This window comes from Stenotrophomonas sp. SbOxS2, from assembly GCF_013416715.1.
Lineage (GTDB): Bacteria > Pseudomonadota > Gammaproteobacteria > Xanthomonadales > Xanthomonadaceae > Stenotrophomonas > Stenotrophomonas lactitubi.
Genome location: NZ_JAAVXD010000005.1, coordinates 624,216 through 680,916 on the forward strand (window position 1 = coordinate 624,216; position 56,701 = coordinate 680,916).

Genomic DNA, 56,701 nt, shown 5'->3' on the forward strand with positions numbered 1-56,701 from the left:
CGAGGCAACAGGCGATATCGTGTGACACGACAGGCGCGAGGATGGTTCTGCTGCGCGTTTCCCATGGCTGGCGGGCGTAGACCAGATCCATCGTCATCCGATGCTTCTTGAGGAACAGCTTCAATCGTTCAGGCCCCTCTGATTCGAAGTCCTGGATCTTTCCGGAGACGCGAAGGCCTATAGCCAGGCTTGTGATGGTTTGGAAGTAGTTCCCCGTTACATGGTGCTCGAAGCAGGTATTCAGTCGCTGCTGAAGTGGGAAGAAGAGGTTTCCTGACTGGGGATCGCCATACTGGCCGCTGATCTGTATCTGCATTGGGCTTGCTCAAGTCGTCTGAATGACGAATCGTCCGCAGTCTGTCGAAGGTGAGGGAATGTTGCGATCAAGCAACAGATAGCCCATCCCACCGACAAGAATTCCTCGATGCGTCGGCGCTGCCCGGTTCAAGCGGGAACTGTTGATCTGGAGAATGAACTCCTCTCCTTCAGCGCTGTGTTCCTGAAGCCATGCAGGGATGCCCCCAATCTTGGCGATTCCGTTATCGGCGCTGTCCGGGGCGGGAATTGCCTCAGTGCTGATCAGGCGTGGGGTAAATGCGTGCTTGGCGCTGGATACGCTGTGGTCGCTCGGCAGATGGGCGATGACCCGCCCGCCAGCCTGCAATGCAGCCTCGATATAGGCATCGTCCCGAACGTCATAGGGCGTGAAAATCGATATGCAGAGATTCGCTTTGATGTTGACCTGCGGAACGTGCGTTTGGATGAACGATGCAGGGAGGCTTGCAAGATGAAGCATCGCCTTGCCGCTGGTCTCGCAGGGCCATGCAGAGCCGACAGAGAGGTACGGACTACCGCCCAGGAAAGCGAGATCCAAAGCCTGGCCGGGATTCTCGAACCTCAGCTCTCGATAGAAGGGCTGGCTAGCTCTATTCATCCGCCAATATTGCCGCCCCGACCGTTGGTCGGCGAGACTTTTGAAAAATATCCATATGAATCAATTATTTGATTGAAACGGTAGGCATATGTGTGGCCTTAAAGCGACATCTCGACGTAAAGCGGGTGGCGGCTAGATGCTTTCCCCGCCCGTCATCCCGCCCGTGGAACATTCGCCCCGCTATACTCATTCCATTGCGTCACCCTTGGCCTTGTTGAATTCTTTTGAAATCAAGGGCTTGAGGTGCTGGCTGACCTGACATCCACTATGGTGGCGGCCGTAAGGCCCTTGCCCGGAACCCAATCACGCCATGCGTCTTTCCACGATCAAGCTGTCCGGCTTCAAGTCCTTCGTCGATCCGACCACCCTGCACCTGCCGACCAACATGACCGGCGTGGTGGGCCCCAATGGTTGCGGCAAGTCGAACATCATCGATGCGGTGCGCTGGGTCATGGGCGAGAGCTCGGCCAGCCGCCTGCGTGGTGACTCGCTTACCGACGTGATCTTCTCCGGTTCCAATGCCCGCAAGCCGGTGTCGCAGGCCACCGTCGAGCTCATCTTCGACAACTCGGATCACACGATTTCCGGCGAGTACGCCTCGTTCAACGAGATCTCGGTCAAGCGCACCGTCAGCCGTGACGGCAGCAGCAACTACTACCTCAACGGCACCAAGTGCCGCCGCCGCGACATCACCGACCTGTTCCTCGGCACCGGCCTGGGCCCGCGCAGCTACTCGATCATCGAGCAGGGCATGATCAGCCAGATCATCGAGGCGCGCCCGGAAGACCTGCGCGTGTACCTGGAAGAGGCTGCAGGCATCTCCAAGTACAAGGAGCGCCGCAAGGAAACCGAGACCCGCATCCGCCACACGCGCGAGAACCTGGACCGCCTGGGCGACCTGCGCGAGGAAATCACCAAGCAGCTTGAACACCTCAAGCGGCAGGCCAAACAGGCCGAGCAGTACCAGACACTGCAGGAAGAGCGCCGGGTCAAGGACGCGGAGTGGAAGGCGCTGGAATACCGCGGCCTGGATGGTCGCCTGTCCAAGCTGCGCGAAGGCCTGTCGCAGGAAGAAACCAAGCTGCAGCAACTGATCGCCGACCAGCGTGACGCCGAGGCGCGGATCGAGACCTCGCGTGTGCGTCGCGAGGAGGCTGCAGACGCGCTCAATGCCGCGCAGGCCGAGGTCTACCAGGTGGGCAGCACGCTGGCCCGTCTCGAACAGCAGATCCAGCACCAGCGCGAACTGTCGCAGCGCCTGCACAAGGCGCGCGATGAAACCCGCCAGGCACTGGCCGAACTGGGCCAGCACATCAGTGGTGACGAAGCCAAGCTGATGGTGCTGCGCGAAGCGGTCGATGCGGCCACCCCGCAGTTGGAAGCGCTGCAGGAAGAGAACGAGATCAAGCAGGAAGGCCTGCGCGAGGCCGAAACGCGGCTGTCCGATTGGCAGCAGCGTTGGGAGCAGCACACCTCCCAGAGTTCGGAGGCCTCGCGCGCCGGTGAGGTCGAGCGCACCCGCGTGGACTACCTGGACAAGCAGATCCTTGATGCCGATCGTCGCCGCGAAGCACTGGCGGCCGAGCGCGCTGGCCTGGACGTGGATGCGCTGGACGAGGTCTTCGAGCAGCTGCACCTGCAGCACGAGACGCAGAAGACCGCGCTGGATGAGCTGACCGAACAGGTCGAGGAGCGCAAGCACGGTGTTGCCGCCGTGCAGGAGCAGCAACGTAACGGCCAGAACGAACTGGCCGAGCTGCGCAAGCAGGTCAATGGCCTGCGTGGGCGCCTGTCCTCGCTGGAAACCCTGCAGCAGGCCGCACTCGGCCAGGAGCAGGGCGCGGCGGTGGCGTGGCTGAAGTCGCGTGGCCTGGATTCGGCCGCACGCGTGGGTGAACGCCTGGATGTCGATGCCGGCTGGGAAAATGCAGTGGAAAGCGCCCTCGGCCAGTTGATCGAAGGCGTGCTGGTCGATGATCCGGCCAGCCTGGTCGATGCATTGGGCGAGCTGGGCGAAGGCCGCATTGCATTGGTGGCCAATGATGGCGCGGACCTGAAGGTCGCACCAACCTCGCTGGCTGCACGTGTGCGTGGACCGGCGCCGATCCGTCGCCTGCTTGCGCGCCTGCACGGTGCGCGCGACCTGGCCGAAGCCAATGCGCTGCAGGCCAGCCTGCCTGAGGGCGATTCCATCATCACCCAGGGCGGTGAGCGTCTGGGCGAGGGCTGGGTGCGCGTGTCGCGCTCCGGCGCTGCCAAGCAGGGCGCGCTGCTGCGCGAACGCGAAATCAATGAACTGCGCGAGCAGATCGAACAGCTGCAGTCGCGCGAAACCGAACTGGAAGAACAGCTGGCCGGTTTCCGTGAGCACCTGTTGGCCGCCGAACAGCAGCGTGAGGATGCGCAGCGGGCGCTGTACCTGGCGCACCGCGCGGTGTCCGAACTGGCCGGCCAGCTGCAGGGCCAGCAGGGCAAGGTCGAGGCGGCACGCACACGCATCGACCGCATCGAAGGCGAGCTCAGCCAGTTGCTGGAGACCCTGGACATCAATCGCGAGCAGGCGCGGGAAGCGCGTTCGCGGCTGGAGAATGCGGTCAACAGCATGGGCGACCTGGAGTCGAACCGGCAGGGCCTGGAGGGCGAACGCCGTCAGTTGACCGAGGCGCGTGATCTGGCCCGCGACGCCGCCCGTGCGGTGCGCGAGCGTTCGCACGCGTTGGCGCTGACCCTGGAATCGCAGCGTGCCCAGGTGGCCTCGTTGAGCCAGGCACTGGAACGCATGAACACCCAGCGTGGCCAGCTGGATTCGCGCCTGGGCGAACTGCATTCGCAGCTGGACGAAGGCGATACACCGGTCGAGTCGCTGCAGGCAGAGCATCAGAACGCGTTGGAAGAGCGAGTACGTGCTGATCGCGTGCTGACCGAAGCGCGCACGCTGCTGGATGGCATCGACGCCGAGCTGCGCAATTACGAGCAGACCCGCCACCAGCGCGACGAGCAGGCGTTGGCCCAGCGCGAGCGCATTTCGCAGCGCAAGCTGGACCAGCAGGCATTGGTGCTCAGTGCCGAAACCTTGCAGGGCGCCGTGGAGAAGGCCGGTTTCGTGCTGCAGGATGTGATCAACACGCTGCCCGAAGAGGCGCGCCTGGGCGACTGGGAACAAGCCGTGCACCAGATCGATGGCCGCATGCGCCGGCTGGAGCCGGTCAACCTGGCCGCGATCCACGAATATGGCGAAGCCTCGCAGCGCTCGGAGTATCTGGACGCCCAGCACGTTGATCTGACCACGGCGCTGGAGACCCTGGAAGATGCGATCCGCAAGATCGACCGCGAGACCCGCGGCCGTTTCAAGGACACCTTCGATCGGGTCAATGCCGGTGTGCAGGCGCTGTATCCGCGCCTGTTCGGTGGCGGCCACGCCTACCTGGAACTGACCGGCGAAGACCTTCTCGACACCGGTGTGACCATCATGGCGCGCCCCCCGGGCAAGCGGGTGTCGAGCATCTCGCTGTTGTCCGGTGGCGAAAAGGCGATGACCGCCGTGGCGCTGGTGTTTGCGATCTTCCAGCTCAACCCGGCGCCGTTCTGCCTGCTGGACGAGGTGGATGCTCCGCTGGATGAAGCCAACGTCGGCCGCCTGGCCAACATGGTCAAGGAAATGAGCGAGAAGGTGCAGTTCCTGTTCGTCAGCCACAACAAGGCCACGATGGAAGCGGCGCACCAGTTGTCGGGCGTGACGATGCGCGAACCGGGCGTCAGCCGCCTGGTCAGCGTGGACCTGGAAGAAGCCGCGCGATTGGCGGGCGCGGCCTGACGTGCCATCCTAGTTACCTGAATGAACTAGCCGGAGAACCTAACGAATGTCCGACACGGCACTGTTGCGCATCGGCATCCTGGCCGCCGGCCTGCTGTTGGTCGCTGCGATCTTCCTGTTTGGCCGTCCCAAGAAGAAGCCCCAGGGCCGTCGTCTGGACAGCGCCGAGCCGGCAAGCGGCGAGCGCCGCGAGCCGGTGCTGGGCGAGGATGGCGTGCCCGTGGCCGATGCCCGCGTCGAGCCTGGCATGGGCGATGCGGTCGAGCAGGCCGAACTGGGACTGCCCGACGTCGATGGCGCGGCCAGCGACCTCGGCAAGCGCGCGACCCAGGATTTCGACAAGATCGTTTCATTGTTCGTGGCCGCCCGCGCCGGCGAACAGCTTCGTGGCGAAGACATCGTCGTGGCCGCGGAAAAGACCGGCCTGGTGTTTGGCCACATGAATGTCTTCCACCGGCTGGTCGAGGGTCATCCCGAACGTGGCCCGATCTTCTCGATGGCCAGCATCATGAAGCCGGGCAGCTTCGACATGGGCAACATCCGCGCCATGGAAACCCCGGCCATCGCCTTCTTCCTGACCCTGCCGGCGCCGCTGACCGCGCTGGACGCCTGGGAGAAGATGCTGCCGACCGTGCAGCGCATGGCCGAGCTGCTGGATGGCGTGGTACTGGATGACGGCCGCAACGCGCTCGGTCGCCAGCGCATCGCCCATATCCGTGATGAGCTGCGCGCCTATGACCGCCAGCACCAGGCCCCGCCGCTGACAAAGACCCCGCGCTGGTAAGCGCAGCAGGTCCTGGCGTGCCGACCAACGGTCGGCACCCACCAGACCAGTAGATCCACGCCATGCGTGGATGCGGTCTACGCCGGTACGCCCGCCACCTTCGCGAACGCGCTGCGGAAGCGCGCCATCTCTTCTTCGGTGCCCACGGTCACGCGCACGCGCTGCGGCCAGATCGGCCAGCTGCGGCCGATCACCACGCCGTTGTCCGCCATGGCCTTGGCGAAGGCCGCGCCGTCACGTTGCACATCCACCACGAAGCAGTTCGCTTCCGTCGGCAGGCAGTCGAAGCCACGCTTGCCCAGCCAGGCGATGGTGGTCTGCCGGGCCTTGGCATTCTGCAGGCGTCGCTGCGGAACCAGCTGCGGGTCACGCAGGCTGGCCAGTGCCGCTGCAAGTGCGGGCACGGGCAGCGGGTTCTCGCCCAGGCTGGCCAGCTCGCGCAGGCGCTCGGGATGTGCCGCCGCCACGCCAAGGCGCAGTCCGGCCATGCCGTACAGCTTGGAGAAGGTACGCAGCACGATCAGGTCATCGCGCCGGGCCACCTGTGCAATCAGGCTGGGCTGTTCGCTGTACTGCAGGTAGGCCTCGTCCAGCAGCACGCGGGTACCGGCGGGCTTGTTGGCCAGCAGCCAGGCCAGCTCGTCGGGGGGACTGATCGAGCCGGTGGGGTTGTTGGGATTGCACACGTACAGCAGGCCGGTCGGTCGCGCGTGCGCGGCGGCCACCATCGCGCGCAGGTCGTGCGCACCATCGCTGCGCAGCGGCACCTTCTGCACATGAGCGCCGCGCGCGGCTGCCATCTCGCCCAGCGTCTCGAAGGTCGGGTCGGCCACCACCAGGCCCGCCTGCGGGCCGGTCCACAGCGTCGCCGCGCGGTTCAGCGGCTCGCTGGAGCCCGGATACAGGCGCACGTGGTCGGCGGGAATGCCGGCCTGGGCGATGAAGGCATCGCGCACCTCTCCGGCCAGGGCGAAACGGTAACGGCCGCAGCTGGCGATGCTGTCGCGTGCCGCCTGCTGGGCGGCGGGCGAGGGGCCGTAGGGGCATTCGTTGAAGTTCAGCAGCACCGCGCCTTCATTGGTGTTTGGCGGGGCCACGGTCGCCGGCTGTGCCTGGGCCGACCGGGGCAGGCCGCTGCTGGCGAGCGCGAGGCCGGCGCCGGCCAGCTGCAGGAAGTGGCGGCGGGAGGCGGGCAGGGTCACAGGCGCGGTTCCTGAAGGGCGACCGACGCACGCTAGCGCTGGCAGCGAGTGCCGGCAAGCGGTTGCGTGGAGCCGATGCCACGCTCGACTGCTGTTCGCCGCCCGTTGAGCTTGGCTCGACGCTACAGACAGGGCTTGACGCGCAGGCGCGGTAGAATTCCCGGCCATCCCAGAACCCGCGGATTCCGATGAGCCCCAGCCCCGCCGAACGTGCCGAAGACCTGCGCCGGCAGATCGCCCAGGCCAACCGCGCCTATCACGAGCTGGATGCGCCGGAGATCCCCGACGTCGACTACGACCGTCTGGTGCGTGAGCTGGAGGCGCTGGAGCGCGAGCATCCCGATCTCGCCCGTGCCGACAGCCCGACCCAGCAGGTGGGCGCCCGCCCGTCGGGGCGCTTCGCCGAAGTCACCCATGCGGTGCCGATGCTGTCGCTGTCCAATGCCTTCAGCGATGAGGAAGTAGCTGACTTCGTACGCCGCATCGATGAGCGTCTGCGCCGCGGCACCCTGCGTTTTTCCGCCGAACCGAAGATGGACGGCCTGGCGATCAGCCTGCGTTATGAGGACGGCCATTTCGTGCTGGGTGCCACCCGTGGCGACGGCAGCACCGGCGAGGACGTGACCGCCAACCTGCGCGAGATCGGCGACATCCCCAAGCGTCTGAAAGGCAAGGACTGGCCGGATGTGCTGGAAGTGCGCGGTGAGGTCTACATGGCCCGCGCCGACTTCGAGGCCTACAACGAGCGCGCGCGCCTGCACGGTGGCAAGGTGCTGGCCAATCCGCGCAATGCCGCCGCCGGTTCGCTGCGCCAGCTCGACCCGAAGATCAGCGCGCAGCGCAGGCTCAGCTTCTTCACTTACGGCACCGGTGACGTGCAGGGCGGTGAGCTGCCCGATACGCATTCGGGTACGCTGGCACAGCTGCGCGAATGGGGCTTCCCGGTCAGCGACCTGTGCAAGGTGGTGGAAGGCAGCGACGGCCTGTTGGCCTATTACCGGGACATCGGCGAGCGTCGCGACAGCCTGGCATTCGATATCGATGGTGTGGTCTACAAGCTCGATGACCGCGCCGGCCAGCAGACCATGGGCTTCGTTTCGCGCGCGCCACGCTGGGCCATCGCGCACAAGTTCCCGGCGCAGGAACAGAGCACCACGCTGGAAGCCATCGAAATCCAGATCGGCCGCACCGGTGCTGCCACCCCGGTGGCACGTCTTGCGCCGGTCGCGGTGGCTGGGGTGATCGTCTCCAACGCCACCCTGCACAACGCCGACCAGATCGCACGGCTGGACGTGCGCGTGGGCGACAGTGTGATCGTGCGCCGTGCTGGCGATGTGATCCCGGAAGTGGTCAGCGTCATCCTCGACCGACGCCCTGCGGGCACCACGCCCTGGCAGATGCCGACCAGCTGCCCGGTGTGCGGCTCGGAGATCGTGCGCGAGGAGGGGGCCGCCGCGTGGCGCTGCTCGGGCGAGCTGTCCTGCCCGGCGCAGCGCAAGGAAGCCATCGCCCACTTCGCCTCGCGACGTGCGATGGATATCGACGGCCTTGGCGACAAGTACATCGAAACCCTGGTGGACGCCGGCATCGTCAAGAGCGTGGCCGATCTGTACCGCCTCACCCGTGACCAGCTGCTGCACCTGAAGTTGGTGCTGGATGCTGAAGACCCTTCGGCACTCGCAGCCAGCCTGAAACTGCACCTGCCGGCCGAAGGCAGCGGCGCGGTGCTCAACGCCGTGTTGAAGCTCGATGGCAACGATGCGGGATGGCGCGCGCAGGCATTGGCGCAGCCGGCAGCCTTCGAATGGAACACGAAGAAGATCGCTACCAAGTGGGCCGACAACCTGATTGCTGCGATCGACGCCAGCCGTGATGCGACGCTGGAACGGCTGCTGTTCGCGTTGGGCATCGAGCACGTCGGCGAAAGTACCGCCAAGGCGCTGGCACAGTGGTTTGGCGATCTGGCGTTGATCCGCCGTCTGCCGTGGCCGCTGTTCAAGCGCGTTCCGGATATCGGTGGCGAGGTGGCACGTTCGCTGGGTCACTTCTTCGAACAGGAAGGCAACCAGCAGGCCATCGATGCACTGCTGCAGGTGGGGCAGGTACGTATCAGCGACGTGCACCCGCCGAGCGCAAAGCTGCGCGAAGGTCTTGACCTGGCCCAACTGCTGGTTGAAGCGGAGATTCCCGGCATCACCCGCCTGCGTGCCGAGAAGCTGGTCGCCGCACTGCCCAACGCACAATCGGTGCTGGACGCCGAGCACGGCCAGTTCGTCAACGCCGGCCTGCCCGATGACACCGCGCGCGGCGTCGCTGACTGGCTGGACAGCGAGGGCCATGGCGCGATGCTGCTGGCGGCCGAGGTGGAGATGAAACACATCCTGGCCAGCGCACCGGCCCTGGCCGAAGTGGTGGCCGGCCCGCTGGACGGGCAGACGGTGGTGCTGACCGGCACGCTGGCCCAGCTCAATCGCGATACGGCCAAGGAGCGCCTGGAGGCGCTGGGCGCCAAGGTGTCCGGCAGCGTGTCGAAGAAGACCAGTTTCGTGGTTGCCGGCACCGAGGCGGGTTCCAAGCTGGACAAGGCGCAAGCGCTGGGCGTTCCGGTGTGGGATGAAGAGCGACTGCTGGCCTACTTCGCCGAACACGAATGATGAATCGGCCGGGTGCGCAGGCGCCCGGCACGCAACCGCAAAGGAACACTGATGCAGACCGCTCCGCTGGATTTCCGCCTGGCCACCCGTGCCGACGAGGAACTGCTGATCGCGCTGATGCGCGATTTCTACGCCGAAGACAAGATCGAATTCGACGATGCGCGCGTGCGCCGTGGCGTCGATGCGCTGCTGGCCGATCCGCGCAACGGCGAAGTGCTGCTGTGGCTGGATGAGGCCGCAGCTGTCGTTGGCTATGCGGTGATCGCGATGGGCTTCAGCCTGGAGCAGGGCGGCCATTTCATGCTGCTGGACGAGCTCTATCTCAGCCATCGCGCGCGAGGTCGTGGCCGTGGCAAGCGGGCACTGGCCATCTGCGAACAGCGCGCGCGGGGGCGCGGGGTCAGCCGGCTGCGGCTGGAGGTCAACCATCACAACGAACTGGCGCGTCGCCTGTACCTGGCCAGCGGCTACATCGATGACACCCGCGATCTGCTGACCCTGCCGCTGGACCATCCGCGCCCGGAGGGCATCCTGTGAGCGAGGCGCTGCTGCGCAATCTGCAACAGCGCGCCACCCTCAATGCGCTGGTGCGGCGCTTCTTCGCCGAGCGCGGCGTGCTGGAAGTGGAAACGCCGATCCTGTCGGTGGCGGGCAACACCGAGCCGAACATCGACAGCTTCCACACCGATTTCAGCGGCCACGTCGATGCGGGCGGTCGACGCCGCTGGCTGCGCACCTCGCCGGAGTTTCCGCTCAAGCGACTGCTCGCTGCCGGCGTGGGCGACTGCTATGAACTGGGCCGGGTGTTCCGCAATGGCGAAGCAGGTGGCCGCCACAATCCCGAGTTCACCATGCTGGAGTGGTATAGGGTTGGCTGGGACCACCATCGGCTGCTGCAGGAAACCGCAGAACTGGTGGGGCAGGCGCTGGCGCTGGTGGGTCGCAGCGCGACGTTGCGTGTGCTGAGCTATCGCGAACTGTTCCAGCAGCACGCAGGCGTGGACCCGTTCGATGCCGATGAGGCAGTGCTGCGCGCCGCGCTGGGCGAAGTGCACATCGATCCGGTGGGCCTGACCCGCGATGACTGGCTGGATCTGTTGATGACCCACCGTATCCAACCGCATTTCGATGACGCGGTCATGACCGTCGTCCACGACTGGCCCGCCAGCCAGGCGGCACTGGCGCGCATCCGTGCCGGCACACCGCCGTTGGCCGAGCGTTTCGAGCTGTACCTGGGCGCGGTGGAACTGGCCAACGGTTATCACGAACTGAACGATGCGGCTGAACAACGCGCGCGTTTCCAGCATGACCTGCAGCGCCGCCACGCGCGCGGACAGGTACAGCCCGCATTGGATGAAGCGTTGCTGCATGCACTGCCTTTGATGCCCGGCTGTGCCGGCGTTGCCGTTGGCATTGATCGCCTGTTGATGGCGATGCACCGTACACCGCGCATTGCAGATGTACTTGCATTCGATTTCGCCCACGCATGACCCGACGATTTCGCATGGACCTGGCAGGCTGAACGAAAAAGCGTTTTGTCGCGCTTGATTCAGCAAGCACGATGATGCTCTTATCACAGCCGATACCGCACACTTGCGTCGTGGTTCATCCATTCATGGGGAAGGCTTTGGTCAAGTGGTTCGCGGTCGTAGCGGCACCGATGTACTCCGTGGCGATATGGGGTGGCCTGCTTCCGTCGACCGCATCGGCGCAGTCGCTTGGCTATGACAGCGAAGTGGTGACCTGCGAATCCCGCGACATGGGCTGGGTGCACTGTGATATCGATGTCAGCAACGGCGTCGATTTGATCCGCCAGTTGTCCAGCAACAGCTGCATCCGTGGCAGCGAGTGGGGCACCGACCGCAGTGGTGTGTGGGTGACCCTGGGCTGCCGTGCCGAGTTCCGCGCGCGCCCGGCCGAGACGGATGCAGCGGCGCCGTCGGCCGAGGGTCGCAAGCGTCTGGTGCGTCGGGTCGTCCGCTGTGAGTCCAATGGTCGCCCGCAGAGTTGCCCGGTGCGCCTGGATGGTGCGCCGGTGCGGTTGCTGCGGCAGCTGTCGGTGCTGCCGTGCCGGGAAGGGCAGGGCTGGGGCTACAAGCGCAATGAGGTATGGACCACCCGCGGTTGCCAGGGTGACTTCGAGGTGGCCGACGAGCAGGGCCGTTTCGTCGACATGCCGCGCCGGCTGACCTGCGAATCCAAGTCCAAGAAGCGCCGCTTCTGTGGCGCCAGCATCTCCACCAGCGCAACCATCTCCAACCAGCTTTCCAGCACCCCGTGCGAGGAAGGCAGCACCTGGGGCTGGAACCGCAACGGCATCTGGGTCGACGGCGGCTGCCGCGCCGAATTCTCGGTGAACTGATCCGGACAGGATCCATCCGCGCGTGGCGTGGCCCTACAATGGGCCCATGAACACTGCCACCGACCTCGACTACGCCCGCTACGACCACATCCGCCCGATCCTGTGGACCGGCGATGCCCTGCAACTGCTTGACCAGCGCAAGCTGCCGTTCGTGGTCGAGCATGTGGCCTGCCATGACAGCGATGAGGTGGCCGCCGCCATCCACGCCCTGACCGTGCGCGGTGCGCCGGCCATCGGCATCGCTGCCGCCTGGGGTGTGGTGCTGGCCGCACGTAATGTGCAGGCCGCCGACGGCGCGCACGCCCTGCAGCAGCTGGAACCGGCGCTGCAGCGGCTGAATGCCTCACGCCCGACTGCGGTGAACCTGGCCTGGGCGCTGGCACGCATGCGGCGTTGCCTGAGTGCCGCCGGTGCCGACTGGAAGGCGCTGCTGGAGGCCGAGGCACAGGCCATCGCTGAAGAAGACCTGGCCGCCAACCGCCATATGGGCGCCCTCGGTGCCGGCCTGATCGAGGCCGGCAGCGGCGTGTTGACCCATTGCAATACCGGTTCGCTGGCCACCGCCGGCTTCGGTACGGCGTTGGGCGTGATCCGCGCCGGGATGGCCCAGGACCGCATTGCCCGGGTGTTCGCCGGCGAGACCCGGCCGTGGTTGCAGGGTGCGCGCCTGACCGTGTGGGAGCTGCAGCAGGATGGCATCGACGCGACGCTGATCGCCGACTCGGCCGCTTCGCACCTGATGAAGACCGGTGCCGTGCAGTGGGTGATCGTGGGCGCCGACCGGATCTGCGCCAACGGCGATACCGCCAACAAGATCGGCACCTACCAGCTGGCCATCGCGGCCCGCCACCACGGGGTGAAGTTCATGGTCGTGGCACCGTCCTCGACGGTGGACATGGATACCGTGGACGGCAGCCAGATCGAGATCGAACAGCGCGATCCGGGCGAACTGTACGGCGTGGGGGGCACCCGCACCGTGGCCGAGGGCATCGCTGCCTGGAACCCGGTGTTCGATGTCACCCCGGGCGAGCTGATCGATGCCATCGTGACCGAGCGGGGGGTGATCCTGAACCCGACCGCGGAGAACATGCGCGCCGCCTTCGGCGGCTGACGCGGGCAGGGGCGGGAGCCTTTCCACGGGAAAGCGCCCCGGCCCAGCGTCCGGTAGTGCCGGCCGCTGGCCGGCAAACCCCTAAGTTCCTGATTTGTGCCGGTAAAATCACCGTAAAAGCAGGCGGAAAACGGCCCCGTGTGGTAGAATCCAGCGGTTGAATCGAGGTTCCGGCACGACCGCCCCCGGGTGGATGCGCCGGACTGGACCGCTACCAGACAACGGAACCCGAATGGCAGAAACCGCCAAGGAAATCATCCAGGTCAACCTGGAAGACGAGATGCGCAAGAGCTACCTCGATTACGCCATGAGCGTGATCGTGGGGCGCGCGCTGCCAGATGCGCGCGATGGCCTCAAGCCGGTGCATCGTCGTGTGCTGTTTGCGATGAATGAACTCAACGCGCACAGCAACAAGCCCTACTTCAAGTCGGCACGTATCGTCGGTGACGTCATCGGTAAGTACCACCCGCATGGCGATCAGTCGGTGTACGACACGCTGGTGCGTCTGGCACAGCCGTTCTCGCTGCGTTACATGCTGGTCGATGGCCAGGGTAACTTCGGTTCGGTCGACGGCGACTCCGCCGCGGCGATGCGATACACCGAGGCGCGCATGTCGCGGCTCGCGCATGAGCTGATGGCGGACATCGACAAGGAAACCGTCGATTTCCAGCCCAACTACGACGAAAAGGAACTGGAGCCGACGGTCATGCCGACCCGGTTCCCGAACCTGCTGGTCAATGGTTCGGCCGGTATCGCGGTGGGCATGGCGACCAACATTCCGCCGCACAACCTCACCGAATCGATCAATGCCTGCATCGCGCTGATCGACAATCCGGAAATCGATATCGACGGCCTGATGGAGTTCATCCCGGGCCCGGATTTCCCGACCGCAGGCATCATCAACGGCACCGCCGGCATCATCGCCGGCTACCGCACCGGCCGTGGCCGCGTGCGCATCCGTGCCAAGGCCGATGTCGAAGTGGCCGACAACGGCCGCGAATCGATCATCGTCACTGAAATTCCTTACCAGGTGAACAAGGCGCGTCTGATCGAGAAGATCGCCGAGCTGGTCAAGGAAAAGAAGATCGAAGGCATCAGCGAGCTGCGCGATGAGTCCGACAAGGACGGCATGCGCATCTACATCGAAATCAAGCGCGGCGAGTCGGCCGAGGTTGTGCTCAACAACCTCTACCAGCAGACCCAGATGGAGTCGGTGTTCGGCATCAACATGGTGGCGCTGGTCGACGGCCGCCCGCAGTTGATGAACCTCAAGCAGATGCTGGAGGCCTTCGTCCGCCACCGTCGCGAAGTGGTCACCCGCCGCACCGTGTTCGAGCTGCGCAAGGCGCGCGCCCGTGCCCACGTGCTGGAAGGCCTGACCGTTGCGCTGGCCAACATCGACGAGATGATCGAACTGATCAAGACCTCGCCGAACCCCACCGAGGCACGCGAGCGCATGCTTGCGCGCCTGTGGGAGCCGGGTCTGGTTGGTTCGATGCTCGGCGCCGCCGGTGCCGAAGCCTCGCGTCCCGATGACCTGCCCAAGGGTGTGGGCCTGATCGAAGGCGGCTACCAGCTGACCGAGATCCAGGCGACCCAGATCCTGGAAATGCGCCTGCACCGCCTGACCGGGCTGGAGCAGGACCGCCTGACCGAGGAATACAAGCAGCTGCTGGAAGTGATCGCCGGGCTGATCCACATCCTGGAAGATCCCGACCGCCTGCTGCAGGTGATCCGCGAAGAGTTGATCAACGTGCGTGCCGAGTTCGGTGACGAGCGCCGTACCGAGATCCGCCACAGCGAAGAAGATCTGGACATCCTTGACCTGATCGCCCCGGAAGACGTGGTGGTCACCGTCTCCCACGCCGGCTACGTGAAGCGCCAACCGGTGAGCGTGTACCGCGCGCAGCGCCGTGGCGGCCGTGGCCGCAGCGCGGCGTCGACCAAGGAAGAGGATTTCATCGAACAGCTGTGGCTGGTCAACACGCACGACACGCTGTTGACCTTCACCAGTTCGGGCAAGGTGTTCTGGCTGCCGGTGTACCAGCTGCCCGAAGCCGGTTCCAACGCCCGCGGTCGTCCGATCATCAACTGGATCCCGCTGGAGCCGGGCGAACGCGTGCAGGCCGTGCTGCCGGTGCGCGAGTACGCCGATGGCCAGTTCGTGTTCTTCGCCACCAAGAACGGTACGGTCAAGAAGACCCCGCTGGGCGAGTTTGCTTTCCGTCTGGCCCGCGGCAAGATCGCGATCAACCTCGACGAGGGCGATGCCCTGGTCGGCGTCGGCCTGACCGATGGCGAGCGTGACATCCTGCTGTTCGCCTCCAACGGCAAGACCGTGCGCTTCGGCGAAGACAAGGTCCGCTCGATGGGCCGTACCGCTACCGGCGTGCGCGGCATCAAGATGCCGGCCGGCGAGGAAGTGGTCAGCCTGATCGTGGCAGAGAGTGCTGGCGGCACCGAGGATGAGAACGAGGACGACAACGGTGTCGAGGAAGCCATCGCCACCGGCGAGACGGTGATCGAAGGTGCCGACGATGCCAACCTGCGGTACATCCTCACCGCCACCGAAAACGGCTACGGCAAGCGCACCCCGCTGCCGGACTACCCGCGCAAGGGTCGTGGCACGCAGGGCGTGATCGGCATCCAGACCACCGAGCGCAATGGCAAGCTGGTTGCCGCGGTGCTGATGGGTACCGACGATGAAGTCCTGCTGATCTCCGACGGCGGCACCCTGGTGCGTACGCGTGGCTCGGAAATCAGCCGCGTCGGCCGCAACACCCAGGGCGTGACCCTGATCCGCCTGTCCAAGGACGAGAAGCTGCAGGCGGTGGAGCGCATGGATGCCTCGATCGACGAGGACGAGGACGAGGTGGCCGCCGCCACCCCGGCCGCGACCGACGGCGCACCGGCTGCTGCCAGCAGCGAGGACGCCGCGCAGGAGTGATCCTGCCGCGATGCTGAGGTACCCGACGACGCCGGCCTTGTGCCGGCGTCGTCGTGTCTGCCGTCCAAAATACGCACGCACTTCACGGTGACGGTGGCATAAGGGCGCATGCTGCCCCCGGAGAGCGTCGATGTCCGCCACGCCGCAGTCCGCTTCCGCCGCAACGCCCACCTCGCGCCACCCGCTGATCACCGTCCTGGCCTTGTTGCTGATCGTGCTCGGCCTGATCATCGGCGGGCTCGGTGGCTGGCTGGCCAGCCTCGGGGGCTCCTGGTACTACGCCATCGCCGGCCTCGGCCTGCTGGTGTGCGGCATTCTGTTGTGGGGCAATCGCCGCAGCGGTGCGCTGCTGTATGCACTGGTCTTCCTCGGCAGCCTGCTGTGGACCTGGTGGGAATCGGGCAGCGATTACTGGCGCTGGGTGCCACGGCTGGGCCTGGTGATCGCCCTCGGCATCGTCCTGGCATTGCTGGCGCCGACCCTGCAGGCGCCGGTACCCAAGCGCCTGTCGCGCAGTGTGGCCGCCGTGCTGATGCTGGTGTTCGTGGCCGCCTTCGGCCTCGCGTTCGCCCCCCATGGCCTGGTCGACGGGCACCAGCCGTTCCCGGAGCCGGCGGTCAGCGCCGGGCTCGATCCGACCCGTGATACCACCGGTCTGCAGCCGGCCGACCAGCCGGCGGAGGGCGACTGGCCAGCGTGGGGGCGCAGCAATGCTGCCACCCGCTATTCGCCGCTGCAGCAGATCACCCCTGAAAATGTAGGCACCCTGCAACTGGCGTGGCAGTTCCGCACCGGCGACCTGCCCAAGAAGCGCTGGGGTGCGGAAACCACGCCACTGAAGATCGGTGATCGGGTGTACCTGTGCACCGCACGCAATCAACTGATCGCCCTCGATGCCGGCAGCGGCAAGGAACTATGGCGGTTCGATCCAAAGGTGAAGGATGCCTCGATCCCGTACACGGCCGCCTGCCGTGGCGTGTCCTATTACGAACAGCCCAGCGCACCGACCCTCGCCGATGCCGCGTTGGCTGACGTCGCCGCCGATCTGGCGCTGCCCGCACCACCGCCGACCCGTACCAGCCGGAGCGCGGCGCCCGGCAGCCGCGCAGCGTGCAGCGCACGCATCATCGAAGGCACGCTGGACGGCCGCCTGATCGCGGTGGACGCCGACAGCGGTCGCCCCTGTGCGAATTTTGGCAACAACGGCCAGGTCGACATCACGCTGGGCATGGGCGAGGTGCCACCGGGTTACGTCTCGATCACATCGCCGCCCGCGATCGTCCGCGGTGTCATCGTCACCGGCCACCAGGTACTGGACGGCCAGCGCCGCGACGCGCCTTCCGGCGTCATCCAGGCCTACGATGCGATCAGCGGCAAGCTGCGCTGGGCGTGGGACATGGACCAGCCCGAGCGCAGCGGTTTGCCACCGCGTGAGCAGACCTATACGCGTGGCACACCGAACATGTGGACCACCGCGACCGGTGATGAAGCACTGGGCCTGGTGTACCTGCCGATGGGCAATGCCGCGGGCGACTACTGGAGTGGCTCGCGCACGGAAAACCAGAACAGGTACGCGACCTCGCTGGTCGCCATCGATGTAGCCACCGGCAAGCCGGTCTGGCATTTCCAGGCGGTGCGCAAGGACGTCTGGGATTACGACCTGGGTTCGCAGGCCAGCCTGATCGACTACCCGACAGCATCCGGCAAGGTGCCGGCAATCCTGCTGCCCACCAAGCAGGGCGACATGTACATCCTCGACCGTCGCAACGGCCAGCTGCTGACTCCGGCCGAAGAGCGCAAGGTGCCGCAGGGCGGTGTAGAGCCCGAGCAGCGTGCCGCCACCCAGCTGTTCTCGCTGTACCACACGCTGCGGCGCGACGATGCGCTGACCGAGCGCGACATGTGGGGCATCACCCCCATCGACCAGCTGGTCTGCCGCATCCAGTTCCGCAAGGCGCATTACGAGGGGTTCTACACGCCGCCGAGCAGCGATCACCATTCCATCGAATACCCCGGCTACAACGGTGGTTCGGACTGGGGCAGCGTGGCCATCGATACGCGACGCGGCGTGATCGTGGCCAACTACAACGACATGCCCAACTACAACCGGCTGGTGCCGCGTGCCGAGGCTGATCGCAAGGGCTGGCTGCCACGCGAGCAGATCCGCGCTGATAGGGGCGGTGCCGAAGGGGCAGGGGATCCGCAGGTGGGGACGCCCTATGGCATCGACGTCAATGCCGGTTGGCGGCTGCCGTTCACCGGCCTGCTGTGCAAGCAGCCACCGTATGGTGGCATCCGTGCGATCGACCTGCGCAGCGGCAAGCTGCTGTGGGACCGGCCGTTCGGCAGCGCGCGCGGCAACGGCCCGTTCGGCATCCGCTCCGGCCTGCCCATTGAAATCGGCACGCCGAACAATGGTGGTTCGGTGGTGACCGCCAGCGGCCTGATCTTCATCGCCGCAGCGACCGACGACCTGCTGCGAGCCATCGACCTGAAGACCGGCAAGGAGCTTTGGCATACCAGGCTGCCGGCGGGCGGCCAGGCCAACCCGATGGTGTATGAGCAGGGCGGGCGGCAGTACGTGGTGCTCATGGCCGGCGGGCATCATTTCATGGAGACGCCGGCGGGGGATTATGTGATGGCGTATGCGTTGCCGGAATAGCGTCGGCGATCCGTGGGCGGCTGGTGGGAGGTGACCGCCGTTGCCGAAGTTGCGTGGGTGAGCGTGCACGATCCATCATCAGAACAGGACGGGGTTGGCCAAAGCCCCCAAGGAAGGAAACGCATGCTGAACTCTGAACGCCTGCCGGGGCGTGCCACTCGATTGCTGGCTGGGCTGCTTCTGCTTGGCCCTTGCCTGTGGGCAACCGCGCAGGCCTCGCCCCCGCCCGCCGTACGCAAGCTGCCCAGCGGCGCCGAACTGATCGCCGGCGATGCGCGCTTCCTGAGCCCCGCCTATGCGCCGTGCATGGCGAGCGCAGGCACGGTGGCGGACGTTCGCCGTCGCTGTGTCGATGCTGAATTCAAGGTGCACGACGATGCGCTCAACGTCGCCTACAGCGCGGCGCGCTCCACGATGGCAGCCGGTGATCAGCAGCTACTTCGCGATCTGCAGCGGCAATGGCTGCGCCAGCGCGACAGCCGTTGCCCAGAGGGCGGCAATGCCGCTGCCCAACTGGATGCACAGCAGTGCCGTACGCACATGACCCTGCTGCGTGCCCGCCAGCTGCAGGATGGAGGTGCGGCGGCGCTGGTCGCTGAAGCAAAGGTCGCCCCCGCACCCCGCCAGGTCGCCCCCCACACCGCGGATGCCGCGCCTGATAGGCAGGGCAGGATCGTCCTGCAGCCCGGCGAGGGCAGGATCACGCCTGCGTTGCAGGTGGTCTTCCAGGTGGCCGACTGCAGCGGCACCGGCAACGTGACAACCTGCCAGGTGCGGAGCATGGGCGTGACCCGTGGCGGCCGAAAGGTTGCAGTCACGGGCGTGCAGCCACGCCTGACCCGCGCCGGTGCCAATGCCCATGCTGCGGCCGCCGTGCTGCTGACGGCTTCTGACTTCAACGGCGATGGCTTGCCAGATCTGCAGGTGTGGCAGGACAACAACGGTGTCTACAACGTTCCCGTCCACGCGTTCTACCTGTTCGATGCCAAGGGCAACCGCTACGTGCGTGCCAGGGCATTGGAAGACGCCATCGGCAGACGTGACATCGACCATATCGACAACGGACGGTTCATCCTGCGCGGCAAGGTCAGCCCGTGCGAGCGGGAGGACAAGGTCATCCAGCTGCGCGGAACCGAGCTACGCACGCTGCTGATGCGCCGCTATGACACCTGCAAGGGCGAGGCCCCTACCGAATCGGACCTGCTGAAGTAGGTCTTCCCCCGACGAACGGATGCGTACCGGAACTGGAGAGCTGAAGGATGAGCGAAGGCTATGGAAAGGGTGGGTCAGGCTTCGGCCTGACCCGGGACCAGTCGGTCGAGATGATCGTCCGTACCTGCATCGACAATGGCATTACCGACCACCGGCAGATTGCCTATGTGCTGGCCACAGCGCAGCACGAATCGCGCGATTTCGCCGCGCCCGAGGAAGACTGGGGCAGGAAGCAGGCGGTGGATCTGCGCTACTTCGGCGGTGAAGAGTATTTCGGCCGGGGCTTTGCCCACCTGACCCACGTCAACAACTACGAGCGGCTGGGCGAGGCGCTGGGAATGGGCCGCGAACTGGTCGAGCATCCGCAGCGGGCGGCCGAAGCGGAAATCGCCACCAAGGTGCTGGTGGTGGGGATGCGCGATGGCACGTTCGGCGCGCGGCTGTCCGACAACGTCAACGCCAACCATGTCGACTACCGGCAGGCGAGGGCCTCGGTCAATGGCGGTGAGCTGAACAACGGCAGCCCCCATCCAGACACCATCGCCACGCTCGCCACCGGATGGGAAGCGCAGGTCGCCGGCCTGGTCCAGCGCGTGCAGCAGCCGGGCTTCCAGATGCCGGTGCCGATCCATCAGGGGCCCGCTGGTGCGATGGACCTGCACCGTGGTGACGCCAACCAGCAGGTGCTGGAAGCACAGCAGTACCTGCAGCGGCTGGACATCCGCAACAACGCCAATGCCGCGATCAAGCCCGACGGTGACTTCGGTTCATCCACCGAGCAGGCCGTGCGCCGCTTCCAGACCGAACGGGGCATCAATCCGGCCAATGGCCGCATCGACGATGCATTGCTGGAGCGCATGCGCACCGACACGCTGGCGGTCGATCCGGACTTCAAGCGCCGGACGGTGACCGACCTGACCGGGCCACTGGCCGACGGTAACCTGCGCCCAGGTGAGAAGGGCGAGCCGGTGTTCGAGATGCGCCGCCAGCTGGAGGCGCTGGGGTACCTTGCCGAACCGAACCCACGTGCCGAGCGCGATGCGCGCACGTTTGATGCCGGTATGCAGGCGGCCATGCGCGACTTCCAGCAGGACTACGGCCTGCCCCTGCGCCCGGGCAACACCATTGATGAAGATGCGCGCCGGCAGTTGAACGACGCAGCGGTGGCGCGGGAGTTTGCCCCCACCACCGAATTCGACCGCGCGGAGAACTGGCCGCCGCAGCGTCCGCCCTATACGCGGGCGGAGTTCCAGCCGGAGCAGGTACAAGCGCGGCAGCAGGCTGCGGCGAATCCACCGGTCGCTGGCCCCGCCGAACAGGAACAGCTGCAGCAGCGCAGTGGGGTGGAGTCGCTGTCAGCCAAGGACGCAGCGCTGTTCGAGCGCATCCGCCAGGGAGTGCCCGGAGCCATTGGCGATGAGCACGTCATGCAGGCCGTGCTGGAGTCCAAGCGCAATGGCATCGACGACGCCGGGCGCGTCGACCGGGTAATGATGGCCGGAGATCGCCTGTGGGTCGCCGGGATGATTCCCGGTGAACGCGCCAGTGTGGATACGGCGCAGCCCGCACGTTCGATGGACGACATGGTGAGCGATCTGGCCGGTGACAACCGGCAGCGCGAGCAGCAACTCGCCCTCGACAGCCGCCAGCACGAGAACCGCGGGCCGTCACTGGCTTGAGACGGCGGCAGCGACGTGCCCGTGGTGGGTCCGTCGCTGCCGTCAGGGTGTTACAGCGTCACCACCACCTTGCCGATCTGCTCGTTCGATTCCAGGTAACGGTGCGCGTCCTGGATCTGTGCGAACGTAAACACCTTGGCGATCAGCGGCGCCAGCACGCCCTTGTCCAGGCCATCGACGATGAACGCCTTCGCACGCGCCAGCGCCGCGTCATCGGACACGATTTCCGAGTACAGGTAGCCCTTCAGCGTCAGCGATTTGCCCAATACGTTGAACAGCGGGAACGGCGTCGGCTCGCTGCTCAGCGCGCCATACTCCAGCAGGATGCCGCCGCGTGCCATCGCCTCGGTGAGCGGTACGAACTGCGGGCCGCCGATGGGATCGAATACCACGCGTGCGCCAGCGCCTGCGGTGATGCGGGCAACTTCGGCTACCAGGTCCTGCTCCTGGGTGGCGATGACATGAGCGGCGCCGGCATCGAGCAGCGCCTGGCGCTTGCCCGGGCCACGGGTCACCGCAATCGGCGTTGCGCCCACCGCATTGGCGATCTGGATGGCGGCCAGGCCAACGCTGCTTGACGCTGCAGTGATGATGACGAAATCACCGGCACCCAGCTTGGCCTGCTCCAGCAGCGCGCCCCAGGCGGTGACGTACTGCATCCACACCGCAGCGGCCTGCTCGAAGCCCAGCGACGGCGGATGCTTCACCACCAGTCGCGCCGGCACGTTGGCCAGCTCGCCATAGGTGCCCCAGCGGGCGATATCCAGCGGCGGCACGACGCTGACAGCATCGCCGGCAGCGAAGCCGGTCACCGCGCTGCCTACGGCCTCAACCAGACCCGCCGCTTCATAGCCCAGGCGGCTCGGGAACTCCGCCTGCTGCAGATAGGCACCGCTGCGGAACATCACCTCGGCGCGGTTCAGGCCGATGGCCTTGACCCGGATCTGGATCTCATCGGCGGCAGGAGCGGGTACGTCGATATCGTCAACGCGCAGCACATCGGCGTCGCCATAGGCGTGGATGCGGACAACCTGGGTCATGGGGGTCTCCAAAGGGAACGCCGGCCGGTGGCCGGGCAGGGGAACAGAGCGCTACTGTGCGCGTGGCCGGCGAACGATAGAAGGGGTAATCTGGCGTTTCATTGGAAAACAATAGTTTGCAATGGACCTGATCGTACCCCTGCGCAGCTTCGCCAAGGTGGCCGAGGTTGGCTCGTTCGCCGCCGCTGCCGAGGCACTGGACCTGTCGCCGCAACTGGTCGGCAAGCATGTGCAGACGCTGGAGCAGCATCTGGGCGTGCGCCTGCTCAACCGCACCACGCGCAAGCAGAGCCTGACCGACTTCGGGCAGGCGTACCTGGCCCGCGCCCGGGTCATCCTGGAGGAAGTGGAGAGTGCCGAGCAGTTGGCCGAAATCGCGCGCGGTCGACCGATGGGCCGGCTGCGGATCGGTGCGCCGGTCACCTTCGGCGTGCACGCGCTGGGGCCGGCGGTGGTGGCCTACATGCAGCAGTATCCCGACGTGCAGGTGGATCTGAACCTGTCCAACAGCCTGGTCAACGTGGTTGAAGACGGCTACGACCTGGTGTTCCGCACCGGTGATCTCGCCGACAGCGGCCTGGTCGCGCGCCGTCTGGGGCCGTACCCGCTGGCCCTGTGCGCTGCCCCCGGCTATCTGGCCGCACGGCCACCGATCCTCCACCCGCAGGACCTGAGCCGGCACGAATGCCTGGGCTTCGCCCACTCGGTGATCCGTACGCGGTGGAGCTTCCATGACCCGCAGGGCGGCGTGTTGACCGTGCCGGTCTCCAGTCGCTTCATGGTCAACCAGGCCGAGCCGCTGCTGACCGCTGCAGTCGGTGGGCTGGGACTGATCCTGCAGCCATTCGAGATGATGTCCGCCGCTCTGGCCAGCGGCGACCTGGTGGAGGTGCTGCCTCGATTCGTGCCCGTGTCCACCTCGATCAACCTGCTGTATCCCCGCCATCGACAGGTGACGCCGAAGCTGCGCAGCTTCCTGGAGTTCTGCATGGCGCGCTTCACCGAACAGAGCATGGCACGTGAGCGTTGATCGAAGCGTGCGCAGCGGGTGGTGGCGTCGCTCGTTTACGATGACGTCTCGCCACGCCTGCAGAGGATCTGCCATCACCCTGTTGCATCTTTTGCTGATTGGCAGCGTCGTCACTGCCAGCGCACAGACGCCCGCCGCTGCGATCGCGGAGTGGGAGTTGCACGGCCGCGCCGAAGGCCTGGCCCGGCCCGATACCGTCTGCCAGGATTTCCTGCAGGCGATGGGCCGAAAACCCGCCGAGCTGGAATACGTCGGTTGCACCCAGGACGACGCTTCCTACCTCCAGCCAATGGAAGCGCGGTATCGCGTCAGCGGCGCATCGGCGGCGGGTGTTGAAGCCTACCTGCAGCAGACCTTCGGCATGCCGTCATTGACGTACGTCTGCTGTGGCTGGAGCAACGGTGCGCCTTATTTCTGGCGCCAGCAGCCGGGCAGCGTGAACTACCAGATCGGCATGGGCGTGGAATCGCTGCATCATCCGCGCGGGCAGTGGAGCGCGATTCCCTACTTCGCGGTGACCGTTGCGGTGAACCGGAAAAGCCCGTGATGGCGTACGCTTGAGCACCGACCACTGGCGTACAAGGAATGACAACCATGCCTCCCATGCTGCTCCGCGCTGCTGCCCTCGCGCTCACCCTGGCGATGAGTCCGATGGCCATCGCCGCGTCTCCCGAGCCGCTGCAGCTGCAGCAGGCCGAAGCGCTGACATACTGGAAGCCGGTGGAAGGCACCTTCCGCCCACGACTGAATGCCGATCCCGGGCGTGTGCAGTTTGCAGAGGAAGTGACCGTGGCCTATTCGGTCAACAAGCACGGCCGCACGTATGACGTAAAGGTGGTGGATGCCAAGCCGTCGACGGCCTTCAGCGGCTGGGCGTTGAACGCGGTCAAGGCGATGCGCTTCACCGCCACGGACAGCAACACCGAACGCACGCCGATCCGCAGCGAAATGACCGCACGCTGGGGCGGCGGCAAGTAGCGCGCTAGGTCGGCACCCGCACCATCTTCGCCATCAGGTGTTCGACCACGCCCGCCGGGTCCGCCGTGCGGCCCACATGTGTGCTGGACATCTGCACCACCGAGCTGCGCTTGGCGGTCAGGAAATGGAAGCGCGCGCGCGCGGGCAGCTGCGCAATCGGGCCGGCGCCCGCATCGCCCCGGCAGATCGCCACGATGGCATCCAGCCACGGCTGCAGCGCTTCAATATCCAGCGTCGGCGCGAAGGCCAGCAGGCGTGCGGCGTCGATCTCGATCGCCGCTTCCAGGTGACGTGCGCCCGGGCAGGACACGATCACGCCGACGTTGATGAACTCCTCGCGTTCCACCCGCGGTACCACGCGGATGACGGCATAGTCATACGTGTGCAGCGTGGGCACGGATGGCCTCCTGCACGAACACCGCACGCACCTTCAGGCGATGCTTCAGGTAGTTGATGTAGCCCTGCCGGTAGGCCTGGGGGCTCTCGAAGGCCGGCTCATCGACCAGCCAGCTGTCCGGCACCAGGCCGACGATGCGTTCGATTTCCGCATCCGGCAGGCGCGCGGCCAGTTCGGCATCGACCTCGGCGATGCGGCTGGCGAACGACAGCAGCACGTGGTCGCGGATCAGCACGAAGGGCTTCTCGCAGGCATCGCCGGCGTTGGCCCAGTCGTGATGGAAGTACATCGCCGCGCCGTGGTCGATCAGATACAGCTTGCGATGCCACACCATCAGGTTCGGATTGCGCGTGGTGCGGTCGACGTTGCTGGTGAACGCATCGAACCAGACGATGCGCGAGGCCAGGTCAGCGTCCACCGGCATTGCCGCCGGGTCGTAGTTGATCGCGCCGGGCAGATAATCCAGGCCCAGGTTCAGGCCTTCGCTGGCGCGGATCAGGTCCTGGATCTCCGGGTCGGGCTCGGTGCGGGCGAACTCGCTGTCCAGCTCGACGAACAGGATCTCCGGAATCGGCAGACCCACCGCGCGCGCCATCTCGCCCGCGATCAACTCGGCGATCAGCGCCTTTGGCCCTTGGCCGGCACCACGGAACTTGAGTACGGCCATGCCGTCGTCGTCGGTCTCGACCACGGCAGGCAGTGAGCCACCTTCCCGCAAGGGGGTGATGTAGCGAAGGGCATGGACGGTACGCATGCACGCATTCTAGCGTGGCCCATGCGCGGGTTGCGCCGGGCGATGCCCGGCGCCGTCCCTGACCTCAATGCGACAGTGCGCTGCGCTGCTGTTCCTGCACCTGCTGGCGTGTCTGTTCCTGCGAGGTGTGGTCAGCCTGGCGCTGGTTGACGATGGCGAGGCTTTCCAGGCTTTCCTGCACCGGCCGCTGGGCGGCTTCAGCGGTAGCTGCCGACGCACGCAGCGACGCAGGATCATCCAGCGCACCCTTCACTACGAACACGTTCTGTGCCGCAGCGACGTCGCCGGCCTGCCGGCTGAGCACCACATGATCCACGCGGTCCAGGCCGTTCTCGCGGGCCAGCACCAGCAGGCTTGCGCTCAGGCGTTCACTGGAGGCGTCGAAGCTGCGGCCATTGGCGGCATCCAGTTCTGCCACCTTGCCGCGGATCTGGTCGTGCAGGGCACGGTCGTTGCCGCCCGCCAGCGGCGCAGCGTGGGCCTCGACCGAGGGAGTGGCGGTCGCCTGCGCGGTGATGGGCACGTGGGCGTAGGTGCCCTCGGTGTGGTCGAAATAATGCAGCGTGGACGGCGAGGTGCTGGTATCGAAGTAGGGCTGTCGTGGCGGCGTGCCCTTGCCCAGATACAGCCCGTTCTGTTCCAGCAGGCTTTCCTGCAGGCCCAGCTGTGCCATGTTCACCGACATCCTGCTGATGCCATCGGGTGCCGGATTCTTGGCCTCTTCCTCGCAGGCGCGGCTGATGGCAGAGGCAGCGTAGAAATTCTGGTAGTCAGAATTGCCGTTGGGCCCCAGCCCGGACGACACGCCTTCGTCGTAGTAGTGCTTGCCCATGCCCTCGATATTGGCAGCGGTGGCGGTCATGCTCAGGTCTGCGTTGAGCGTCAGGTCCGGATGCGCGGCGTAGGTCATCGGCGGCCCGGGCTGCACGCGCACGAACTCGTTTGCACGGGTACTTGCGTTGTATACATCCTCCAGCGTGGCGTCCGGATTGGCGGTCTTGACCATGCCGACCAGTGCATTCCAGCCCTCGATGTTCGCCGATGCCTCGTCGCGCCGGTTGGCTGCGAGCAGGGTGCCGATGGCCTGGGTGTAGTCGTGGGTCGAATCGCGCGCGGCAATGTCTGCAATATCGGATTCAAACTGCTCGTAGGCCCGTTCGGTCGCTGCATCATTGAGCCCATGCTGGATCTCATGGCCCAGGACGAACGTCAGCTCTGCAGCATCGTGTTTGTCCGGGGCTGCCAGCGTGGACAGACTGGATGCCGGCAGGCGGATGGCCTTTGCGCCGCTGACGTACTCGCCGCCCACATTGCTGTCGGCGGGCAACAGCTCGAAGCGCTGCAGATGACCGGCGGTGATGGCCAAGTCGACCTGGGTTGCCAGCGCCGGAGAATTGGCAATGGCCTTGCGAAGGTTGTCGACCTGATCGGCCGTTACATCGGGTTTTCCTGCAAATTCGGTCAGCAGGCGTTCCGTATCCGCTGAAAGCGTAGGCATGGTGCGGTGCTCCTTACTGCACGGTCACAAGGCGGACGCAGGCATGCGCCGGCTTGCCAGACGGGGTTGCATCCTCAGCCATCGTGTCGACCTTGATGGTCAGATCCGGGCGATCGAAACGGTCATGGATGACCCGGCCGTGCTCGCCGCGGATGGTGTCGCGCTTGAAGCCCGCGGCCTGCAGACCCGAGGCGAACTGGTCGAAGTCGACCTGGCAGATCGCCGCTGCGTTGGCTTTGCGGTCGGCGGTGGTGTCGATGAAATTGAGATCGAGACGCGCATCGGCGGCGCCAGCCTTCTTGATCTCGAGGCCGTAGCTCCATTCCGGCGTCAGCGTGCCGCCATAGCCGAAATGTCCCGGGCCGAAACGCTGCGCGGGCGCCTGCATGGCCTGCGATACCCGTTCAAGGGTCAGTTCACGGGTGGAGGTGATGTCCTTGATCAGATCCAGCAGGCGCAACAGCAGTTGGTCTGCGCTGAGTGCAGAAGGCGTTGCGGCGTCGGAGGCGGTCGATGCCATGGTAACGGGTCCTTGAGAAGTCGACGAACGATCAGTCGCGTGTGTGCAGGCGCAGAGCGAGGCCGAACATAGGGCGATTGCCCACGGCCGTGTGAATGCGTACCCAAACATAAGCGTTCCCTGCATGTTGAGCGCTGACCCTAAAGTGGGCCAAGTGAATCACAGGTTAAATGGAAATGACGATTGCTGGAATCGGGGCAGGGCGCGTTCGGCTCAGGCACGGGCCGCAAGGGAAGTTGCCCGGCACGGGACGCTACGGAACTTCTTCACTTCGCCATTCCCTGAGCGGTGGCAGCATCCAACCGTGTAGACGATCAAGCGCAGGCGTGACCCTGAGTTGCAGGTGTCCCTGTCGCTTTCCCGCGATCGATACCCGCCAGCTCGTTTCCGGCACATTTGCGCAGCGTTGAATGTGGTCCTGCGAGGCCACTCCCCCGGCAAGGAGGCCCGCGATGCACAGTCCTGTTCACGCGTACACCTACCGCATCAGCAACCGGCCTGTCGCCCAGGTAGAATGTGCTGTTGTCGGCGAACATGCTGAAACCGCTGCTGCGGTTCATGCAGCCTCAGACAGAATTCTTCCGTGAGTTGAGCACCGATGGTTGGCTCTGCATCCCGCAGTGCGCAGAGCCACTACATGCATGCGAGTCGCCCCACGACGCTGTTTCGTTCGCAGCACTGGGCGCGCATCTCGTCCACGATGTCCACGCAGGCTTCCGAGGTGCACGATGAGCAACGAATCGAGAGGAGCCCTGCCGCCCCTGGATCTGGATGATGCCAAGGCCGAGCAGATGATTGGCAAGCTGGTACTGGTGGGCGTTACCCGTTTTGGTGGCGATGGCCAGGTGCAGGGGCTGGAGCAGTTTGCCGGTACCGTGCTGAGGGTCAGTGCCGAAGAAGGGCTGGTGCTGGCCGATGGCGATGACGGGCATGAGCGCTACCTGCCGCCGATGCTGGACCAGTACCTGCCGGCCGCGCCGGGTGAGTACCAGTTGCGGTCCAGTGGCGTGACGGTGATCGATCCTGATTATCTGTCCACCTGGGAGCTGCACGCGCGGCAGTAGTGCCAGGCCATGCCTGGCAATTGTTGGTCGACCGCGCGAAGACGTATGACGCCGGAGCTAGCGGAGCGGCTCCGGCAGCCGTCGTGTAAGTGGACTCAAGTCCCGCCGATCTAGCCAAAGGTCGGGGAAGACTTCAAACTTGAGATCATCACGATTTACGCCACTTGTGAAGTGCCGGATGAGCCTGTCCTGCAGGTCATGGTTTCCCCACATGTTGGTCAGCTCATAGCGTTCGATTGCTTCTCGGTCTTCTTCAATGGACAAGCCTTGTTTGACTACAGGAGCTTGGGTGACACAAATGTCATTCCCGGCTCCAAGGTCGATTAGACGTCCGCCAAAGAAGAGGCGGTCAGGGCCGCCCTTGAAGTACTGCCCGTCCAAGGAGGTATAGGGGCGAATCCAGTAGTGAGGAAGCTCGGTCGGACAAGGTGTGCCTATGGTTATCTTGCGCGTCACAAGTCGTTGCTGAACTACCTTGCCGACGAAAGCTTGGAACAATGGGCGATATTGGCTCAGGTCAGGGGAATCCCAAGAGTCTTCATTTGAGTAGATATCGAAAAAGCGCATCACAGGTCGGTTGCGCATCTGCGCAATTGTGAACAGGTCGTCCCTCAGCTGAAGGACGACATGTTGCCCAGTCTTCCATCTGATAGTCCCTATCGACCTTGTGTCCGGACTTGAGGAAGTCATATGCTCGTAGAGCGATAGAGGTTCGCCCCACCCTTCTGGCGGACAATGATAGTGTCCTCGCTCCGCTCAAGGCTGCCCAGTTGATGGGCAAAAATGATTTCGTCCGGGAGCGATTCCAGAATGATCTCTTTCAGCACGGTATGACCGTCCTTGTTGATTTCCAGTGTCAAGGTGAAGTTGTTTGGTGTGAGGCTACAGTTGAGCGTTGCCCGAACCCGATCAGTGCGGTAGTACTTGGACTGGTGGATCCATTCGTTCTTGTGCCCGCCGGCTCTTCCAATTTTAGGCGCCGCGCAGACCCACATGCCATGGTTGACTCGAACGGCAATAGCCGCGGACAGAGCCGAAATGCGCTGGAAGCGTTGGCTCGAAAGGCTTGCTCCCCCTGCGATCGGCCGTTGGCAAGCGGGGGGATGCGCTTCAGGCCGGGCTTTGCCCCATCCGGCCACTAGTCCTTCCGGCCCATTCACGACAACCCCTGCGGTGCTAGATTCGGGACCTTGCCCGTTTTCGGGCTCCCATCCATACCCCAGGGGATTGAGGATGCTCATCCGTCGTACCTCTCTGGCGGCGGCCGTTGCCGTTGCCACACTCGGCCTGCTGGCCGCCGGCCCGGCCTTCGCCGACTACGCCAAGCCGCCGGAACACCTGCTCAAGGTACTCAAGGCGCCGCCGCCGCCGGCACCGAACATCGACCCCAGCGGGCAGCGCCTGCTGCTGACCACCGCGCAGACCTATCCGTCCATTACCCGCGTGGCCCAGCCGTACCTGAAGCTGGCCGGCGTGCGCCTGGAACCGAAGAACCGCAGCCGCCACGACACCCCCGGCGGCTATGGCATTCCGGCCTGTGTGGCCGACTTCACCCTGGTCGAGATCGCCAGCGGCAAGAGCACCAAGGTCAACCTGCCGCAGGGCTGCGCAGGGGCCGCACAGTGGTCGGCCGATGGCAGCCGTTTCGCCTTCCAGAATGCGGTCGATACCAGCGTGCAGCTGTGGGTGGGCGACGCCGCCACCGGCCAGGTGAAGCAGGTGCCGAACGTGCAGCTGAATCCCATTTTCGGCAGCACCGTGCAGTGGCTGGGTGGCGGCCAGAGTCTGCTGGTGAAGCTGGTGCCGGCCAATCAGGGGCCGGCGCCGTCCAACGGCGGCACGCCCACCGGTCCGGACGCGCAGGAATCGCTGGGCAGCAGTGGCGAGAGCAGCACCTATGAAGCGCGCGACACGCTGACCAGCGTGCACGATGAAAAGCTGTTCGCCTATTACGGTGCCTCGCAGCTGGCGGTGGTCGATGCCGCTGCCGGCAGCGTGCGCCCAGTTGGCCAGCCTGCGCTGTACAACGACGTCAACGCCGCACCCGATGGCGTGCATGTGCTGACCGAAACCCTGAAGGCGCCGTTCTCGCATGCCGTGACCTACCAGCGCTTCGCCAACGATGTGGCCGTGCTGGACCTCGGCAATGGCCGCAACACGGTGCTGGCCAGCCTGCCGCTGGCCGATCGCGTGCCGGTACACGGGGTGCCGGAAGGCCCGCGCGGTTACGACTGGCGCTCCACCGACCCGGCCACCCTGGTCTATGCCGAAGCGCTGGACAAGGGCGACTGGAAGGTAAGCGTGCCGCATCGCGATCGCGTGCTGATGCTGAAGGCGCCGTTCACCGGCAAGCCGGTGGAAATCGCCCGCACCGCGCAGCGTTTCGAGGGCTTTGCGTGGTCGGCCGACCCGGCCGTGTCGTTCCAGTTCGAGAACGACGAGAACCGCCACTGGATGCAGGCCCGCATCGTCGATGTGGACCAGCCGAAGAAGGAAGGTCGCCTGCTGTGGGACATGTCCAGCGATGAGCTGTACGGCAACCCGGGCAACCTGGTGTTCAAGCGCCTGCCGAGCGGTGCGCCGGTGGTGCGCCAGGAGGGCAACACCGTCTTCCTGCGCGGGCAGGGCGCGTCGCCGCAGGGCGACCGTCCGTTCCTGGATGCGCTCAACCTGGGTACGCTGAAGAGCGAACGCCTGTTCCGCAGCGCTGCCGATGCGTATGAGCAGGTCATCGGTTTCAGTGCCACGCCGGGCCATCTGGTCACCTGGCACCAGTCGGTGATGGACCCGCCGAACGCGTTCGTGCGTCTGCTCGGTGAGCGCATCGCCGATGCCAAGGCCGGCGAAGCGCAGTTCGAGTCCAAGCCCGCCGCGTTGACCAAGCTGGTCGACCCGACCCCGGAAGTGCGGCAGATCCAGAAACGCCTGGTGACCTACAAGCGCGCCGATGGCGTGGACCTGTCGTTCACCCTGTACACGCCGCCGGGCTACAAGGAAGGCCAGCGCGTACCGGCGATCCTGTATGCGTACCCGGCCGACTTCGCCAATGCCGCGCAGGCCGGGCAGGTGTCCGGTTCGCAGCAGACCTTCACCCGTCTGCAGCCGTACCGCCTGATGCTGCTGGCCGGCTACGCGATCATCGACAACGCCTCGTTCCCGATCGTGGGTGACCCGAAGAATGCCTACGACACCTATCTGGAACAGCTGGAAGCCGACGCCAAGGCGGCGGTGGACAAGGCGGTGGAACTGGGCGTGGTCGATCGCAACCGCATCGGCGTGACCGGCCACAGCCATGGTGGCCTGATGACTGCCAACCTGATCGCCCACACCAACCTGTTCAAGGCCGGCGTGGCGACCAGTGGTTCGTACAACAAGACCTTCACCCCGTTCGGCTTCCAGAACGAGCGCCGCTCGGTGTGGCAGGCGCAGGATGTGTACCTGAAGGCCTCGCCGTTCTTCTACGCCGACAAGATCAAGTTGCCGCTGCTGCTGGTCCATGGCGAGGACGATGCCAACCCGGGCACCGAGCCGTTCCAGTCGCGCAAGCTGTACCAGGCGATCCGTGGCAATGGCGGCACCACCCGCCTGGTGATGCTGCCGAACGAGCCGCATTGGTACACCGCGCTGGAGTCGAACGAGCAGCTGGTCTATGAAATGCTCAACTGGTTCGACACTTACGTGAAGAACGCGAAGTAATCCGGCAAGGCCGCCCTCCGGGGCGGCCTTTCTGTTTCAGGCGTCGTCTCCAGGTATCCCCCTGTGGGTGTTGCGTAACCATCTGTGATGCAGGCATGGACCGGCCACAAAGCTGCGGTACGCTGCGCATCTGATGTCCGCTACGGGTTCGCTCCATGAAGGCCTTCATCCTCGCCGTATCGCTGTCGATGTCCGTTGTCCCGTGCGCTGCATTCGCCCAGCCGCTGCCGGCTGAGCTGGCAGCGTTGGGCATCACCCCCGGCATGCCCTATACCAAGGCCAAGCGCCTGCTTGATGCCGCAGGATGGCAGGCGAGCCCGCCACGCGATGCGCCTGAAGCACTGGAGGGTTTCCCGGAAGTGGGCTGCCAGAAGGGCGGCAACAACTGCAGCAGCACCTTCGCCAAGGATGGGCAGCAGGTCGCTCTGCAGGTGGGAACCACGCTGGCGGGTCAGCCCTTCGTGCAGGGCGGCCGCTGAGCGCGACGCGCGCTCATCCCAGCGGCAGGTTATCCAGTGCGCGCGACATCCGATCGTGCAGGTCGCGCACGCGTTCGGCCTTGGCGTCCACACGTCGCTCATCGCCGAAGCTGCGCACATAGGCGCATGCGGCGAAACCGGCACTTTCCCTTTCGTATTCGGCAATCCAGGCCAGGCGGTCGGGGTTGCTGGCCTGCTCGGCCGACCAGGCGGCCACCGGCGGACGGATGCGGGCGATGATGCCAAGCCGCCACGGTTTCGGTGTCAGCCGTGCACGGAAGCAATGCTGCAGCGTGCACATGCGTGCATACAACGTGTCGGTGCCCAGTGCCTTGAAGAAGGCATGCACCTGCGCATCCTGTGGTTCGAACGTGGCATGCATTGCCAGCACGCGCAGCCCGGCCGGGGTGCGGTAGGCACGCAGATGCCAGTCGGGATGGTGTTCGACGAACGCCTGTACGCGCTGCAGCGCGAGGCCTTCGACGCCGCCGGACCGGGCCAGTCGTCGCTTGCGCCGTCCCGACAGGATCTGGTTGACCACCACCATCGCGATGCCGCCGGCCGCCAGGCCGATGTTGAAGTTGCCCAGGGCGCCGCCGATCAGCGCACCGGCTGCCAGCAGCCCGAGTGCACCGAGCAGCGGCAAAGCGCAGCCCGACGGAGTGGGCACGTGGTCGATGTCGGCAAACAGCACGTCGGGGGTGTTCAGGCACAGCGCGCCATAGCTGTTGCGGGTGACAATGACATCATCCCTGCGCTGCACGATCTGCTCGCGGATCGGGATGCCTTCGACACCGTAGTTGGTCCGTCGCTCGCGACGCGGCACGGACTGGCCGCTGAGGATGTCATCGAGCGCTTCGCGTGCACGCGCATCGGCGTGGGCCTGTGCGGCATCCTGGTCGTCGTCGGACCAGCCAAACCGGCGAACCACCACCGGCCGGCCCTTGTACCTGTCCTGCAGGCGGGCTTCGGCCCAGTACGCTGGAACGATCATCATCCTGTCTTCCCCTTGCGTCCATGGCAGCCGGTCGCCGCGAGTCTGGCACAGCAGGGGAGGGCGTTGCACGATACGGCAGCGCATGCGCCGCCACGGTGATAGATTGCGCGCTTCGCGTGCACTCCACCAAGGACGGAGCCATGTTCGTGTCGTTGCGTTGCCTGCTAGCCCTGGCCCTCGGCGGGGTGGCCGGCACCACCCAGGCGGCGGTGCCGGGACCTGAAATCCTGACCTCCGACGCCACCCGCTTCTACGCGCTGTACGAGGCGGCCGGTGGCAAGCCCAGCGTGGCCCAGTTGGGGCAGTATCTGGCACAGGGCACGCCGAGCCTGGCCCAGTTCGCGAAGCTGCGCCGAGTGACCGCCGAGCGCATGGCCGAGGCGATGGCGCGCGAGCCTGCGGTGTATGCCAATGGACGGGCCTGTCTGGCGGAGTTACCGGCGGTGCGGCAGCGACTGGTGCAGGTGTTCGCCAATCTGCAGGCGATCTACCCGCAGGCGAAGTTCCCGCCCGTGGCGATCGTGGTGGGGCGCGGCAAGCCAGTAGGCATGACGTACCCGGACGGGGTGGTGATCGGCCTGGAAGCGCTGTGCGCGGCCGACTTCATGAACGCCAATGCGCAGGACCGCTTTGTGCACGTGATCGCGCATGAGTATGTGCATATCCAGCAGTCCGGCGTGAGCGAGTACGAAGCGGGTGACCCGCGCGCGACGGTACTGCGCGAGTCGTTGGGCGAAGGTATCGCCGAGTTCATCGCCGAGCTGATTTCCGGCGACGTCGGCAATGGTCGGCATGCAGGCTGGACGCGGGGCAGGGAAGTGCATATCGAAAGCGCGTTCGCGCTGGATATGGACAGCACCGATCTGAAGCCCTGGCTTTACAACTACACGCCGGGTTCGCAGGAGCCCTACGACCTCGGTTACTGGGTGGGCTATCGCATCGCCAAGGCGTATTACCTGCAGGCCGACAACAAGCGCGATGCTGTGCGTGCGCTGATCCAGCAGGACAACCCGAAGGCGATCCTGCAGGCCAGTGGCTGGACGCCGGGCATGTGGATGCCGGCCAAGGTGACCGGTGTGGCAGCAAGGGCGGCTGCATCGGCAAAGTGACCCTTCGCACGCCGCGCTAGACTGCCCGTGTCGACAGCGGAGGATGCTCATGCGCAGGATGGTTTCGATGGTTTGGCTACCGGCCGGTCTGCTCATTGCCTCGCTGGCCACGCCCGTGATGGTGCAGGCAGCCAGCACTCCGCTGCTGACCAGGCCGGTCGAGCAGGTGCAGCCGGACGAGGTGCGTTTCATGCAGCAGCGCCTGTCCGACTGGCCACAACTGCAGAAGTACCGCGCCGCCAACGCCGCACTGCCAGCGCCACGGGGCGGCCACCCACGCGTGGTGTTTTTCGGCGATTCGATCACCGAAGGGTGGGGCGCGGACGGCAGCAGCACCTTCTTCCCGGGCAAGGGCTACATCAATCGTGGCATCAGCGGGCAGACCACCGCGCAGATGCTGGTGCGCTTTTCGCAGGATGTGCTGGCGCTGCGCCCGAGCGTGGTGGTGATTCTGGCCGGCACCAATGACATCGCGGGCAACACCGGTCCGGCCACGCAGGCGATGATCGAGGACAACCTGCAAGCCATGCTGGACCTGGCGAAGGCGCATGGCATCGCGGTGGTGCTGGCGTCGGTGCTGCCGGTCAGCGAGTACCCGTGGATGCCGGGCATCACGCCTGCGCCCAAGGTGCGTGCATTGAATGCTGCGCTGAAGCGCCATGCCGATGCACGGGGCCTGGTCTATCTCGACTACTACGCAGCGATGGCCAATCGTGCCGGTGGACTGGATGCGCAGTTGGCAACCGATGGCGTGCACCCGACGGCGAAGGGCTATGCGCTGATGGCACCGCTGGCCGAAGCGGCGATCAAGCGCGCGCAGGCGAACGCGCCCAAGCGCTGAGATGGGTAGTGCCGGCCGCTGGCCGGCAACCTCAATCTGCATGGCGAACGGATTGCCGGCCAGCGGCCGGCACTACCCTATCGCCAGTTCCGCCAGCAGCCACCCACAGAACCGCATCACCAGCGGATCGCGGGCGCTGTCCTCGTGCAGCAACCAGCTCCAGCGCGGTCCGCGCACATAGGCCTCATCCAGCGGCTGCAGCAGGCCCTGCGCGCGCGCCGGTGCGGCCAACAGTTCGCTGACCAGTGCGATGCCCAGGCCCTGGCACGCGGCATCCAACAGTTGTCCTGGCTCGGAGAAATTCAGGCCTTCGCGTTGCTGGCCGACATCCACGCCGCCCTGCACCTGCCACTGGCTCCAGTCCATTTCGCGCTCGCCGTGCAGGGTGCTGCGCTCGGCAACAGGTAGCGCCAGCACGCTGGGGTGGCAGGCCGGATACAGCCGGTCCTGCAGCAGCACGCGATGCTCGCAATGCGCCTGTGCCTGCAGATCATCGCGAACGCTGATGTCCAGCGTCTGCGCGGTCATGTCCGGCGCCTCTTCGCTGGTCAGCAACCACAGATCGGCCTGTGGATGCTGGCGGCGGAAGTCGCCCAGCCGCGGTACCAGCCAGTGGCGCGCGAAGGCGGGGCTGGTGTTGACGATCAGTTGATTCGGCTTGCGATACTGATCGAGCCGACGGATGCCACTGGCCAGCTGCCGCAGCAGCGACTGCGTGGTTTCCAGCAGGTCGATGCCCGCATCAGTGAGCGTCACGCTGCGGCCCTGGCGGAAGAACAGCGGCTGTTCCAGGGAGTCCTCCAGCCCGCGGATCTGCTGGCTGATGGCAGACTGGCTCAGGTGCAGTTCCTCGGCCGCACGATGGAAGCTGCTGAGCCGGGCGGCAGCCTCGAAGCCGCGCAGGGCATTCAACGGGGGCCAATGCTTGAGCATGATTGATAAGTCTGGCTGATCGTATTGTCGCTGAATCTATCGTTTGTTCTCGTCCATCCGCAAGGGCAACATGGATCTGTCGCGCATCAGTCGGTGCGCTTGAATTGATCAGCTGGACTTCACGGTCCGCCTCTGGAGCCTGTCATGTCTACCCGACGCCATTTCATCACCCAACTCGCCGCAACCGCCGGCCTGGGCGGCCTGGCCGCGTTGGGTCTGACCGGAATGCCCGCCCGCGCCCGTGCCGCTGCACCGGCCGGGTGGCAGATGCCCGATGAGCACGGTCCGCAGGAACGCGTCTTCCTGGCCTTCGCTGCACAGCCGCGGGTATGGGGCGCGCAGGCCGATGCAGTGAACGATGCTGTTGCCCGGCTGACACGCACCATCGCCCGCCATCAGCCGGTCAGCGTGTTGTGCCGTCCTGCACAGCGCCGGCAGGCGCAGGAACGCTGCGGCAGTGACAACATCGAATTTCTCGACGTGCCGGTGGACGACATCTGGGTGCGTGACTACGGCGGCTGTTTCGTTACCGATGGCAAGGGCGGGCTGGGCCTGGTCGACTTCAACTTCAATGGCTGGGGCGGCAAGCAGAGTGCACGCAACGACGGTGCAGTAGCACCGTGGCTGGCGCAGATGACCGGCGCGACGCTGCTGGAAAGCTATCTGGTGGGCGAGGGCGGTGGCATCGAAGTTGATGGACACGGCACCGCGATCCTGACCGAAAGCTGCTGGGTGAACCGCAACCGCAATCCGGGCTGGTCACGCGCGGATATCGAAGCGGAGTTGAAGCACCACCTGGGCCTGCGCAAGGTGATCTGGTTGCCCGCCATCGCTGGCGAAGACATCACCGATGCGCACGTGGATTTCTACGCCCGCTTCGTGCGCCCCGGCGTGGTGATCGCCAACCTGGACAACGACTCGGAATCTTACGATTACGATCTGACCCGCGAGCATCTGCAGATCCTGCGCGGCGCCACCGATGCCGACGGTCGCAGGCTGCAGGTGCATACGCTGCCGCCGCCGCTGGGCGGGCGCGACAATGTGCACACCCGCGACAATGACGATCTGGCCCGGGGCTACATCAATTACCTGCCGATCAACGGTGCGGTGATCGCGCCGCAGTTTGGTGACGCGAAGGCGGATGGTTACTGCCGTGAACTGCTGGAAGACCTGTATCCCGGCCGCACCATCGAGCAGGTGGATATCGATGCGATCGCCGGCGGTGGCGGCGGCATCCACTGCGTGACCAAGAACATGCCGCGCGTCGGGTAAGGTCCTTACCGGCATTGCCGACGGCATGCCATGATGTGGCAACAGTGGCATGCCTAGTGACAAATGGATCTGGATACTGCGGTCTGGAGTGGCATGGTCGGTGGCAGTATCGCCACAGTCATTGCGCGGCGAGCCGCTGAGCGGCTTCCAAGCCACTACCGCGGCCGCAGCCTGACGTATCTGCGGCGCAGGCATCGTGTTGCGGTATGGAGTGCGAACGCGTTGTTCCTGCTTGGGATCGCTGGCAGCCTGCTGATCTGGCCGTTGGGCCACTACCCCCATACCGATTCGCGTCCGTTGTTGCTGGGTATGGGCATCAGCTGCGGTTCTGCGCTGCTGGCGCTGGTACTGGTTTCCTGGGTGTCACGTCGCCCGATCCGTGAGGCGCTGGTGACCTACGGTTACGCGCAGGGCGGCCCGGTGTGGCTGATCTATTCGATCATGTTGGCAGGTGTGGCTGCTGGCGTGGTCGGATTGGTACAGGTTCTCCGCTGAACGCTTGACCGTGCCGGCGTGTGCTACGGGTCGTGTTGCTCATGCATCGTCGCGCTTCAATGCAGCATCGGCAGCCAGCAGTGCCTCGGCTGCCGCACTCAGGGCCGGCGAAGGCGGAGCAACCACGCCGATCGATTCCATCATCTGCGGCATGCCGACGAACTGTCGCGCGCGGCGGTCATAGATGCCGGTGATCAGCAGCGCACGCGTGGCTGTTTTCTGTTCCGGGCCGATCAGTACGCGCTGCTCCATGATGCCGCGTGTGCCGACCCAGCCGACCAGCCGCGTTTCCAGGGTGAAACGCTGGAACGGCTTCAGCTCGCGGCGGAACTGGATGGTGCCGGCGCCAACGATCGGCGCCCACTTCTCACGCAGCGCCACCTTGCCCAGCCCCATGCGCAGGATCAGGTCCAGCCGGCCCAGGTCGAAGATGTTCCAGTAGCGGCCGTTGGTCATGTGCAGGTTGCTGTCCAGGTCGTTGGGCAGCACCCGGAACGAAAGGCGCGAGACCCCGAATGGCGCGTCCAGCTTGGGCCGGAACAGGCTGCACAGCAGCAGGTGGAGCAGGCGGAACCAGAGATTCATGGTTATTACGACTGTTATAGAACGGTTGATACGCTAGTCTATGACGACTGTCTTAGCAAGGAGCCTGCCGTGAGCCCGCGATCGTCCGATGCCCCCCAGCGCGTGATCGATGCTGCAGCGCAGATGCTCGCGCGGGTGGGCCTCAATGCCACCAGCATCCGCGAAGTGACCAAGCTGGCCGAAGCGCCGCTGGGGTCCACGTATCACCACTTCCCGGGCGGCAAGCAGGAGCTGCTGGCGCGGGCCACCACCATGGCCGGCGACAAGGTGGAGGCGCTGCTGATCGAGCTGTTGAAGGGCGGTGCAGTGCAGGGGTTGCAGCAGTTCCTGGCACTGTGGCGCGAGCGCCTGCTGCGCACCGGTTTTCGTGCCGGCTGCCCGGTGCTGGCGGCGGCTGTCGAGGAGCCGGTGGAGGCTACGCCGAGCCAGCCGCGTGCGGCGGCCGCCGAAGTGTTCGTGCGCTGGCAGGGGCACTTGGCTGCTGCCTTCATTGCCGATGGCCACGAACCTGCTGCAGCGAACGGGCTGGCCAGCCTGGTGATCGCCAGCGTGGAAGGGGCGGTTGCGATGAGCCGCGCGCTGCAGGACATCGCCCCGTTCGACCGGGTGGCGGCGCAGTTGTTGAAGGCGGCTGCACCGCCCGTTTGAATCATCCGCGCCGGGAGACGCATCGCGAGGCCTGGCTGGTTGCCACGATGGGCCGGTTGCAATGTCGCCGCCTCCCTCGTCGTCCTGCATTGCAGCATCCGGCACGCATGTGAGTTGGCAGGCAGCGGCCGCGATTCGTGGTTACAATCCGCCAACCATCACCCGCGTGCCAGGCAAGGATGTCCGCATGCTGCACCATCTTTCTTTCGGGGTTCGCGATCTGCACGCTGCAGGCCGCTTCTATGATGCAGTGCTCGCAGCGCTTGGCTATCGCCGCGTCTTCGAAGACGACACCGCGATCGGCTATGGCCTGGTCGACGATGAAGACCTGCTCTGCCTGAAGCTGCGCGACGATGCGGCGGCGCCGGGACCCGGCTTCCATCTGGCGTTGGCGGCAACCACGCGCGCGGCTGTTGACGCCTTCCATCGTGCTGCGTTGGCAACCGGAGGCCAGGACAACGGACCTGCGGGCCAGCGCCCGGATTACGGCGACCGTTACTACGCCGCGTTCGTGATCGATCCTGACGGCCATCGCATCGAGGCGGTGACCAAGGCGGCGATATGAGCAACGGACGCCCGCCCGTTTCCATGCCGAGCAGCCGCAGCACTGAAGCGATGCACGCACGCCGGCAGCTGCAGCATCGTGGCTGGCCACGGTTGCAGATGGCCCTGATCGTGGTGCTGACGGGTGCTGCGGGGTTCCTCGCCTCGCACGTGCTGCGCCTGGCGGGCATGGACGCGATGCTGCTGCGCTATCCACTGGCCGTGCTGGTGGCCTATGGCGTGTTTCTGCTGCTGATGTGGCTCTGGATCCGTTGGCGCTGGGATGCGGTGGCCGACGGATTGGGTTCCGGGCCCGGAGGCGGTGGCAGCCCGGGATCGCCGTGGACCGGCAGCGGCGGGCATTCCGGCGGTGGTGGCGCGTCCGCTTCCTGGGGCGAAGCCGCAGCGTCTTCCAGCACGAGCGCCGACAGCGCGTCGTTGCTGGACGTAGCCGACGGCGAGGCAGGCCTGCCGCTGCTGGCCGTTCTCGGCATCATCGCGCTGGTGGCTACGGTGCTCCTGGCCAGTGTCTGGGTGGTCTGGTCGGCGCCGGTGCTGATGGCCGAACTGCTGGTGGATGCGGCCATCGCCGGCGGTCTGTACAAGCGTATGCAGGGGATGCAGGAGCAGGGCTGGTGGCGGCTGTGCCTGTCCCATACGATCTGGCCGCTGCTGGGCCTGCTGGCGTTCTTCGCCGCGCTGGGCTGGCTTGCGCAGGAGCTGGCGCCCGGTGCGGTCAGCCTGATGCAGGTGTTCAAGGCGTTTTAGCAGGATCTGCCACCACGTTGAATTTCAATCAAACGCAAGGAGAAGCGCATGGATGTCGCTGCACGCAGTAACAGGAAGTTCGTTCGTTGGTTGATGGTGGCGATGATCGCGCTGCTGATGCCCTTCGCGGTGATGGCCCAGTCGGGACCCACAGCGGCTCCGCCCACAACGGAGGCGGCCGCAGAAGAAGCCCAATGCCGCGCCTGCACCTATGAACGCATCGGGCACAAGGTGGACATCGGCCTGGTGGCGCTGGTGTCGTTGATGGTGGTTGCCCTGCTGGTCGCCATTTCCCGCGAGTGGGGCACGACTTCGCAGCGCTGGACCTGCCGCACGATGGCGCTGCTGCTGGTGGGACTGGGGGTGGCTCTGCTGTGGTGGGCAGGCAGCATCATCTACCTCGGCTACAACCCCTGGCAGGAGGAGGCCGCTCCGCTGGATGCAGCGTTGACGTCGACGCTGCTCAGTACGTCGCCGAAGTGGCTGGCGGGACTGTTGATGATGGGCTTCGCGCCCACGGTCTGGCGGCGCAGCGAGCGCCTGCCGTCCTGGCGCATTGCGTGATCTCGGGAGCGCCGGGCAATGCCCGGCGCTCCGTTACGAATCAGTCGAAGCGCCAGCGCACGCCCGCATACACGCCGCGGCCTTCGCCGGGCGTGGAGCGCGCCACGTCCTTGCCGGCATCGTTGTAACCGGGGGTGACGGTGGCGGCGTAATGGCGGTCACCGATGTTGCGCATTTCCGCCCACAGCTGCCAGCGGCCGCCCGGAGCGTCGTAACCGATGCGGCTGCCGAAGATGACGTGGCTGTCGGCCCAGTAGCTGTTGGCGTAGTCCACCGCGATGCGCGAGGCGTATTCGGTGTTCAGTGCGGCATACAGACCCGAGGCGTGGTCGAAGCGCAGTTCGGCCTGGTACGCATGGCGCGGCAGACCCGGCAGGCGGTTGCTGCCGAAGCGCGTGTCATGGCGATAGCGGAAGTCGCTGAAGGTATAGGCTTGGCGCAGCGACAAACGGCCCGGTGCGGCCTGCCACAGGGTGCTGTCCAGACCGGCCTCGATGCCACGGTGCACGGTGGGGCTGGCGTTGTTCTCGGCGATGAACAGGTTCGGCACCGGCTGCAGTTCCACGCTCAGCAGTTCATGGTTCACGTGCGCGTAGTAGCCGGTCAGTTCCCAGCGGCCCAGCGCGTTGTCGCCGCGTGCACCGAGTTCCAGCGTCGTGGCAGTCTGGTTCTGCATTGGTACCGGCGCGCGCTGGCGGCCGGTGGACGGACCATTGCCCGCGCCGAAGTACTGGTTCGAGCCCCAGATCATCGACCACGGATGGGGCGCTTCCACCGAACGGCTGAGGTTGCCGAACCACTGTGTCTGCGGCGTCTGCTGCCAGGTGAAGCCCACGCGCGGCGCGTAATCCCAATCGTGCTCGCGCAGGCGGCCACCACTGCTCGGCCAGGAGACCTGCACATCGCGGCGGGTGTTGATCAGCGCAAAGCCTGTCTGCACGCGCAGACGATCATTCACGGCCAGGTTGTTGCCGATATGCAGCGTGCTGTCGGTGCCATGGTGGCGGAAGTCGCGCGTGCGGGTGCCGGCGACATATCCGTTGTTGGCAAAGCGCAGCGACTCGCGCACATCGGCATCCAGGTCATGGGTAACGCGCAGGCCGATGGTGGTTTCGCTGTCCAGACCGAACAGCGTATGGCGGCGACGGTAGTCCAGCGTCGCGTTGAGGTTGGCGTAGTCCAGCTGCTGGCGGTACAGGCTCTCGTTCAAGTCCATCGGATACTTGTGATAGACCAGCCCGGCCTGCAGGGAGGAATCCTCGTCGATCTGCAGCGTGGTGACATTGCCCACCCAGGTGCTGCCCGGTTGCGGACGGCGCGCATCGATCGCGAGGTTGGCCGGGTTCGCCGCGCGCGGATCGTTGCGGATCTGGTCGCGGGTCAGGCGCCCGGGTGTTTCGTGGTTGGTTTCGCGGTAGCGCACGAAGAAGCGGGTCTGCAGGTCGGGTGTGATCTGCCAGCCGATGTTGGCCATCGCGCCCTTGCCATCGCCGGACGCATGCCGTTGGTAGCCGTCGAATTCGGTATCGGTATAAGCCAGGAAGTAGTCGACGTCACCACTGATGCCGCCCCAGCTGATGCCGCGTTTCTGGTAGCCACGGCTGCCGGCTTCGTAGTGCAGCTGCACACCGGCCGAATCGCGGCCACTGCGGCTGATGTAGTCGATGGCACCGCCCAGTGCCAGGGCGCCGCGTTCGAAGCCGTTCGCCCCCCGCAGTACTTCCACACGCGACAGCCACAGAGGCTCCAGCAATTCGTAGGGTGTGCCACCGGGGCCAGTCAGCGGCAGGCCGTCGATCGATACCGCGATGCCGGAAGCATGCGCGCCCGGGCCGCGGTTGATGCCCGAGCCGCGGATCGACACCTTGGTGCCTTCGTTGCCCGGTGATTGCGCGCTGATGCCCGGCTGGTAGGCCAGCACATCGGCACTGCTGGCCAGGCGGCTGTCTGCCTTGGCCACGTCGATCACGTTGCTGGCGCCCGGCACGCGCTTCAGCGCTTCGCGCGCCTGCGCGCTGGCATCGGCGGCAGTGACCTGCACCGCATCGAGGGTGGTGGCCTGCGGGGCGGCTTGGGCGGTGGTGGCGAGGCCGAGGGATACGGCCAGGAACAACAGCGACGGGGTGGGGCGGTAAGACGAGAGCGACATGCAGGAATGCTGTAAACCACTAAAGTATCGCGAAAGTTAACAGGTCGATGGCCCCACGTCACCCTCCACCTGCGTATGGCCGCCCGCAGCGTCCCTGTAGAGCCGAGTCCACTCTCGGCTATCGCGCGCAGCGCGGGTTTTCTCCAATCGCAACGAAAAGCAGCCGAGCATGGGCTCGGCTCTACGGGGTTTACGGCGAAGGCTTCGCCAGCGCCTTCGACTTCGCATACAGCCGATCAGCGGTTTCTTTCTCCCCCAACGCGGCATGGCACTCGGCCAGGCTGTCCCAAGCGTTGGCCGACTCCGGATACAGCTCGCTGTTGAGGGCGAAAACCTTCAACGCCTTGCGTGCCCCGAAGCTCTCGCGGATAGCGTAACCATCGGCATTGATCGCACGCTCCAGTTCGCCCGTGGGAACCCCATTGCTGTCGCGCAGCCAGCTACGCATCGCCTGTGTCGCATCGGTGCTTTCATCCAGCGCATAGCCGATCAGCCGCTCGGAAAGCACTGCATGCGGAAACTCCTGCGGCGCAGCCACCGCCATCGTGCTTTCCACCAGCGTGCTCGACCAGACATTGCGGGCGCTGCCGTTGGTCAGGTACACGAACACCCAGTAACCGCTGGCCAGCGAGCCCTTGTAGGCCAGCCGCGCCCGCACGCGGGTGCCGCCATCGTGGCCGACCTGGGTGTAGCCGTCGCTGCGGGTGGTATCCCAGCCGATGGAGAAGAAGTTGCTGCCGCCACCGGTCAGTTTCTGTGGCTGCCACAGCGTTTCCAGCGTTGCCGTCCGCACCAGCTTGCCGGTGGCGAGCGCCTGCAGGAAGCGATTCATGTCGCCGACGGTGGTCTGCAGATCGGCATGGCCCCAGCCATAGTCCGGCCAGGGATCTTCGTTGGCCGGCTGCAGTTGGCCGTCCTTGCCGATGTAAGGCACCGCCGCGCGCTGCGCGGGTACGCTGGCCACGCCCCACGAGGTGCTGGTCATCTTCAGCGGCTGCAGGATGCGCTCGCGCGCGATGGCTGGATAGGCCTTGCGGTAATGCGCTTCCAGCAACGCGGTGAGCACCAGGTAATTGGCCTGGGTGTACTGCACGCGGCTGCCGGGTGCGAACTGCATTGGCGCCGAACCGGCGACCTTCAGTGCGGCGGCAAGATCGGGCGCTATGTCGGTGTAGCCCTTGCTTATCCAGCCGTTGTCGAGCCGGTCGTAGTACTCGCCGATGCCCGAGCTGTGATTGAGAAAGTCGCGCACATGGATGGTCTGCCATGCGGGCGGCAGGTCAGGCACATAGCGGCTGGCCGGTGCATCCAGGTCCACCTTGCCCTGGTCCACCAGCTGCATCACCAGCGTGCTGGTGAGCAGTTTCGCTACCGACTGCGCGGCGAATATGGAATCGATGGTGGCGGGCGCGTGGGTAGCCGGATCGCGTTCGCCGCTGGTGCCCTGGTAGAGCACCTGGCCGTTGTGGGCGACCAGCACGGCTTGGCCGGCGATGCCGTAGCGCTCGCGGTTGACCTGCAGTTGTGCGTCGAGCTGCGCGGTGAGGTCGCTTGGAACGTCACGCGCCGAAGCAGGCAGGGCGATGGCCAGAGCACAGAGCAATACGGCAGCAAGCGTGCGGTACATCGCGGTGTTCCGTCAGCGGCGATGGCGCATCTTGGTCACGGTGGGGGAAAGGGTCAAGCGGGGCGGCGGCTGTGTGAATGCGTGAAATTCCAAAGGGCTGTCGTAAATACCCCTTAGAACCTAATGCAGCATCAGATATAAGAGCGCCTCCGTCCACGCTGACGAGATAGCCCTATATGGGAAGAACAATGGAAGAAGATCAGGGCTTCGCGCTCTTCATCGAAAATTTTGGCGAGAATTTTGGCGAGGCTAGTGAGCGTGCGTCGGTGCCACAGAGCTCGGCTCTACAGGCGGCTCCCCTGCTCCCCTTGCTTTCCGGTAGCGTCGGGCCATGCCAGGCTGTATTTCACGCCGATGGCAGGGTTGTTCATCTGCGCGCTTACAATCCGCTATGCCTTCGCTGATGCACCGGTGCAAATAGTGAAAGACCCGTTAGGCTCTGCCACCGATACCGTGATGAAGGACCAGCTGCTGGACGAGTTGCCACGCGTTTCGCGAATGCGAACTTCGGAAGAGGTCGCCGTGTTCGACCGGACAGTGCAGGCACTCTCAGGACAGGGATTTTCCAGGCGGGAGCTGGGAGTCCTTTTCTCGATGTTCGCCGATGACACTCCGCATCATGAAGTCATGTACGGACTTCTTCATCTCATTGAGCAAAGTTGCGACGAGGGGGTGATTGCAGCGCTGATCGAATCAGCTCTGGACATGCAAGGTGTTGCGCCAGAGTGGTTGGAGACGTTCATCTGCAGAGTGCTGAATCATGATCCCGCCAGGGATGTGTTGATTGCCAGCCTGAGAGATATGCCTTCCATGGAGGGCGCGGCGGAGGTCATCTCTGTTGTCGGGGGCTTGAAAGAAAATGCGTCGGACAGGATCCGAGCGAATGCATCGATGGTGGTTTCGGCACTGATGCAGCGATGCGAGCGCCGACCAAGGTCGGCATCTACCAGAGCGATTCCCATCGGGCGGTGCCGGCCAGCGGCCGGCACTACCCCAAAATTGGATCAGCCCAGGATTCCCGGCAGATCCAGTCCCTTCTCCTTCGCGCAGTCGATCGCGATCTCATAGCCTGCATCGGCATGGCGCATCACGCCGGTCGCCGGGTCGTTCCACAGCACGCGTGCAATGCGCTTGGCCGCCGCTTCAGTGCCATCGCAGACGATCACCATGCCGGCGTGCTGCGAGAAGCCCATGCCGACGCCGCCGCCGTGGTGCAGCGACACCCAGGTCGCACCGCTGGCGGTGTTGAGCAGGGCGTTCAGCAGCGGCCAATCGGACACTGCATCCGAGCCGTCTGCCATCGCTTCGGTTTCGCGGTTCGGCGAGGCCACGCTGCCGCTGTCCAGATGGTCGCGGCCGATCACCACCGGTGCTTTCAGTTCACCATTGGCCACCATCTCGTTGAAGGCCAGGCCCAAACGATCGCGATCACCCAGGCCGACCCAGCAGATGCGCGCCGGCAGGCCCTGGAACTTGATCTTCTCGGCGGCCATGTCCAGCCAGCGGTGCAGGTGCGGGTTGTCCGGAATCAGCTCCTTCACCTTGGCGTCGGTCTTGGCGATGTCTTCCGGGTCGCCGCTCAGCGCCGCCCAACGGAACGGGCCGATGCCACGGCAGAACAGCGGGCGGATGTAGGCCGGCACGAAGCCCGGGAAATCGAACGCGTCCTCGACACCTTCTTCCAGCGCCATCTGCCGCAGGTTGTTGCCGTAGTCCACGGTCGGCACGCCCAGTGAGTGGAAGCCGAGCATGGCGCGGATGTGGTTGGCCATCGACGCACGCGCGGCCTTCTCCACTTCCTTCGGCGCGGTTGCGCGCTTGGCATCCCATTCTTCCACCGTCCAGCCCTGCGGCAGGTAGCCGTTGACCGGGTCGTGCGCGGAAGTCTGGTCGGTCAGCAGGTCCGGCTTCACGCCGCGGATCAGCAGTTCGTCCAGCACGTCGGCGACATTGCCAAGCAGGCCGACCGACAGCGGCTTTTTGGCGGTGCACGATTCTTCGATCAGGCGCAGCGCCTCATCCAGATCGTCGGTCCAGGTATCCAGATAGCCGGTACGCAGGCGCATTTCGATGCTGCTCTTGCGGCATTCCACCGCCAGGCACGAGGCGCCGGCCATCACCGCGGCCAGCGGCTGCGCGCCGCCCATGCCACCCAGCCCGCCGGTGAACAGCCACTTGCCTGCCAGGCTGCCGTTGTAGTGCTGGCGGCCCATTTCCACGAAGGTTTCGTAGGTGCCCTGCACGATGCCCTGCGCGCCGATGTAGATCCAGCTGCCGGCGGTCATCTGGCCATACATCGCCAGGCCTTTCTTATCCAGCTCGTTGAAGTGGTCCCAGTTGGCCCAGCGCGGCACCAGGTTGGAATTGGCGATCAGTACGCGCGGTGCATCGGCGTGGGTGCGGAACACGCCTACCGGCTTACCCGACTGCACCAGCAGGGTCTGGTCGTCGTCCAGGCGCTTGAGGGTTTCGACGATGGCGTCGAAGCTCTCCCAGTCGCGAGCGGCACGGCCGATGCCGCCGTACACCACCAGTTCCTGCGGGCGCTCGGCCACGTCGGGGTGCAGGTTGTTCATCAGCATGCGCAGCGGCGCTTCGGTCAGCCAGCTCTTGGCGTTGAGCGTGGTGCCGGTCGGTGCGGCGATGGTGCGGGACGGGTCGTTGCGGGTCATGCGGCGCTCCGGTTCGTAGCGAATTCAAGGCAGGCATTGAGCACCTGCGCCAGGGTGTGGCGCAGCGGTGCGGCGTGGTCGGGGTCGAGCGGGGTGGGCCAGCTGTGCTCGTCCACCTGGTCGGGCAGGGGCTCGTGCATGTAGCCGCGGCAAGCCAGTTCCATCTGCAGGCTGTGCACGCCACCGGCAATGCTGCTGTAGTGGCGGGTGATCCAGCCGCCCTTGAAGCGGCCGTTGCGCACGTGGCTCATGCCGCTGATCTTCAGCAGGTTGTCGACTACATCGCTCAGCGCGTTGTCGCAGGAGGTATCCGGTGCGCCGGACGGCCCGGCAGTGCCCAGGTTGAACTGCGGCAGCTCGCCATCGAACAGGTGCGGGATGTGCGAGCGGATCGAATGCGCGTCGTACACCACCACGGTGCCGTGGCGTGCGCGCAGGCGTGCAATCTGCTTGGCCAGCGCGTCGTGGTACGGCGCGAAATAGGTGTCGCGGCGGCGGGCGATTTCTGCGTCGTCCGGCTCGCGACCCGCGTGGTACAGCGGCTGGTTGTCGAAGGTGGTCAGCGGGCACAGGCCGGTGGTGTTCTGGCCCGGGTACAGCGACACGCCGCTGGGATCGCGGTTGAGATCGATCACCGAGCGCGAGATGGCCGAGCGCACGGTGGTCGCGCCCATGCCACGTGCGAAGTCGTACAGCTCATGCACCCACCAGTCGGCATCGCGACGCGCCAACCACGGCGAATGGAAATCGCCGATCAGGTCATGCGGCAGTTCGCTGCCGGTGTGCGGGAAGCTGACGATCAGCGGGGCATCGCCCTCGTGCACGGTCAGCCAATCGGGATGGCCGCTCATGCCTGCGGTTCCACCGTGGGCAGCAGCTCTACCAGGCCCTTGGCCAGTGCGCCGCTGCGGACCAGATCGGTCGCGATCACCATGTCCGGGTGGAAGTAGCGATCTTCTTCCAGCGTCGGCACCTGTGCACGCAGGGTGGCACGCACGTTCTCCAGTGCAGTGCTGGAGCGCAGCGGCGCATGGAAGTCGCAGCCCTGCGCGGCAGCCAGCAGCTCGATGCCGATCACGTTGGCCGCGTTCTCGGCCATCTGCATCAGCCGGCGTGCGCCGTGCGCGGCCATCGACACATGGTCTTCCTGGTTGGCCGACGTCGGGATCGAATCGACGCTGGCCGGGTAGGCGCGCTGCTTGTTTTCCGAGACCAGCGCAGCGGCGGTGACCTGCGGAATCATGAAGCCGGAATTCAAACCGGGGCGCGGGGTCAGGAACGCCGGCAGGCCGGACAGCGCCGGGTCGACCAGCATCGCCAGGCGACGTTCGCTGATCGAACCGATCTCGCACACCGCCATCGCCAGCATATCGGCGGCAAAGGCCACCGGCTCGGCATGGAAGTTGCCACCGGACAGCGCCTCACCGGTATCGGTGAACACCAGCGGGTTGTCGGACACGCCGTTGGCTTCGATTTCCAGCGTGGTCGCAGCCTGGCGCAGGATGTCCAACGCCGCGCCCATCACCTGCGGCTGGCAGCGCAGGCAGTACGGATCCTGCACGCGCACGTCGTTGTCGCGGTGCGATTCGCGGATGCCCGAATCCTGCATCAACGTGCGCAGGGTGGCGGCGGTGGCGATCTGCCCACGTTGTCCACGCAGCGCATGGATGCGCGGATCGAACGGCGTGTCCGAGCCCTTGGCCGCTTCCACCGACAGCGCGCCGGTGACCAGCGCGGCCTGGAACACGGTTTCGATCTCGAACAAGCCGGCCAGTGCGTACGCGGTGGAGAACTGGGTGCCGTTGAGCAGGGCCAGGCCTTCCTTCGCGCCCAGTTCCACCGGCTGCAGGCCGGCGCGTGCCAGTGCGTCCACGGCGGGCAGGCGCTCATTGCCGACGAAGGCCTCGCCGACGCCGATCATCACGCTGGCCAGGTGCGAGAGCGGTGCCAGGTCGCCCGAGGCACCGACCGAGCCCTGCGCCGGCACCACCGGCAGCACGCCCTTCACCAGCATGGCTTCCAGCAGCAGCAGCGTTTCCTCGCGCACGCCGGAAGCACCCTGGGCCAGGCTGACCAGCTTCAACGCCATCATCAGCCGCACCACATTCGCCGGCATCGGCTCGCCCACGCCCGCGGCATGCGAAAGCACGATGTTCCGCTGCAGGGTGGCCAGGTCCTCGCGTTCGATGCGCACGCTGGCCAGCTTGCCGAAACCGGTGTTGATGCCATACACCGGTGCGCCCTTGGCGACGATGGCAGCCACCGTCGCAGCGCTGGCGCGCACCGCCGGCAACGCGGCCGGGTCAAGCGACAGCGGCGCACCGCGATACGCCTGCCGCCACTGGGCGAGGGTGACATGGCCGGGGCGAAGAACCAGGGTGTTGCTCATGTGTTGCTCCAGGAGGCAGGCAGGTCGGGCTGTCCGCGCACCACGCGCGCGTGCAGCGGGTTGAATCCAATGCGATAGACCAGGTCGGCGGGCGCGTCGATGTCCCAGATCGCCAGGTCGCAGTCCATGCCGACGGCCAGGCGGCCGATGCGCTCGCCATGGCCCAGCGCGCGCGCCGCTTCACGAGTGAAGCCGGCGATGCATTCATCCACGGTCAGGCGGAACAGGGTGGCGCCCATGTTCATCGCCAGCAGCGGACTGGTCAGCGGCGAGGTGCCCGGGTTGCTGTCGGTGGCCAGCGCCAGCGGTACGCCGGCCGCGCGCAGCGCAGCGATCGGCGGCAGGGTGGTATCGCGGGTGAAATAGAACGCGCCGGGCAGCAGCACGGCGACGGTGCCGGCGGCGGCCATCGCGGCAATGCCGGCGTCGTCCAGGTGTTCGATATGGTCGGCCGACAGCGCACCGAAACCGGCCGCCAGTTCGGCGCCATGCTGGTTGCTCAGCTGTTCGGCGTGGATCTTGATCGCCAGCCCGTGCGCGCGCGCGGCTTCGAAGACCTGACGTGCCTGTGCCGGCGAGAACGCGATGTTCTCGCAGAAGATGTCCACGGCTTCGGCCAGGCCTTCGGCAGCGATGGCGGGGATCATCACCTCGCACACCTCGTCGGTGTATTCCTGGGCCTCGCGACCGGGCGGCACCGCGTGCGCACCCAGGAAGGTCGGCACCACGTTCACCCGGCATTCCTCGCCCAGCGCGCGGGCCACCTGCAGCTGCTTGCGTTCGTCCTGCAGGGTCAGGCCGTAGCCGGACTTGATTTCGATGGTGGTCACGCCTTCGGCGCGCATCGCCTGCAGGCGAGGGCGGCTCTCGCGTGCCAACTGCTCTGGCGAGGCGGCGCGGGTGGCGCGTACCGTGGAAACAATGCCGCCACCGGCACGGGCGATCTCGGCATAGCTCACACCCTGCAGGCGCTGCTCGAATTCGTTGGCACGGTTGCCGGCGTAGACCAGGTGGGTGTGGCAGTCGATCAGGCCCGGCGACATCCAGCGGCCTTCGCCGTCGATGCGGGTGGTCGGCTGCAGGTGGGCATCGCTGCCGGCGGGGCCGACGTGCACGATGCGGCCATCGGTGGCGGCCAGTACTGCATCGCGCAGGACTCCCAGTCCCTCGCCATCGAGGGTCATCAGGTGGACGTTGGACCAGAGGGTATCGACGTGCATGGCATCCACAACGCGGCTGTGCTTATATGTCTATACAATATAGGCGTCCAATTCGGGTTGTCCAGCCATGTCCGATTCGCGTTCCCCGCACTCCTTCCATGCCGCCCACGCCCTGTTGGCCGACGGCTGGGCCGCCGACGTCCGCCTGCAGGTGCAGGAGGGGCGCATCGCCGCGGTCACGCGTGGGCAGGCTGCGCAGCAGGGCGACACCCGCGTGGACATCCTGGTGCCGGGCCTGCCGAACCTGCACAGCCACGCCTTCCAGCGCGGCATGGCGGGGCTCACCGAGATTGGTGGCGGCGACGGTGACAGCTTCTGGAGCTGGCGCGAACTGATGTACCGCTTCCTGGCCCATCTGCGTCCGGACGCAGTGCAGGCCATCGCTGCCCAGGCCTACATGGAGATGCTGGAAAGCGGCTTCACCCGCGTCGGCGAATTCCACTACCTGCACCACGATGCCGATGGTCGCCCCTACGCCAACCGCGCCGAGATGAGCGTGCGGATTGCCGCTGCGGCCGAGCAGACCGGCATCGGCCTGACCCTGCTGCCGGTGTTCTACGCCCACGCCGATTTCGGTGGGGCGCCGCCGAACCCGGCACAGCGCCGCCTCATCCATGACGTAGACGGATTCGCACAGCTGCTTGATGGTGCCCGCACCGCGCTGGCCACGCTGCCCGATGCGGTGCTTGGTATCGCCCCGCACAGCCTGCGCGCGGTGACCGGCGACGAGCTGAGCGCGCTGCTGCCGCTGACCGACGGGCCGGTTCACATCCATATCGCCGAGCAGGTGCGCGAGGTCGAAGCCTGTCTGGCATGGAGCGGCATGCCCCCGGTGCAGTGGCTGTACGAACATGCCCCGGTCGATGCGCGTTGGTGCCTGGTGCACGCCACCCACATCACCGACGACGAGCGTGCGCAGATGGTCGCCAGCAAGGCCGTGGCCGGCCTGTGTCCGATTACCGAAGCCAACCTGGGTGACGGCCTGTTCCCGATGCAGGCCTTCGCGCGCGAGGGCGGGCGCTTCGGCGTCGGCTCCGATTCCAACGTGCTGATCGATGCCGCAGAAGAGCTGCGCCTGCTGGAATACGGCCAGCGCCTGACCCTGCGGGGCCGCAACGTGTTGGCCCCGGATGCCGGCCGCAGCACCGGGCGCTTCCTGTTTGAAGGGGCACTGCAGGGCGGTGCACAGGCGCTGGGCGTGGCTGCCGGCCTGCAGGTGGGTGCCAGTGCAGACATGGTTGAACTGGATGCCGCGCATCCCGCGCTGCAGGCGCGACACGGTGACGCATGGCTTGACAGCTGGGTGTTCGCCGCACGTAATGGCGCGCTGCGATCGGTCTGGCGCCATGGCCGCCAGTGCGTGGCCGAGGGCCGCCACCTGCAGCGCGAGGCCATCACCACCGCCTTCGCCGCTGCCCTGCGTGGCGTGCTGGGCTGATCGCCTCCCACCATCGAGACCCCACTACGTGAAGGCCAGCAAGTCCGCCACGCTCAACCAGCGCATCCGCAGCGACCTGGAAAGCCGCATCCTCAGCGGGGAGTGGGCGCCGGGCTTCCGTATCCCGTACGAGCACGAGTTGATGGAGCAGTACGGCTGCTCGCGGATGACGGTGAACAAGGTGCTGACCGCGCTGGCCGAGAGCGGCATGATCGAGCGCCGCCGCCGGGCGGGCTCGTTCGTGGCCCGGCAGCCACCGCACCTGGAGCAGGTGGCGCTGGAGATCCCGGACATCGCGATGGAGGTCGGCTCACGCGGGCATCAGTACGGTTACCGCCTGCTGCAGCGCGAACTGCGCCTGGCCGAGGCAGCAAATGCCGGTGAAGTCGAACTGGCGGGTAGCGAGCAGCTGCTGGCGATGCGCTGCCTGCACCTGGCCGATGGCCGGCCGCTGGCGCTGGAGCATCGCCTGATCAGCCCGGTCGGCGTGCCCGAGGTGCTGGAGGTGGACTTCAGCACCACCGCGCCGGGCAGCTGGCTGCTGCAGAACGTGTCGTGGACGCGCGCCCAGCATCGCATCAGCGCCTGGGGCGCCGACGCGCCCACCGCCAAGCTGCTGGACGTGAAGCCCGGTACCGCCTGCCTGGTGATCGAGCGCCTGACCTGGCGCGGCGAACAACCGATCACCCGCGTGCGTCAGATGTTCCTGGGGGATGCCTGGGATCTGGTTGCCCGCTTCGCGCCAGGGGCGCGATAGGGGCGGACGCCCCGTTCTCCGCGGCGGTGCAGGCGCTGTCGTCTTGCGCTCTGTCGTCGCGTGTGTACGATGTGTATGGTTCCTGCATGAAGAGCGGGGACCTTATCCGGGAGATGGAAGCGGCGGGCTGGTCCTGTCGCCGGATCCGCGGATCCCATCATGTGTTCGTGCATCCGCACCGGCCTCACATCATCACCGTTCCGCATCCCAAAAAGGATCTGGGAAAAGGGTTGGTACAGGCATTGCGGAAGCTTGCGGGACTGACGTAGGAAGCCCTCATGCGATATCCAGTCTTGATCGAGGCCGGCGATGAACGTACCGCGTGGAGCGTGATCGTTCCGGATCTGCCCGGCTGCTTCTCGGCTGCCGACACGCTCGACGCTGCGTTGACGTCTGCTGAGGAGGCGGCACTGGGATGGATCGATGCCGCGCTGGATGCAGGCCGCCCGATTCCGCGCCCTTCGTCGGCGCAGAAGGTGGTTGCCGAGGCGGATGAAGCAACCGCGTGGATCCTCGCTTACATCTGCATCGATCCTTCCGTGCTGGATGACACCATCGAGCGGGTCAATATCAGCCTGCCGCGCCGCATCCTTGCGCGCCTGGATGCGCAGGCCAAGGCGGCCGGCGAGTCGCGCTCAAGTTACATCGCGCACCTGGCGGCACAGGGCTGACGACGCGGTGGCCGAGCGAGCCCGGCCCCATACCCCTCAGCCCATCAATACGTCGCGCACTGCCGCCAGCGTACCGGCTCATCCACGCCGGGGCGGGCATTGAGCTGCACGCGCACATTTCGCAGGGCGGGGTAGCGCAACACTTCCTGGCACACGCGAGGCCACACTGTTTCCAGTTCGCCGGTGCGGTTGATCGCCAGCGTCTGCCGGGTCAGCCAGACACCGCTGGCGATGCCGGATTGCCCCGCCAAGGCGCGGGCCAGTTCGGCCTGGTAGCGGTCCAGCGTGGCAGTGTCGGGGTTGGGATTGCTGCGCGCGTCATCGGCGTTCTGCGGCGCCGGCGCGGCGGCGGCAACCGCCAGAGCAGGCGCATCCGCAGTCTTGTCGGGCGCGGCGGGCGTCGGCAACGGCTGTGCGGCCGGGGCCGCCACGGGTGCGGCAGCGGGTGCCGGAATCGGATCCGCCTGTTCGGTGCGCAGACCCTGCAGGCCAAGCCCGACCAGGAGGCCCAGCGTCACTGAAGCCAGTGCAGCGATGGCGATGCGGCGCAGCGCTTCATGGCGGGCGATCGCGCGCACGCGGGTGTCAACATCGGTCGGCAGGTAGGGCTGCAGCAGCGGCCACAGGCGCGGACCATCGATTACTTCCACCGCCTGCTTCTCTGCGGCGGTCAGGCCATCGCGTTCAACCCGGCCTTCGGTGATCAGCATGCCGCCCTTGGCGCCCGCCAGCCGCGCGGCCGCGCCCAGTTCGTTCACCGCAGCGGTGCCGATGCGATAGGCCAGGCCGTGCTTGCACGACACCCGCCAGGTGTTCGGGCCGTCGCTGAGCAGGAAATCGCTGCTCGGCTCGCGGCTTTCCTCGCTCGGGTCCTGCAGTTCACGCAGGCCGCGCTGCTCGCGCAGCATGCGCTTGATCAGGGTGGAAAACTCGCGCCAGTGCATGCCAGCCAGGGCCTGCAGGCCCAGTTGCATTTCGGTACGTCGGCGCTTGAACCACCAGAGATAGACGGTGGCCAGGGTGCAGGTAAGCAGGGCCGACAGCAGGGCCAGAATCCAGGGAAGCATGCAGGGCGACGACGGAAGGGGCGAAAACGGAAGCCCACAGTGTAAAGGGCCGACCGGTTGATTGCGTCAGGGTGACCCCGACAGCAAGCGTGATGCAGCCCGCAGATCCGCACGCGCCAGACACGAAAAACCCGCCAATCCTGAAGCCGTGAGGGGAGGGAACAAACGGCAGCCGAAGCGATTGGCGGGTTCTACGCGATTGTCAACGAAAATTTATTGCGTTGCAACAAAGGCGGTTCAGGGCGTGCTGCCCGGTGACTGGTGGCTGCCGGGTGAGGGGGCATCGACATCGGCGGAGGCACGGTGTTCCAGCTTGGCCAGGCGCGCGGTCAGCGCATCGATGCGTGCTTCCAGCGCGGTCACCTGATCGGCGGTCGGCACGTGCAGGCGCTTGAGCACGCCCTGTACCTGGTCATCGAACGCCTTGTTGACCTTGTCCCAGGTTCCAGAGGCCTTCTCGCGGGCTTCGTCCAGCGAGTGCTCGACGTTGTCACGCCAGCCCGGTTCCTGCTCGCCGCTACGCTCGCGGCGGCGGGCTTCCCAGGCTTCGCCTTCCTTCACCAGGCCATCGAAGAACCGGCCTCCTTCTGCCTGCGCGCGCCCCAAGGCGCCAAGTCCGGCCAGCCAGACCTGCTGTGCCGAATCGCTCAGCTTGCGCGAAAAGCGTTCTGCCTGGTCGCCGAAGCCGGCATCGTCGTCGCGGCGGTCGTCATTCTCGTAACGGTTCATCGCACTTCCCGGGGGAGTTGGGCCTACCCCCGAGAGTAGCGCGCGCCGACGTTGCTGGGCCGTGATGGCCGCAGCGCAGGTTCAGCCCAGCTTTTCCTTCAACACACGCTGGATCTCGCTTTCCACCATGCCCTTCATCGCCGACAGCAGGAAGCCCAGCTTGGCCGTCACCCGCACCGCGCCCGGCTGCAGTTCGATCGCACCGTCCACGCCGCTGCCGGAGAAGTTCAACACGTCGGCGGCCCACGACGACTTCAGGCCGAAGCGTTCGCCCAGCTTGGCGGCAACCTGTTCGATCGCCTCGCGCGCCTGGGTGTCGGGCAGGGTATGGGCGTGGCGGACATCGATGGTGGACATGCGGGCTCCTGGCGCAGGGCGGGGATCAGTGAGAGGGCGAGCATTGTGCGCAT

Annotated in this window: 52 protein-coding genes (1 of these 52 running past the window's edge); 30 read left to right on the plus strand and 22 right to left on the minus strand. The window is 65.9% G+C overall.

What is annotated here, in order from left to right; all coding sequences use genetic code 11:
• Both HFK18_RS12440 and HFK18_RS12445 read right to left on the minus strand, forming a co-directional pair.
• On the minus strand, window positions 1-316 hold the 5' portion of the coding sequence (locus tag HFK18_RS12440; protein WP_180166467.1) for a hypothetical protein. It extends 119 nt beyond the left edge of the window; the window shows 316 of its 435 coding nt (coding positions 1-316); the start codon lies at window positions 314-316; the stop codon falls past the left edge of the window.
• A gap of 9 nt (window positions 317-325) precedes the next feature.
• On the minus strand, window positions 326-934 hold the full coding sequence (locus tag HFK18_RS12445) for a DUF1963 domain-containing protein (RefSeq protein ID WP_180166468.1): 609 nt from the start codon (window positions 932-934) through the stop codon (window positions 326-328).
• Between the two features lie 310 nt (window positions 935-1,244).
• Between HFK18_RS12445 and smc the strand changes: the two genes are divergently transcribed.
• Entirely contained in the window at window positions 1,245-4,748 is a 3,504-nt protein-coding gene (gene smc / locus HFK18_RS12450) for a chromosome segregation protein SMC (RefSeq protein WP_180166469.1), read from the plus strand.
• Window positions 4,749-4,794: 46 nt separating this feature from the next.
• Window positions 4,795-5,532, plus strand: a complete 738-nt coding sequence (gene zipA, locus HFK18_RS12455; protein WP_100552946.1) for a cell division protein ZipA — start codon at window positions 4,795-4,797, stop codon at window positions 5,530-5,532.
• A gap of 77 nt (window positions 5,533-5,609) precedes the next feature.
• Here the strand turns inward: zipA and HFK18_RS12460 are convergent, their stop codons facing one another.
• A complete protein-coding gene (locus tag HFK18_RS12460; RefSeq protein ID WP_180166470.1) occupies window positions 5,610-6,734 on the minus strand; it encodes a pyridoxal phosphate-dependent aminotransferase in 1,125 nt (374 codons plus the stop codon).
• A 182-nt stretch (window positions 6,735-6,916) separates the two neighbouring features.
• Between HFK18_RS12460 and ligA the strand changes: the two genes are divergently transcribed.
• The 9 genes from ligA to HFK18_RS12505 all read left to right on the plus strand — a co-directional run bounded on the left by ligA (window position 6,917) and on the right by HFK18_RS12505 (window position 21,361).
• Window positions 6,917-9,388 carry an NAD-dependent DNA ligase LigA gene (gene ligA, locus HFK18_RS12465; RefSeq protein WP_180166659.1) on the plus strand — a complete coding sequence of 824 codons (2,472 nt, stop codon included), beginning with the start codon at window positions 6,917-6,919 and terminating at the stop codon, window positions 9,386-9,388.
• 51 nt (window positions 9,389-9,439) lie between these two features.
• Window positions 9,440-9,925: a GNAT family N-acetyltransferase gene (locus tag HFK18_RS12470; RefSeq protein ID WP_025876917.1), complete on the plus strand. Its 486-nt coding sequence runs from the start codon at window positions 9,440-9,442 to the stop codon at window positions 9,923-9,925.
• Complete coding sequence (gene epmA / locus HFK18_RS12475) at window positions 9,922-10,878, plus strand: EF-P lysine aminoacylase EpmA (RefSeq protein ID WP_180166471.1); 957 nt, start codon at window positions 9,922-9,924, stop codon at window positions 10,876-10,878. Before HFK18_RS12470 ends, epmA begins: the two co-directional genes overlap by 4 nt.
• A gap of 137 nt (window positions 10,879-11,015) precedes the next feature.
• Window positions 11,016-11,750, plus strand: a complete 735-nt coding sequence (locus HFK18_RS12480; RefSeq protein ID WP_180166660.1) for a DUF3011 domain-containing protein — start codon at window positions 11,016-11,018, stop codon at window positions 11,748-11,750.
• A 46-nt stretch (window positions 11,751-11,796) separates the two neighbouring features.
• Window positions 11,797-12,861 (plus strand): S-methyl-5-thioribose-1-phosphate isomerase, encoded by a 1,065-nt coding sequence (gene mtnA / locus HFK18_RS12485; protein WP_180166472.1) that lies wholly within the window; start codon window positions 11,797-11,799, stop codon window positions 12,859-12,861.
• A 232-nt stretch (window positions 12,862-13,093) separates the two neighbouring features.
• Window positions 13,094-15,808: a DNA gyrase subunit A gene (gene gyrA, locus HFK18_RS12490; RefSeq protein WP_180166473.1), complete on the plus strand. Its 2,715-nt coding sequence runs from the start codon at window positions 13,094-13,096 to the stop codon at window positions 15,806-15,808.
• A gap of 130 nt (window positions 15,809-15,938) precedes the next feature.
• Entirely contained in the window at window positions 15,939-18,470 is a 2,532-nt protein-coding gene (locus tag HFK18_RS12495) for a membrane-bound PQQ-dependent dehydrogenase, glucose/quinate/shikimate family (protein WP_180166474.1), read from the plus strand.
• Between the two features lie 123 nt (window positions 18,471-18,593).
• Window positions 18,594-19,682, plus strand: coding sequence for a lysozyme inhibitor LprI family protein (locus HFK18_RS12500; protein ID WP_180166475.1), 1,089 nt, complete (start codon window positions 18,594-18,596; stop codon window positions 19,680-19,682).
• A gap of 47 nt (window positions 19,683-19,729) precedes the next feature.
• A complete protein-coding gene (locus HFK18_RS12505; RefSeq protein WP_180166476.1) occupies window positions 19,730-21,361 on the plus strand; it encodes a peptidoglycan-binding protein in 1,632 nt (543 codons plus the stop codon).
• Window positions 21,362-21,411: 50 nt separating this feature from the next.
• Here the strand turns inward: HFK18_RS12505 and HFK18_RS12510 are convergent, their stop codons facing one another.
• Window positions 21,412-22,401 (minus strand): zinc-dependent alcohol dehydrogenase family protein, encoded by a 990-nt coding sequence (locus HFK18_RS12510; RefSeq protein ID WP_180166477.1) that lies wholly within the window; start codon window positions 22,399-22,401, stop codon window positions 21,412-21,414.
• Window positions 22,402-22,522: 121 nt separating this feature from the next.
• Between HFK18_RS12510 and HFK18_RS12515 the strand changes: the two genes are divergently transcribed.
• From HFK18_RS12515 to HFK18_RS12525, 3 genes are read left to right on the plus strand one after another with little or no spacing between them, the layout of a single operon-like run.
• Window positions 22,523-23,431 (plus strand): LysR family transcriptional regulator, encoded by a 909-nt coding sequence (locus HFK18_RS12515; protein ID WP_180166478.1) that lies wholly within the window; start codon window positions 22,523-22,525, stop codon window positions 23,429-23,431.
• A gap of 7 nt (window positions 23,432-23,438) precedes the next feature.
• The gene (locus HFK18_RS12520; protein WP_343202958.1) at window positions 23,439-23,978 is read left to right on the plus strand and encodes a DUF4952 domain-containing protein; all 540 of its coding nucleotides are present in this window, start codon (window positions 23,439-23,441) and stop codon (window positions 23,976-23,978) included.
• 47 nt (window positions 23,979-24,025) lie between these two features.
• Entirely contained in the window at window positions 24,026-24,409 is a 384-nt protein-coding gene (locus HFK18_RS12525) for an energy transducer TonB (RefSeq protein ID WP_180166479.1), read from the plus strand.
• 4 nt (window positions 24,410-24,413) lie between these two features.
• Here HFK18_RS12525 and HFK18_RS12530 read toward each other — a convergent pair whose 3' ends face one another.
• The 4 genes from HFK18_RS12530 to HFK18_RS12545 all read right to left on the minus strand — a co-directional run bounded on the left by HFK18_RS12530 (window position 24,414) and on the right by HFK18_RS12545 (window position 27,578).
• The gene (locus HFK18_RS12530) at window positions 24,414-24,806 is read right to left on the minus strand and encodes a DUF3037 domain-containing protein (protein WP_180166480.1); all 393 of its coding nucleotides are present in this window, start codon (window positions 24,804-24,806) and stop codon (window positions 24,414-24,416) included.
• Entirely contained in the window at window positions 24,784-25,560 is a 777-nt protein-coding gene (locus HFK18_RS12535; RefSeq protein ID WP_180166481.1) for a HipA family kinase, read from the minus strand. The genes HFK18_RS12530 and HFK18_RS12535 overlap by 23 nt, the downstream gene beginning before the upstream one ends.
• A gap of 64 nt (window positions 25,561-25,624) precedes the next feature.
• Window positions 25,625-27,058: an XVIPCD domain-containing protein gene (locus HFK18_RS12540; RefSeq protein WP_180166482.1), complete on the minus strand. Its 1,434-nt coding sequence runs from the start codon at window positions 27,056-27,058 to the stop codon at window positions 25,625-25,627.
• Between the two features lie 13 nt (window positions 27,059-27,071).
• Window positions 27,072-27,578 carry a hypothetical protein gene (locus tag HFK18_RS12545; protein ID WP_257216189.1) on the minus strand — a complete coding sequence of 169 codons (507 nt, stop codon included), beginning with the start codon at window positions 27,576-27,578 and terminating at the stop codon, window positions 27,072-27,074.
• Window positions 27,579-28,306: 728 nt separating this feature from the next.
• On the opposite strand from HFK18_RS12545, the gene HFK18_RS12550 reads away from it, so the two are divergent.
• The gene (locus tag HFK18_RS12550) at window positions 28,307-28,642 is read left to right on the plus strand and encodes a hypothetical protein (protein ID WP_089236083.1); all 336 of its coding nucleotides are present in this window, start codon (window positions 28,307-28,309) and stop codon (window positions 28,640-28,642) included.
• Window positions 28,643-28,699: 57 nt separating this feature from the next.
• Here the strand turns inward: HFK18_RS12550 and HFK18_RS21825 are convergent, their stop codons facing one another.
• Both HFK18_RS21825 and HFK18_RS12560 read right to left on the minus strand, forming a co-directional pair.
• Entirely contained in the window at window positions 28,700-29,227 is a 528-nt protein-coding gene (locus tag HFK18_RS21825; RefSeq protein WP_257216190.1) for a hypothetical protein, read from the minus strand.
• A 101-nt stretch (window positions 29,228-29,328) separates the two neighbouring features.
• On the minus strand, window positions 29,329-29,883 hold the full coding sequence (locus HFK18_RS12560; RefSeq protein WP_180166483.1) for a hypothetical protein: 555 nt from the start codon (window positions 29,881-29,883) through the stop codon (window positions 29,329-29,331).
• Here HFK18_RS12560 and HFK18_RS12565 point away from each other — a divergent pair.
• Entirely contained in the window at window positions 29,876-32,338 is a 2,463-nt protein-coding gene (locus HFK18_RS12565) for a prolyl oligopeptidase family serine peptidase (RefSeq protein ID WP_180166484.1), read from the plus strand. The two genes, HFK18_RS12560 and HFK18_RS12565, sit on opposite strands and share 8 nt — an antisense overlap.
• Window positions 32,339-32,493: 155 nt before the next feature.
• Window positions 32,494-32,817, plus strand: coding sequence for a hypothetical protein (locus HFK18_RS12570; protein ID WP_180166485.1), 324 nt, complete (start codon window positions 32,494-32,496; stop codon window positions 32,815-32,817).
• 13 nt (window positions 32,818-32,830) lie between these two features.
• Here the strand turns inward: HFK18_RS12570 and HFK18_RS12575 are convergent, their stop codons facing one another.
• Complete coding sequence (locus HFK18_RS12575) at window positions 32,831-33,814, minus strand: hypothetical protein (protein ID WP_180166486.1); 984 nt, start codon at window positions 33,812-33,814, stop codon at window positions 32,831-32,833.
• A 140-nt stretch (window positions 33,815-33,954) separates the two neighbouring features.
• Here HFK18_RS12575 and HFK18_RS12580 point away from each other — a divergent pair, with 140 nt between their 5' ends.
• Complete coding sequence (locus HFK18_RS12580) at window positions 33,955-34,923, plus strand: DUF2268 domain-containing putative Zn-dependent protease (RefSeq protein ID WP_180166487.1); 969 nt, start codon at window positions 33,955-33,957, stop codon at window positions 34,921-34,923.
• A 118-nt stretch (window positions 34,924-35,041) separates the two neighbouring features.
• Window positions 35,042-35,764 (plus strand): SGNH/GDSL hydrolase family protein, encoded by a 723-nt coding sequence (locus HFK18_RS12585; protein WP_257216229.1) that lies wholly within the window; start codon window positions 35,042-35,044, stop codon window positions 35,762-35,764.
• Between the two features lie 72 nt (window positions 35,765-35,836).
• Here the strand turns inward: HFK18_RS12585 and HFK18_RS12590 are convergent, their stop codons facing one another.
• A complete protein-coding gene (locus tag HFK18_RS12590; protein ID WP_180166489.1) occupies window positions 35,837-36,697 on the minus strand; it encodes a LysR family transcriptional regulator in 861 nt (286 codons plus the stop codon).
• Between the two features lie 144 nt (window positions 36,698-36,841).
• Here HFK18_RS12590 and HFK18_RS12595 point away from each other — a divergent pair, with 144 nt between their 5' ends.
• Together HFK18_RS12595 and HFK18_RS12600 are read left to right on the plus strand one after the other, a co-directional pair.
• Window positions 36,842-37,969 (plus strand): agmatine deiminase family protein, encoded by a 1,128-nt coding sequence (locus tag HFK18_RS12595; protein ID WP_180166490.1) that lies wholly within the window; start codon window positions 36,842-36,844, stop codon window positions 37,967-37,969.
• A gap of 222 nt (window positions 37,970-38,191) precedes the next feature.
• Entirely contained in the window at window positions 38,192-38,464 is a 273-nt protein-coding gene (locus HFK18_RS12600; protein ID WP_100552924.1) for a hypothetical protein, read from the plus strand.
• A 39-nt stretch (window positions 38,465-38,503) separates the two neighbouring features.
• Here the strand turns inward: HFK18_RS12600 and HFK18_RS12605 are convergent, their stop codons facing one another.
• Window positions 38,504-39,049 (minus strand): thioesterase family protein, encoded by a 546-nt coding sequence (locus HFK18_RS12605; protein WP_100552923.1) that lies wholly within the window; start codon window positions 39,047-39,049, stop codon window positions 38,504-38,506.
• Between the two features lie 69 nt (window positions 39,050-39,118).
• Between HFK18_RS12605 and HFK18_RS12610 the strand changes: the two genes are divergently transcribed.
• From HFK18_RS12610 to HFK18_RS12625, 4 genes are all read left to right on the plus strand, one after another.
• Window positions 39,119-39,697, plus strand: coding sequence for a TetR/AcrR family transcriptional regulator (locus HFK18_RS12610; protein WP_180166491.1), 579 nt, complete (start codon window positions 39,119-39,121; stop codon window positions 39,695-39,697).
• A gap of 187 nt (window positions 39,698-39,884) precedes the next feature.
• Complete coding sequence (locus tag HFK18_RS12615) at window positions 39,885-40,262, plus strand: VOC family protein (protein WP_180166492.1); 378 nt, start codon at window positions 39,885-39,887, stop codon at window positions 40,260-40,262.
• Window positions 40,259-41,008: a hypothetical protein gene (locus HFK18_RS12620; RefSeq protein WP_257216191.1), complete on the plus strand. Its 750-nt coding sequence runs from the start codon at window positions 40,259-40,261 to the stop codon at window positions 41,006-41,008. The genes HFK18_RS12615 and HFK18_RS12620 overlap by 4 nt, the downstream gene beginning before the upstream one ends.
• A 102-nt stretch (window positions 41,009-41,110) precedes the next feature.
• Complete coding sequence (locus HFK18_RS12625) at window positions 41,111-41,572, plus strand: hypothetical protein (protein WP_257216192.1); 462 nt, start codon at window positions 41,111-41,113, stop codon at window positions 41,570-41,572.
• A gap of 40 nt (window positions 41,573-41,612) precedes the next feature.
• Here HFK18_RS12625 and HFK18_RS12630 read toward each other — a convergent pair whose 3' ends face one another.
• A complete protein-coding gene (locus HFK18_RS12630; protein ID WP_180166494.1) occupies window positions 41,613-43,721 on the minus strand; it encodes a TonB-dependent receptor in 2,109 nt (702 codons plus the stop codon).
• 190 nt (window positions 43,722-43,911) lie between these two features.
• Window positions 43,912-45,348, minus strand: coding sequence for a serine hydrolase domain-containing protein (locus HFK18_RS12635; protein ID WP_180166495.1), 1,437 nt, complete (start codon window positions 45,346-45,348; stop codon window positions 43,912-43,914).
• A 354-nt stretch (window positions 45,349-45,702) separates the two neighbouring features.
• On the opposite strand from HFK18_RS12635, the gene HFK18_RS12640 reads away from it, so the two are divergent.
• Complete coding sequence (locus tag HFK18_RS12640; RefSeq protein WP_180166496.1) at window positions 45,703-46,416, plus strand: Imm30 family immunity protein; 714 nt, start codon at window positions 45,703-45,705, stop codon at window positions 46,414-46,416.
• On the opposite strand, the gene hutU is transcribed toward HFK18_RS12640, so the two are convergent.
• From hutU to hutI, 4 genes are read right to left on the minus strand one after another with little or no spacing between them, the layout of a single operon-like run.
• Window positions 46,353-48,020: a urocanate hydratase gene (hutU, locus tag HFK18_RS12645; RefSeq protein ID WP_180166497.1), complete on the minus strand. Its 1,668-nt coding sequence runs from the start codon at window positions 48,018-48,020 to the stop codon at window positions 46,353-46,355. The two genes, HFK18_RS12640 and hutU, sit on opposite strands and share 64 nt — an antisense overlap.
• Window positions 48,017-48,871 carry an N-formylglutamate deformylase gene (hutG, locus tag HFK18_RS12650; protein ID WP_180166498.1) on the minus strand — a complete coding sequence of 285 codons (855 nt, stop codon included), beginning with the start codon at window positions 48,869-48,871 and terminating at the stop codon, window positions 48,017-48,019. The genes hutU and hutG overlap by 4 nt, the downstream gene beginning before the upstream one ends.
• Window positions 48,868-50,409, minus strand: coding sequence for a histidine ammonia-lyase (hutH, locus tag HFK18_RS12655; protein ID WP_180166499.1), 1,542 nt, complete (start codon window positions 50,407-50,409; stop codon window positions 48,868-48,870). Before hutH ends, hutG begins: the two co-directional genes overlap by 4 nt.
• Window positions 50,406-51,629 carry an imidazolonepropionase gene (gene hutI, locus HFK18_RS12660; protein ID WP_180166500.1) on the minus strand — a complete coding sequence of 408 codons (1,224 nt, stop codon included), beginning with the start codon at window positions 51,627-51,629 and terminating at the stop codon, window positions 50,406-50,408. The genes hutH and hutI overlap by 4 nt, the downstream gene beginning before the upstream one ends.
• A gap of 67 nt (window positions 51,630-51,696) precedes the next feature.
• Here hutI and HFK18_RS12665 point away from each other — a divergent pair, with 67 nt between their 5' ends.
• The 4 genes from HFK18_RS12665 (at window position 51,697) to HFK18_RS12680 (ending at window position 54,495) form a co-directional block, all read left to right on the plus strand.
• Window positions 51,697-53,067 carry a formimidoylglutamate deiminase gene (locus HFK18_RS12665; protein WP_180166501.1) on the plus strand — a complete coding sequence of 457 codons (1,371 nt, stop codon included), beginning with the start codon at window positions 51,697-51,699 and terminating at the stop codon, window positions 53,065-53,067.
• 28 nt (window positions 53,068-53,095) lie between these two features.
• Complete coding sequence (hutC, locus tag HFK18_RS12670; protein WP_059064582.1) at window positions 53,096-53,824, plus strand: histidine utilization repressor; 729 nt, start codon at window positions 53,096-53,098, stop codon at window positions 53,822-53,824.
• Window positions 53,825-53,910: 86 nt separating this feature from the next.
• A complete protein-coding gene (locus HFK18_RS12675; protein ID WP_180166502.1) occupies window positions 53,911-54,093 on the plus strand; it encodes a type II toxin-antitoxin system HicA family toxin in 183 nt (60 codons plus the stop codon).
• Window positions 54,094-54,102: 9 nt separating this feature from the next.
• Window positions 54,103-54,495: a type II toxin-antitoxin system HicB family antitoxin gene (locus HFK18_RS12680; RefSeq protein WP_099820724.1), complete on the plus strand. Its 393-nt coding sequence runs from the start codon at window positions 54,103-54,105 to the stop codon at window positions 54,493-54,495.
• A 44-nt stretch (window positions 54,496-54,539) separates the two neighbouring features.
• Here HFK18_RS12680 and HFK18_RS12685 read toward each other — a convergent pair whose 3' ends face one another.
• The 3 genes from HFK18_RS12685 to HFK18_RS12695 form a co-directional block, all read right to left on the minus strand.
• Window positions 54,540-55,562 carry a restriction endonuclease gene (locus HFK18_RS12685; RefSeq protein ID WP_180166503.1) on the minus strand — a complete coding sequence of 341 codons (1,023 nt, stop codon included), beginning with the start codon at window positions 55,560-55,562 and terminating at the stop codon, window positions 54,540-54,542.
• A 237-nt stretch (window positions 55,563-55,799) separates the two neighbouring features.
• Window positions 55,800-56,291, minus strand: coding sequence for a phasin family protein (locus tag HFK18_RS12690; RefSeq protein WP_099820722.1), 492 nt, complete (start codon window positions 56,289-56,291; stop codon window positions 55,800-55,802).
• An 81-nt stretch (window positions 56,292-56,372) separates the two neighbouring features.
• Entirely contained in the window at window positions 56,373-56,648 is a 276-nt protein-coding gene (locus HFK18_RS12695; protein WP_025876985.1) for a polyhydroxyalkanoic acid system family protein, read from the minus strand.
• Window positions 56,649-56,701 lie beyond the last annotated feature (53 nt).

Excerpts from the sequence above, each read along its gene's own strand:
- HFK18_RS12445 (WP_180166468.1), bottom strand. The coding sequence starts at position 934 with ATGAATAGAGCTAGCCAGCCCTTCTATCGAGAGCTGAGGTTCGAGAAT.
- smc (WP_180166469.1), top strand. The coding sequence starts at position 1,245 with ATGCGTCTTTCCACGATCAAGCTGTCCGGCTTCAAGTCCTTCGTCGAT.
- zipA (WP_100552946.1), top strand. The coding sequence starts at position 4,795 with ATGTCCGACACGGCACTGTTGCGCATCGGCATCCTGGCCGCCGGCCTG.
- HFK18_RS12470 (WP_025876917.1), top strand. The coding sequence starts at position 9,440 with ATGCAGACCGCTCCGCTGGATTTCCGCCTGGCCACCCGTGCCGACGAG.
- mtnA (WP_180166472.1), top strand. The coding sequence starts at position 11,797 with ATGAACACTGCCACCGACCTCGACTACGCCCGCTACGACCACATCCGC.
- gyrA (WP_180166473.1), top strand. The coding sequence starts at position 13,094 with ATGGCAGAAACCGCCAAGGAAATCATCCAGGTCAACCTGGAAGACGAG.
- HFK18_RS12495 (WP_180166474.1), top strand. The coding sequence starts at position 15,939 with ATGTCCGCCACGCCGCAGTCCGCTTCCGCCGCAACGCCCACCTCGCGC.
- HFK18_RS12500 (WP_180166475.1), top strand. The coding sequence starts at position 18,594 with ATGCTGAACTCTGAACGCCTGCCGGGGCGTGCCACTCGATTGCTGGCT.
- HFK18_RS12505 (WP_180166476.1), top strand. The coding sequence starts at position 19,730 with ATGAGCGAAGGCTATGGAAAGGGTGGGTCAGGCTTCGGCCTGACCCGG.
- HFK18_RS12510 (WP_180166477.1), bottom strand. The coding sequence starts at position 22,401 with ATGACCCAGGTTGTCCGCATCCACGCCTATGGCGACGCCGATGTGCTG.
- HFK18_RS12515 (WP_180166478.1), top strand. The coding sequence starts at position 22,523 with ATGGACCTGATCGTACCCCTGCGCAGCTTCGCCAAGGTGGCCGAGGTT.
- HFK18_RS12525 (WP_180166479.1), top strand. The coding sequence starts at position 24,026 with ATGCCTCCCATGCTGCTCCGCGCTGCTGCCCTCGCGCTCACCCTGGCG.
- HFK18_RS12535 (WP_180166481.1), bottom strand. The coding sequence starts at position 25,560 with ATGCGTACCGTCCATGCCCTTCGCTACATCACCCCCTTGCGGGAAGGT.
- HFK18_RS12540 (WP_180166482.1), bottom strand. The coding sequence starts at position 27,058 with ATGCCTACGCTTTCAGCGGATACGGAACGCCTGCTGACCGAATTTGCA.
- HFK18_RS12545 (WP_257216189.1), bottom strand. The coding sequence starts at position 27,578 with ATGGCATCGACCGCCTCCGACGCCGCAACGCCTTCTGCACTCAGCGCA.
- HFK18_RS12550 (WP_089236083.1), top strand. The coding sequence starts at position 28,307 with ATGAGCAACGAATCGAGAGGAGCCCTGCCGCCCCTGGATCTGGATGAT.
- HFK18_RS21825 (WP_257216190.1), bottom strand. The coding sequence starts at position 29,227 with ATGCGCAACCGACCTGTGATGCGCTTTTTCGATATCTACTCAAATGAA.
- HFK18_RS12565 (WP_180166484.1), top strand. The coding sequence starts at position 29,876 with ATGCTCATCCGTCGTACCTCTCTGGCGGCGGCCGTTGCCGTTGCCACA.
- HFK18_RS12560 (WP_180166483.1), bottom strand. The coding sequence starts at position 29,883 with ATGAGCATCCTCAATCCCCTGGGGTATGGATGGGAGCCCGAAAACGGG.
- HFK18_RS12570 (WP_180166485.1), top strand. The coding sequence starts at position 32,494 with ATGAAGGCCTTCATCCTCGCCGTATCGCTGTCGATGTCCGTTGTCCCG.
- HFK18_RS12575 (WP_180166486.1), bottom strand. The coding sequence starts at position 33,814 with ATGATGATCGTTCCAGCGTACTGGGCCGAAGCCCGCCTGCAGGACAGG.
- HFK18_RS12580 (WP_180166487.1), top strand. The coding sequence starts at position 33,955 with ATGTTCGTGTCGTTGCGTTGCCTGCTAGCCCTGGCCCTCGGCGGGGTG.
- HFK18_RS12585 (WP_257216229.1), top strand. The coding sequence starts at position 35,042 with ATGGTGCAGGCAGCCAGCACTCCGCTGCTGACCAGGCCGGTCGAGCAG.
- HFK18_RS12590 (WP_180166489.1), bottom strand. The coding sequence starts at position 36,697 with ATGCTCAAGCATTGGCCCCCGTTGAATGCCCTGCGCGGCTTCGAGGCT.
- HFK18_RS12595 (WP_180166490.1), top strand. The coding sequence starts at position 36,842 with ATGTCTACCCGACGCCATTTCATCACCCAACTCGCCGCAACCGCCGGC.
- HFK18_RS12605 (WP_100552923.1), bottom strand. The coding sequence starts at position 39,049 with ATGAATCTCTGGTTCCGCCTGCTCCACCTGCTGCTGTGCAGCCTGTTC.
- HFK18_RS12615 (WP_180166492.1), top strand. The coding sequence starts at position 39,885 with ATGCTGCACCATCTTTCTTTCGGGGTTCGCGATCTGCACGCTGCAGGC.
- HFK18_RS12620 (WP_257216191.1), top strand. The coding sequence starts at position 40,259 with ATGAGCAACGGACGCCCGCCCGTTTCCATGCCGAGCAGCCGCAGCACT.
- HFK18_RS12625 (WP_257216192.1), top strand. The coding sequence starts at position 41,111 with ATGATCGCGCTGCTGATGCCCTTCGCGGTGATGGCCCAGTCGGGACCC.
- HFK18_RS12630 (WP_180166494.1), bottom strand. The coding sequence starts at position 43,721 with ATGTCGCTCTCGTCTTACCGCCCCACCCCGTCGCTGTTGTTCCTGGCC.
- HFK18_RS12635 (WP_180166495.1), bottom strand. The coding sequence starts at position 45,348 with ATGTACCGCACGCTTGCTGCCGTATTGCTCTGTGCTCTGGCCATCGCC.
- HFK18_RS12640 (WP_180166496.1), top strand. The coding sequence starts at position 45,703 with ATGGCAGGGTTGTTCATCTGCGCGCTTACAATCCGCTATGCCTTCGCT.
- hutU (WP_180166497.1), bottom strand. The coding sequence starts at position 48,020 with ATGACCCGCAACGACCCGTCCCGCACCATCGCCGCACCGACCGGCACC.
- hutG (WP_180166498.1), bottom strand. The coding sequence starts at position 48,871 with ATGAGCGGCCATCCCGATTGGCTGACCGTGCACGAGGGCGATGCCCCG.
- hutH (WP_180166499.1), bottom strand. The coding sequence starts at position 50,409 with ATGAGCAACACCCTGGTTCTTCGCCCCGGCCATGTCACCCTCGCCCAG.
- hutI (WP_180166500.1), bottom strand. The coding sequence starts at position 51,629 with ATGCACGTCGATACCCTCTGGTCCAACGTCCACCTGATGACCCTCGAT.
- HFK18_RS12665 (WP_180166501.1), top strand. The coding sequence starts at position 51,697 with ATGTCCGATTCGCGTTCCCCGCACTCCTTCCATGCCGCCCACGCCCTG.
- HFK18_RS12675 (WP_180166502.1), top strand. The coding sequence starts at position 53,911 with ATGAAGAGCGGGGACCTTATCCGGGAGATGGAAGCGGCGGGCTGGTCC.
- HFK18_RS12680 (WP_099820724.1), top strand. The coding sequence starts at position 54,103 with ATGCGATATCCAGTCTTGATCGAGGCCGGCGATGAACGTACCGCGTGG.
- HFK18_RS12685 (WP_180166503.1), bottom strand. The coding sequence starts at position 55,562 with ATGCTTCCCTGGATTCTGGCCCTGCTGTCGGCCCTGCTTACCTGCACC.
- HFK18_RS12690 (WP_099820722.1), bottom strand. The coding sequence starts at position 56,291 with ATGAACCGTTACGAGAATGACGACCGCCGCGACGACGATGCCGGCTTC.
- HFK18_RS12695 (WP_025876985.1), bottom strand. The coding sequence starts at position 56,648 with ATGTCCACCATCGATGTCCGCCACGCCCATACCCTGCCCGACACCCAG.